This is a genomic window from Stenotrophomonas sp. STEN013, from assembly GCF_056760355.1.
Window position 1 is genome coordinate 114,232 of the sequence record NZ_JBRREO010000004.1, and the last position, 57,671, is coordinate 171,902.

A 57,671-nucleotide genomic window follows, 5' to 3' on the forward strand; every position below is an offset into this window, starting at 1 on the left:
GCGAACTGGGACTGGAGGCGCTGCCGTGGACCGAGGGCCTGCGGCAATGGCGCTGGCGCACGCTGGCGTTGCGCCACTGGATGCCCGAGCTGGCGCTACCCGATCTGTCCGACACGGCCCTGCTGGCCACGCTCGATGACTGGCTCAAACCGGCCTTCGCCGGCAAGAGCCGGCTCGACGCGCTGGGCGAGGAGGAACTGGGCGAAGCACTGAAGTCACCGCTGCCGTGGTCGCAACGGCAACTGCTGGACCGCTATGCACCGGTGCGAATCAGCGTGCCGTCGGGCATGGAACGGCGCATCGACTACGCGATGGACGATGACGGCCTTACCCCACGACCGCCGGTGCTGGCGGTGAAACTGCAGGAACTGTTCGGCCTGGCTGACACCCCGCGTATCGCCGATGGCCGGGTGCCGTTGCTGCTGCACCTGCTCTCGCCCGGGGGCAAGCCGCTGCAGGTGACCGGCGACCTGAGGAATTTCTGGCAGAACACCTATGCCGAAGTGAAGAAGGAAATGAAAGGACGCTATCCACGGCATCCGTGGCCCGATGATCCGTGGACCGCCTCGGCCACGCATCGCGCAAAGCCCCGCGGGACGTGACAGGTCCGGTGACGGCCATCAGGCAGGGCCGCAGTGCGAAACCATGCGTGATGCGGCGCGCGGTCGCGACACCGGTCACCCCACGATCCGGAGCCCGGTGCGGCATGACCCAACGCTCCGCGGATGCCTCACCGCGTACGGGGATCGCCTGAAAACGGCCGCTGCACGCAACACCATCCTCGGTATGCGGCGCATGGATCGCACCTGCAGCCACGCTGCATTCATTGCGGCTAACATTCTCTACACGCCCGGACGTCGACACTCGGCGTCTGCCCCGTGACTCAAAGGACACCCCACATGAGCAAGTTCAGCGATATCACCGGACCGGCCCTGGAGCGCGCCATGGAGCTTGTCGGCCATGCCGGCGACAACCTCAAGAGCGGCGGTTCCAATGCCGCCGAATGGCTCAAGGCCGGTGCCGCCATCGGTGCGATGAAGACCGGCGGCCGCGCGGTGACCAAGGTCGCAAAGCGCAACCCGACCGCCACCATTGCCGTGGCCGCCGTGGGACTGGGCCTGCTCGGCTACGCGCTGTACCGAAAGAACAAGCGCGACAACGCCGCCATCGATGCCAGGTCCCGCGAGATCGCCCAGCGCCGGCGCCATGCGGCCAGCGTGGTGGAGGAAACCAGCGATATCGGCAGCGACGCCTGATACCGGCCTTGCACCTCCGGCATTGCCCCGCAGCGCCGGAGGTAGCCGCACAACCGCAGCGGCCCACCCCCGTTCTGCACCGTCACATCCGCGACATCCCCGGTAATCGCAGCACACCTGACCCGCTCACGGCATCCGGGTTGCGCGGCCTCAATCCAGCCGGCGCCACTGGCCCGGTTGCAGATCTTCCAGCGCATACGGCCCCATCGACGCACGTACCAGCCGCAGTGTCGGCAGGTTCACCGCCGCGGTCATGCGCCGCACCTGACGGTTGCGCCCTTCGCGGAGAGTGATTGCCAGCCACGCATCGGGAACGGTCTTGCGGAAACGTACCGGCGGATCGCGGGGCCACAGCACCGGCGGCGTTGGCAGAAGCTGAACCACCGCCGGCAGTGTCGGGCCATCGTTGAGCTGCACACCGCTGCGCAGTGCCTGCAGTTTCTCTTCGGTGGGCACACCTTCCACCTGCACCCAATAGGTCTTGGGTTGTTTATGGCGCGGGTCGGTCAGCCGGTGCGCGAGCGTGCCGTTGTCGGTCAGCAGCAGCAGTCCTTCACTGTCGTAGTCCAGCCGCCCGGCGGCATACACCTGCGGCGGCAAGCCGAAACCGGCCAGCGTCGCCCGCGGCGGCTGGCTGCGATCGGTGAACTGGCACAGGACATTGAAGGGCTTGTTGAACGCGATCAGCATGGAAGTGGCAGGGACGGGAAAACGACAGGGATCATTTTCCCATCCCCGCAACGCAGACGTGCGATCAGTGCGCGGGCTTGACGAAACGCAGCGTCATCCGGTCGCTCTCGCCGATGGCCTTGTACCTGGCCGCATCGGCGGCATCGTGGCTGTTGGAGGGCGGCAGCGTCCACACGCCCTTGGGATAATCCTTCGTGTCACGCGGATTGGTGTTGATCTCGCTGCTGCCATCGAGCTTGAAGCCGGCCGCCTCGGCCATCGCGATCACCTGCGCCTGGCCGACATAGCCGGATTTGTCATCGGCCGGCACATCGCTCTTGGCGCGGTGCTCCACCACGCCCAGCGTGCCACCGGGCTTGAGCACCTGGAAAAACGCGCGGAACATGCCATCGGCCTGATCGTTGGAGCGCCAGTTGTGGACGTTGCGGAAGGTCAACACCACATCGGCCGACGCGGGCTTGCCCAGCACCGGCGCGGCCGGATCGAAGGCGATTACCGCGGCGCGGTCGAACTGCGCCGGCGACCCGGCGAACTTCTTCGTCAGGCCATCGCGCGAACGCTGCTGGTAGTCACGCCCGCCACCGGCCGGCAACGCCTGTGGATCCACCACCGCCGCCACGTACTGGCCATTCTCACGCAGATAGGGCGCCAGGATCTCCGCATACCAGCCGCCGCCGGGCGTGATCTCCACCACCGTCTGTGTCGGCTGCAGGCCGAAGAACGACAGCGTCTGCGCCGGGTGGCGATGCGCATCGCGAACGACATTGGCCGGGGTGCGCCAGCTGCCGGCCACCGCCGCCTGCAACTGCGGTGCAACCTGGAGGTCGGCAGTGCTGGACGCGGCCTGCGTGGCAACAGCCGGCGCGCCCGCGAGCAACACGCTCATTCCCAACAGACAGGCACTCAGCAGCGGTACGGACTTGCTCATCGCGGACTCCGATTGTTCATGTGGATGGATGGCCGCGAGCCTAGCACGCGTCACAGCGGTGATGAGGACGTTGGATATCCCGCATGCACGCCGTGTGCGCGTGCCTGCCGGAAGGCCCCTCCAGGGCGGTCCAACGGAACGTGAACGCCGTGCGTCTATGCTGCGGCACTGGACCCAAGGAGGTACGCATGCCCCAGTTACGCGAACTTGGTCGCTCCGGCCTGCACGTCGCCCCGATCGCCTTCGGCGGCAATGTCTTCGGCTGGAGTGCCGATGAGAAAACATCCTTCGCCCTGCTCGATGCCTTTGTCGAGGCCGGCTTCAACCTGATCGACACCGCCGATGTGTACCCGGCGTGGGTACCCGGCAACCGGGGGGGCGAATCAGAGACGATCATCGGCCGCTGGCTCAAGCGCAGCGGCAAGCGCCAGAACGTGCTGATCGCCACCAAGGTCGCCAAATGGGCCGAACGGCCGGGCCTGTCGGCGGACAACATCAAGCAGGCCGTCGAGGATTCCTTGCGCCGCCTGCAGATCGACACCATCGACCTGTACCAGGCCCATGAGGATGATGAATCGGTGCCGCTGGAGGAAACCCTCGGGGCGTTCGCCCGCCTGATCGAGCAGGGCAAAGTACGCGCGATCGGTGCGTCCAACTACAGCGCCGCGCGCCTGCGCGAGGCCCTGCAGGTCTCCGCCGACTACCACCTGCCGCGCTACGAGACCCTGCAGCCGGAATACAACCTCTACGACCGCAGCGGGTATGAGACCGCGCTGGAACCGCTGGTTCGCGAGCACGGGCTGGGCGTGATCAGCTACTACGCGCTGGCCAGCGGCTTTCTCAGTGGCAAGTACCGCACCGCCGGCGACGCGAGCCAGAGCAGCGCGCGTGGGGCCAAAGTGGTGGAGCGTTATCTCAACCCGCGTGGTCTGCGCATCCTGGCCGCACTGGATGACGTGGCCGCCAGCCACAAGGCGACCCCGGCGCAGGTGGCGCTGGCGTGGTTGATCGCGCGTCCGGGCATCAGCGCACCGATTGTCAGTGCCACCGGCGTGGCGCAGCTGCATGAGGTGCTGGCCGCCGCACAGCTGGCACTGACCGCAGCGCAGATCACACAGCTGGATGCGGCCAGCGCCGAATCCCCCAGCGGCGGCTGAGAGCGGCAAACGCGCAACCGGCGGGCCGGACGCAGATGCCGGCCCGACCGGCCGGGTTCAGCCCGGTGCGCTCAGCCATTCCCGCATCGCTGCCGTCACCTGCTGCGGTTTCTCCAGAGGGGCCAGATGGCCACAGTGGGCGATGACCACCAGCGTGGCCTGCGGCATCAACGCGGCAATCTGGCGACTGACCGGCAGCGGCGTGATCGCATCGTTCTGGCCACACAGCACCAGCGCCGGCCCGCGCCACTGCCGCAGCACCTGGCTGCCGTCCACCCGTTCGATCCGGCTCTGCCGCACGAACACCTCCGCGCCCAGGCGCGTGGTCATCGCCCGCACGCTGTCGACCAGGGCGTGATCCTGCAGTCGCGAGGCGTCGATATAGCTGCGCATCAGCTTGTCGCCAAACCCGTGGAACATGCCGGGCAGGCGCGCGCTGTGCTGCTGCGCCAGCCGTTGCGCGGCGCGTTCGGGCGAATCGGGTCGGCAGGAGGTATCCAGCAGTGCCAGCCGCAACACGCGCTCCGGCGCGATACGCAGGATGTGCTGGGCGATGTAGCCACCGAGCGAGAATCCGGCCAGGGCGAACCGCGGCGGCGCGTGAGCCAGCACCGCCTCGGTGGTGGCCTGCAGAGTGTCATGCCGGGTGAGATCACCCACTTGGCAATCGGCGATATCGGCCAACGCCGCAAGCTGCGCACGCCAGAGGGTGGCGTCGTTCAACAGGCCCGGCAGCAGCAACAGGGGAATCCTGGCGGTATCGGCCGCCGCGACAGCAGTTTGCATCCGCGTATTGTGACCCGGCGCAGGGCTGCAGGCATCCTGCTGACTGGAACACAGGCGCAAAACCGCGGCGGCTGTCGAAGACACTCGCCCCGCACACGCCAATGAACCCGACCCTGCCTAGGCGCCGGCAGGATGGACCGGCAAGGTGACAGTCATGATGGTCGCGTCATCGGGATCGGCTTTCACCTTGAAACCCAGGCTCTGGCACATCGTCAGCATGGTGGTGTTCTCGCGCAGCACCTGGCCTTCGACGATGTTAAGGCCCTGCCACCGGGCGTACTCGATCATGATCTGCATCAGCTTCCAGCCGATGCCATGGCCCTTCAGGTCCGAGCGGATCAGGATGCCGTACTCGCCGCGGTTGTAATCGGCATCGGCATGCAGGCGCACCGCGCCGAGCATCTCGCCATTCTTCGGGTCGATCGCCACCAGCGCGATGGAGCGTGCGTAATCGAGCTGGGTGAGGCGTGCGATGAATTCATGGCTGAAGTGTTTGACCGACTGGAAAAAGCGCAGCCGCAGATCATCATCGGTGACACGCGCGAAGAACGCGCGGAACAACGCGTCATCTTCCGGGCGCACCGGCCGCACGAACGCCTTGCCGCCATCGGACAGCTCGATGCTGCGCTCCCACTCGGTGGGATACGGGAAGATCGCAAACCGTGGATGGCCGCGGCCCTTGTGCAGACGCTTGACTGGGGCGATGGCGATGCGTGCATCCACGGCGATCACGCCGGTGCGATCGGCCAGCAACGGATTCAGATCCAGCGTGCGGATCTCGGGGATGTCGGCCGCCAGCTGCGCCAGCTTGACCAGCACCAGCGCCACCGCCCGCTCGTCGGCAGCCGGCACATCGCCATAGGCCTTGAGGATGCGCGATACCCGGGTGCGTCCGATCACTTCGTGGGCCAGGCGCAGATCCAGCGGCGGCAGCGCCAGGGTCTTGTCGTCGATCACTTCCACCGCGGTGCCGCCGCGACCAAACACCAGCACCGGACCGAACACCGGGTCATCGGCGATGCCGGCGATCAGTTCGCGGGCCTTGGGCCGCAGCAGGCAGGGTTGCACCAGCACCCCTTCGATGCGCGCCTGCGGGCGCTGTTCACGCGCGCGTTGCAGGATCGAGGTCGCCGCCGTCTGCACCGACTGCAGCGTGCCCAGGTTCAGGCGCACCCCGTCGACCTGGGATTTGTGCGGGATGTCGGGCGAGAGGATCTTCACCGCCACGGTCTGGCCCTGCTCCAGCAGCGGCTGCGCCACCTCCATCGCCTCGTGCGGATCGCGCGCGACCATCACTTCCAGCGACGGGATGCCATAGGCCTGCAGCAGCGCATGCGTGGCAACCGGATCCAGCCATTGCTGGCCGTTGGCCAGGGCCGCCTCCACCAGCGTGCGGGCCGCCGCGACATCGACCACGAAATCGGCCGGCAGGCTGGGCGGGGTTTCCATCAACGCCGCCTGCGCCTCGCGGTAACGCACCAGATGCTGGAAGCCGCGCACCGCTTCGGCTTCGGTCGGATAGGTCGGCACGCGTGCGGTGTTGAGGGTGGCAGTGGCGCGGTCGTCATTGCCCAGCCATACCGCGAACACCGGCTTGTCGCGCAACTGCCGTGAGCGCAGGCCCAAGGTGCTGGTCAGCGCCTGCGCGGCATCGGCCGAGGAGGTGAACGCGGTGGGGACGTTGATCACCAGCACCGCATCATTGGCCTCATCGGACAGCAGCGCCTCGATCGCCGCGGCATAACGCCCACCATCGGCATCGACCACGATGTCGACCGGGTTGTCGCGTGACCAGCCCTGCGGCAGCGCCTTGTCCAGCTGCGCGATGGTGGCCGGTGACAGCTCGGCCAGCGATCCGCCCAGCGCCTGCAGCTGGTCCACCGCCAGCCGGCCCACGCCACCGCCGTTGCTGAGGATGGCCAGCCGGCGCCCGGGGAAGGTGCCCAGCCGGCCCAGCGTCTCGGCCGCGGTGAACAGCTCGTCCAACGCGTTGACCCGCAGCAGCCCGGCACGGTTGAAGGCGGCGCCGTACACCGCATCGGAGGCGGCCAGCGCCTGCGAATGGGTGCTGACCGTCTGTCCATTGGGCCGCGACTGGCGACCGGACTTGACCACCACCACCGGCTTGGCGCGCGCGGCGGCACGCGCGGCCGACATGAACTTGCGCGCATCGCTGATCTGGTCGACGTACAGCAGGATGGCGCGGGTGCGGTAGTCGGCGGCGAAGTAGTCGAGCAGGTCGCCGAAATCCACATCCAGCGCATCGCCCAGCGAGACAACCGCCGAGAACCCCACCGATCGCGCCACGCCCCACTCCACCAGCGCGGCGGCAATCGCGCTGGATTCGGAAATCAGTGCCAGATCGCCGGCCTGCGGCGTATGCGCGGCGATGGAGGCGTTGAGCCGCGCATGTGGTGCGATCACGCCCAGGCAATGCGGCCCCAGCACACGCATGCCACGCGGCCGCGCGGCGGCCTCGACCTGCGCGGCCAGCGAGCCGGGGCCGTTGCCCAGCCCGGAGGTGAGGATGATCGCGGCGGCCACGCCCAGCTCGGCGGCCTGGCTGACCACCTGCGGCAGGATCGCCGCCGGCACCGTGAGCACCACCAGGTCCGGGATCCACGGCAGATCCTTGAGCCGCTTGACCGTTCGCATGCCATCGATCTCGGCATAGCGCGGACTGACCCAGCCGATCTGCCCGGCGAAGCCGCCGGCGCGCAGGTTGCGGATCACCGCGCGCCCGGCCGAGCGCTCGCGCGGGCTGCCCCCCACAACAGCCACCGAACGGGGACGGAACACGGTCTGCAGGTGGTAGGTACTCATCGCAGCGCCAACAACGGAAACCGGCCCCAAGATACACACCCACGCGTGCAAGTGGCATGCGTGCGATCAAATCCGTACGCATCCGCCGGCATCTTCCCGGTTACAGCAGGGTGCCGCGCAGGATCAGCGCCGCGATGCTGAAGTAGATGACCAGCCCGGTCACATCCACCAGCGTGGCCACGAACGGCGCCGAGGCACTGGCCGGATCGAAGCCCAGCCGCTTGAGCGCGAACGGCAGCATCGAGCCCGACAGCGAGCCGAAGGTGACGATGCCCACCAGCGCCGCGCCGATGGTCAGTGCCAGCAATACCCAGTGCTCGCCATAGTCGTGCAGCCCGCCGAGCTGCCACACGCTGATGCGGATGATCGCCAGCACGCCCAGGATGCCGCCCAGCACGATGCCGGTAGGCAACTCGCGCAGCGCCACCTTCCACCAGTCGCGCAGACGCAGCTCGCGCAGTGCCAGCGAACGGATCAGCAGCGAGGTCGCCTGCGAGCCGGAGTTGCCGCCGGAGCTCATGATCAGCGGGATGAACAGGGTCAGCACTACCGCGCGCGCCAACTCCTGCTCGTAGTGCTGCATCGCGCTGGCGGTGAGCATCTCGCCCAGGAACAGCACGCTCAGCCAGCCGGCACGCTTGCGCAGCATCTCGAAAAAACCGATCTGCATGTACGGCCTGTCCAGCGCCTCGACGCCGCCGAACTTGTGCACGTCCTCGGTGGATTCATCGATCAGCGCATCGAGGATGTCATCGACGGTGACGATGCCCAGCATCCGCCGCTGCGCATCCACCACCGGAATCGCCAGCAGGTCATGGCGGCGGATCAGACGCGCCACTTCCTCCTGGTCCAGCAGCGGATCGACGGTGACCGGCGGATTGAGCTGGGCCACACTGAGAATCGAAGCGTCCGGCGCGCCGGTGATCAGCCGGCGCAGGGTCACCACCTGCTGCAGCTGGCCGCTGGACGGATCCAGCACATAGATCGCATAGACGGTCTCGCGCGAGCGCTCCACCTCGCGGATGTGTTGCAGGGTCTGGGCCACGCTCCAGTCGGCCGGCACGCCGACAAATTCGGTGGTCATCAGGGCGCCGGCGGTGTCGGGCGGGTAGCCCAGCAGCAGCTGGATGGAGTGGCGCGCTTCCGGCGCCAGCAACGGGATCAGCCTCGCGCGCTGGCTGTCATCGAGCTCATGGACGATATCGGTGGCACGGTCGTCGGCCATCAGCCCCAGCAGCGCCGCCGCGCACGGGGGCGGCAGCGCGGCGACCAGCTGCCCGGCGCGCTGCAGCTCCGGCGCCTCGAGCAGTTTGACCGCGCGTGGCAGCGGCACCGCGGCCAGCGTATCGGCGGCCCGCGGCAACGGCAGCGTGTTGAGGAACTCGACCGCGTCTGCGGTGTTGAAATCGGCAAGCGGGACGTTGGCGGCGACGGTGTCCGCCGCCCCGCGCAGGAGCTGCTTCTGGTTCATGTTGATTCGCCTGTCTACGTTGCGACCGCAACGCCAGTACCGGCGAACCCGCCCCTGTCAGGCGGCCACCGTCACTGGCGTCGAACAAGGTCGACTTCTACTGTCGCTGGACATGGGAGGGACTCCGGGAAGATGCTGCGCGGGCTGGCCGGCAACGCGACGAGTCTGGCCACCGCAGCCGGCGGGGTCAACCGCGCGCGGTGAGGTGAAGGGCGGATCGGCCTGCCCGCTGCACCTGCGTTGACGGCGCAACCCGCATAATGGCGGCCGGCCGGGCGATGCCAGTGCGGTCTGGCGGTTCTACCCAGAGGAGCACGCGTTACATGCATGGCGGCGGTTTCGAACTGGCTCTGGTGCTGCTGCTGGCCGCGGTGATCGCCGTGCCGGTGTTCAAGCGCTTCGGCCTGGGTGCCGTGCTGGGCTACCTGGCTGCGGGCGTGGTGCTGGGCCCGCATGTGCTTGGCTTCGTGCAGGATGCCGACCGCGTCCTCAATGCCGCCGAGACCGGTGTGGTGATGCTGCTGTTCGTGATCGGGCTGGAGCTCTCGCCGGCACGGCTGATGGTGATGCGACGGCCGGTATTCGGCGGCGGCACGGTGCAGGTGCTGCTCAGTGCCGCGGTGCTCGGCGGGCTGCTGCTGATGTACCACTTCCACTGGAAAACCGCGCTGGTCATCAGCACCGCGCTGGCGTTGTCCTCCACCGCGGTGGGCCTGCAGCTGCTGTCCGAACACAAGGCGCTGAACAGCGACTATGGCCGTTTCGGTTTCGCCATCCTGCTGTTCCAGGACCTGGTCGCCATTCCGTTGCTGGCGGCCATTCCGCTGCTGGGCGGGGTCAAGAACGAAACCCTGACCTGGCAGGATGCGGCCATCGCCCTGGGCGCGCTGGGGCTGGTCATCGTGCTGGGGCGGCCGCTGCTGCGGCGGATCTTCCTGATCGTGGCACGCACCCGCATGCCCGAGGTGTTCACCGCCACCGCGCTGCTGGTGGTGCTGGGCACCGCCTGGCTCATGGCCGGGGCCGGGCTCAGTGCCGGGCTGGGCGCGTTCGTGGCCGGGGTGCTGCTGGCCGACTCCGAATTCCGGCACGAGATCGAATCGCAGATCGAGCCGTTCAAGGGCCTGTTGCTGGGGCTGTTCTTCATCGCCGTGGGCATGGGCATCGACCTGGAGCGGGTCGCCGCCGAACCGGAAGTGATCGGCATCGGCGTGGCGATCCTGCTGCTGGTGAAGTTCTCGATCCTGCTCGGGCTCGGCCTGGCCACGGGCATGTCGCTGCGCAGCGCGTTGATGCTGGGCAGCGTGCTGTGGCTGGGCGGCGAATTCGCCTTTGTGGTGTTCAACGAGGCCGAGCGCGCGCACCTGCTCGGCCGCATCAACCATGACCGGCTGGTGGCCATCGTCAGCGTATCGATGGCGATCACCCCGCTGCTGTTGCTGGCGCTGCAGCGGCTGCTGCAGCTCAAGCCACCGGTGCACGCGCCGGAGCATGCGCCGGACGAGACGCTCAAGGATGCCGGCGCGCAGCGGCCGCAGGTGCTGATCGCCGGCATGGGCCGGTTCGGCCAGATCGTCGGCCGCGTGCTGACCGCCCAGCGCATTCCGTTCGTCGCGCTGGAATCGGACCCGGAAACGGTCGAGGACCTGCGCCGCTTCGGCAACAAGCTCTATTACGGCGACCCGACCCGCCCGGATCTGCTGCGGGCGGCCGGTGCCGAGCACATCCGCGTGTTCGTGATGGCCATGGACAACCCGGAAACCAATCTGCGCGCGGTACGGCTGGTACGGCGCCTGTATCCACACGCCACCGTGCTGGCACGCGCGCGCAACCGCCAGCACGCATGGAAGCTGCTGGACATGTCGGCCGAACCGTTCCGCGAAGTGCTCGGCTCCAGCCTGGAAGCCAGCGAGCGGGTGCTGACCGCGCTGGGCATCGCCCCGGCGGTGGCGCAGGACCATGTGCAGCGTTTCCGCGAGCACGATGCGCAGCTGCTCCGGGCCCAGCACCTGGTCTATGACGACGAGGCGGCGGTGATGCAGACCTCGCGCGACGCGCGCGCGGACCTGATGCAGCTGTTCGAAGCCGATGCCGGCGACGCCGCGGCGGCCGCGCCGCCCGATACCCGCCCCTAAGCCCACGACGCCGGCGGGTGACCGGTCAGCGGTGGTCGCGCAGGAACCGGGCCATCGACGATACGCCCGGCACCGCCGGTTCGAATTCGCCGGCCACGTCGATGAAGCCGCGCATGATGGCGATGTCGCGCGGAGTCCGGTTCAACGCGTCGCGCAGGTCCGGATCGGCGCCGGCCCGCAGCAGGCGCTGCACCAGCAGCGGCAAGCCGTGCAGCGCGGCCAGATGCAGCGGGCCGAAGCCGCGCGGATCGCGCACTTCCAGCGACACGTCCTCGTCGAGCAGGCGCTCGACCGCGGCCAATACCACCTGTTCGTCACAGACGGTACCCGGTTCGGCACGCGCCCCCAGCAGCAGCAGCAACGGCGTCACCGTCCCGGCCGAGGCCTGGTCCGGTTCGGCACCGGCCAGCAGCAGCGTATCGAGCAGGGTCAGCAGGCGGGTGCGGTCGCGTGCGGTGAAGCCGTACAGCGTGGCGCAGTGCAGCGGCGCCAGCTGCTGGTTGTCGCCGGCATGCACGTCGGCCCCGGCAGTGAGCAGGCGCGCGACGATATCCGGCAGGCCCAGCGCGGCGGCCAGCATCAGCACGGTGACGCCGCCCGGCAGGCGGTGTTCGAGCTGGGCACCGGCATCGAGCAGCGCGGTGACGATTGCCGTCTGCCGCATGCTGACGGCCGCCGACAACGGCGTGGCACCGCTGGCCGCGGCGTGTTGCGGATCGGCACCGCGTGCGAGCAGCAGATCCACCACCACCGCATGGCCGCCGCCCGCCGCCCGCAGCAGGCCGGTGCAGCCCTGCGCATCGACCGCATCCACCGCAAAACCCAGATCGATCAGGCGACGCACCGCATCGGCGTCACCGGCCATCGCCGCGGCCGGCACATCGGCCTCGCGCAGCGGGCGCAACGGCAGCGACCAGCCACGCCAGTCCAGCCAGTCGGCCAGATCGCGGCGCCCGCTCGACAGCGCCACACCCAGCGGCGTCTGCCCGTCGGCGGCGCGTGCCTCGGGCGAAGCGCCCTGCAGCACCAGCAGTTTCAGCGAGGACTCGCGGCCCAGTGCGGTGGCCAGATGCAGCGCGGTCATGCCGTGGCTGTCACGCGCCTCGCGATCCACGCCCATGGCCAGCAGGCTCTGCTGCAGTTTCAGCCAGCCCAGACGCACCGCCAGTGACAGCGCCGGATCCCCGGCCGGGGCCGCGCCGAACGGATCGGCACCGCGTTCCAGCAGCTCCAGCGCGAACTGTTCGATACCGCGCGCGGCATGATCGTGCTGCACGCAGGCCGCCAGCAGCCGTGCCAGACCGCCACGTCCGGCCGGCGAGACGCCGTGCTGCAGCAGCACCTGCAAGGTCGGCAGCGCATCGGCACCACGCGCCAGCAAGGCGAACATCGGGGTATCGCCACAGGCATCGAGCACCTCCGGCGCCGCGCCCTGGGCCAGCAGCCAGTCGACCACGCGCGGCTGCAAGGCAAGCTGCGGATCATGCAACAGGCCGCCCAGCTCCTCGGCCGAACACAGCCGGGCCAGCGCCGGCATGCCGTCGAAATTGGCGAACACCAGCGCTTCGCGCAACAGCACCAGCGGCGCGCGATCGGGCAGTGCCGCCAGCGTCTGGCTGTCGCCAGCGGCCTCACCCGTGCCGGCATCGCTGACAGCCGCCGGCAGCGGATAGGCCGGGTCCAGCAGCGAGACGATCGACCAGCGACCGGCGGCGGCGGCGTGGTCGACGGCGCGGCGGCCATCGGCGCCGACGCTGTCGGCCGGAATCCCCAGCTCCAGCAGGCGCTGGATCAACGCCACCGAGACATGCTCGGCACGGCTGGCCAGCAGCACGGCATTGCTGCCCTCGCCATCGACCGCGATCACATCCGGCTTGTATGCGAGCAGGCGCTCCAGCACACCGGCATGGCCGTGCGCGGCCGCATCCAGCCAGGGCGTGCGCCCCAGTGCATCGCGTGGCTCGACGTTGGCCCCGGCACTGAGCAGGGTTTCAACAATATCCACGTGGCCGGCCGCCGCGGCCTCATGCAGCGCGCTGCGCCGCTGCCGGTCACGCGCGTCCAGCCGCGCCTTGTGCTTGAGCAGCAGCTGCACACCGGCCGGGTCATCCTCGTCGGTCGCCGCGGCTGCGATCAGCACCGGAATGCCGTCCTCCGGCTCGGGCCGGGCGCCGCGCTCCAGCAGGAACCTGGCCAGCCGCCAGTTGCCGGCCTGGCAGGCCAGTGCCAGTGGACTATGGCCTTCGTTGTTGAGCGCATCGATCTCGGCGGCGGCGTCGCGCAGCAGCGCGGCCACGCCCGGATCGGAACTGCGCGCGGCATGATGCAAGGGCGTGTTGCCGTCGGCATCGGTTGCGCGCGGGTCGGCGCCGTTGGCCAGCAACGTCATCACCGCCTCGGGCCGGCCGTGCCAGCTGTCGCGGGTGGCCGCCAGCAACGGCGTCATGCCGCGATGGGACTGATTCAGATTGACGCCACGACTGATCAGCGCCCGCAGTACACGCAGATCCGGCAACACCGCGGCCAGTACCGCCAGGCTGCGCTGATCACGCGCCGCCGTCGGCGGCGGTGCATGCGGATCGGCTCCGGCCTCCAGCAGCTGCAACGCGCGATCCACGCGGCCGCCACGCACCGCCTCGTACAGCTGCGGCACCAGTTCATGCTGCGCCAGCGGTTCCAGCGGCACCGGCGTGATGGCCGCCTCGGCAAAGGGATCGAAGGTTTCCACCGCCGGGGCGGGAGCGGCGACGGCCGGCGCGGCCGGCATGCGCTGCAGCAGCGCGTGCAGCAGTGGCGCGGCCAGCGCGGTAGCCAGCGCCAGCGGCCAGCGCAGGCCCTCCGGCAGCAGGCCCGGCCAGGCCGGCAGCACGACCGCGGCGCACAACAGCAACAACAGCAGCGCTGCACCCAGCCCCTGCCAGGAAGTGAGGCCACGCCCGGCCAGCGCCTGCCATTGCATCGGCAAACGGCTGTCCTCACGCTCCATCGCATGCCACAACGGCCACGTCCGCCACAGTCCCAGCACCGCTACGCTCACCGCCACGCCCAGCGCCAGCACCGCCGCCAGACTGCCGCTGTCATGCAGCGCCGCCAGCGGCCAGGCCACCAGCAGCGCCACCACCGCGGTGCCCACCAGCCACAGTCCGGCCAGTTCCGGCAGCGCACGTTTGAGCAGCGCACCTGCCGGGGCCTGCGCGCGGGTACCGCGCCCCCATGACACCGCCAGCGCGAACGCCGGCTGCGCGAGCACACCGCACAGCGCCGCCACCACGCCGCCGAACGCCGTGGCCAGGCTCAACACCAGACCCGTCGCCAGTGCGGCGGCAATCGCACGGGTGCGCGTGTGATCAGTCATCGCGACCGTCGATGCGGGCGATTTTTACCGGCGCCAGCGGTTGCGGCGGCAGCTGCAGATGGAATCCGCGCTCGACCAGATTCGCTCGCACGAGCGCGGCGTCGGCCTGGGCCAGGCGACGCTCGGGAGTCAGGGCCACCTCCATCACGAAGGTGTACGGTGCAAGCGTGGCACCCAGTGTGGCCGGGATCACATCGAAATCATCACGCTTGGCAAGATAGACGTAGGTGTCCTGCTTGCGTTGGCTTTTATAGACGTAGGCTTGCATGCCCATGGGGCGTTGCCCTGGGATTGAGTGGCCATGATTGTGGAGGAAATGCCGCAGCGGCGAAAGGCGCGCCCTGTGCGCGTGCCACGGTTTCAGCCGTGCGCATTGCGGTTGTTCATCAAAATCCCACGCTGCGCCGGAAGGTGACAGCGTCACCTTCCATTTCCGCCCACAGCCCCGCCTATATACTCGCGCCATCGACCGCTCCTGGAATACCGCGTGACCGCAGCATCGCCGCCCCGCATGACGCCTGTCTCCATTCGCGCCTTTACCGCCACCACTGCACTGGGTGCCGGACTGGCCGCGCAGCGGCACGCTCTGCGCGATCGGCGCAGTGGTTTGCGCCGCAACGACTTCGGCCCCGATCCGCTGGAATGCTGGATCGGCCGCGTCGACGGACTGGAAAGCGCCGCGGTTCCCGAGGCGCTTTCCGCCTACGATTGCCGCAACAACCGCCTGGCCTGGCTGGCGCTGCAGCAGGACGGTCTGCCGCAGCAACTGGCCGCGGCCATTGCCCGCCATGGCGCGCACCGCATCGCAATCGTGATCGGCACCTCGACCTCAAGCATTGGCGCCACCGAAGAGGCCTACACGCGGCTCGAGCCCGATGCCGAGGGCGTCCCTCAGTTTCCGGCCGATCTGCAACGGGCGCGTATCCATTCACCCCATTCGCTCGGCGAGTTCGTGCAGCAGGCCACCGGCCTGCGGGGCCCCTGCGTCACCGTGGCCACGGCCTGCTCTTCCAGCGCCAAGGTGTTTGCCCAGGCCGCCCGCTGGATTTCCGCCGGCATTGTCGATGCCGCGCTGGTGGGTGGCGTGGATACCTTGTGCGGCAGCGTGCTGTTCGGCTTCAACGCACTGCAGCTGGTCTCGCCCACCCCGTGCCAACCCTTCGATGCACGCCGCAGCGGCCTGTCGCTGGGCGAGGCCGGTGGCTTTGCACTGCTGGAACGTCTCGATCCCAATGACGGCGCTGCGCTGCGCCTGTGCGGCTATGGCGAGTCCAGCGACGCCCACCATATGTCCGCGCCACATCCGCAAGGGCTGGGCGCGCGGCTGGCCATGGCCGATGCCCTGCACCGCGCCGGTATCGACGCCAGCGAGGTGGGCTACCTCAACCTGCATGGCACCTCGACCCCGGCCAATGACAGTATCGAAGCACGCGCGGTGGATGCGCTGTTCCCGCCGACACTGCATGCCGGTTCAACCAAGGGCTGGACCGGACATACGCTGGGCGCGGCAGGCATTGTGGAATCAGCCATCGCACTGCTGGCCCTGTCGGACGGCCTGCTGCCGGGCACCCTCAACAGCGAGGTGCGCGATGACGCCTGCGGTGAGCAGATCCATTTTGAAAATGCACAGCGATCCATCCGTTACGCGATGAACAATTCATTCGGTTTTGGCGGCAACAACTGCTCGCTCGTGTTCGGCAGGGCGGACTGATGGCGATGTTTGAAGCAACCCTGGAAGGTGTGGGTTTCTGGTGCACCGGCCTGCCCTCGTGGCAAGCGGCGTGTGATCACGTGCGCACAGGAGCGATCCCGGAAGGCGCACCCGCGCGGCCGTCGGCGCAGCTGCTGGCCGCCAATGAACGCCGGCGGGCGCCGGAAACGGTGGCCGTGGCACTGGACGTGGCACTGGCGGCCTGCACCCGCGCCAGCCGCGATCCGGCCAGTCTGCCGTCGGTTTTCACCTCCACCCACGGCGACCTGGCCATCACCGATTACATGTGCGCGGCGCTGACCCAGGACCCGCGCGCACTGTCACCGACCCGCTTCCACAACTCGGTGCACAATGCGGCGGCCGGTTACTGGACCATCGGTGCCGGCGCATTGCCGCCGGCCACCGCGCTGAGCGCCCACGAGGCCAGCTTCGCGCAGGGCCTGCTGGAAGCGCTGGCGCAACTGGCCAGCGGTAGCGAGGCTGTGCTGCTGGTGGGCTACGACAGCCAGTCCACCGGTCCGTTGGGCCAGGTCTCGCCCAGTCGCGGCCTGCTCGGCGGGGCGCTGGTGCTGTCCCGGACACCCGCTCCCGGGCAGCCGAGGCTGCAGGTCGCCCTGAGCGACGCAGCCAACGCATCGGCGCCAGATGCCGACGGGCCATTGTCACGCTGGATGCGCGGCAATGCGATGCAGCCGATGCTGCCGTTTTTTGAAGCGCTGGCGCTGGAACGGACCCAGGTGCAGCTGGCGGCCGGTAACGGGCAGTGGTTGAGCATAGGGATCGCTTATGACTGATAGGACTCCTCTCACCGCCGACGAGGTCGCCGTCCTGATCCCGGCGTTGAACGAATCGCTGCGGATCCGCGAAGTGGTGTCGGGCGCGCTGGCGCACCATCGCCATGTGATCGTGGTCGACGACGGCTCCGACGACGACACCGCCGGATGCATCGCCGACCTGCCGGTGATCCTGCTGCGACACAGCCGGCGCATGGGCAAGGGCCATGCGCTGCGCAGCGGGTTTGCCGAGGCGCGCGCCCGCGGCCTGCGCGGGGTGCTGACCATGGACGGTGACGGCCAGCATGCCGCCAGCGACCTGCCGCGCCTGCTCGACAGCGCCAACCGCCATCCCGGCTGCATCATCATCGGCGCGCGCCTGCGCAAGCGGGCGCTGCAACCCATCCACCGGCGGCTGGCCAATGAGTTCGGCGACTGGGGCATCGCCTGGGGCACCGGCTACCAGGTCGCCGACAGCCAGAGCGGGCAGCGTTTCTATCCCGAGCAGGTACTCGCGCTGCAGGACATTCCCGGCGAAGGCTTCGTGTTTGAGGCACAGGTGGTGATTTCAGCCGCACGCCAGCTGGGCACGCGTTGCGTGTCGGTACCGATCGAGTCGCGCTACCAGAGCGCGAACAGCAGCGAACAGTTCCGCCGCAGCCACTTCCGCCCGCTCAGCGACCTGTACCGCATCACCAGCCACATCGTGCTGCAGGCCTTGCGTTACGGCCACATCCGCGCGGTGTACCGCGCCATCCAGGCCAATCCGCCGCTGATTGACGACCCCAGCGGCGAGTTCGGCCCTCCTGTCGCCGTGTCCAGCCCCCACCGGGAGCACGTATGAATTCTGCCGTCACTGATGTCCTGATCATGGGTGGCGGCCTGGCCGGCCTCAGCCTCGCCATCCAGCTCAAACAACGCGATCCGTCACTGGCGGTGACGGTCATCGAACGCCGCGCCCATCCGGTGCGGGAAGCGGCCTTCAAGGTCGGCGAATCGACGGTGGAAATCGGCGCGCATTATTTCGCCAACGTGCTCGGTTTCAAGGACCACCTGGAAAACCGGCATATCCGCAAGTTCGGGTTCCGCTTCTTCTTCTCCGAAGGCCAGCACGATATGGCCGCCTGCACCGAACTGGGCGTCAGCCGCTTGCTGCCAACGCCCTCGTGGCAGCTTGATCGTGGCCGCTTCGAGAACTTCCTCGGCGAACAGGCTGTCGCGCTCGGGGTGCGGTTCCTGGATGAGGCGGTGGTACGCGGCATCGAGCTGGGTGAGGGCGCGGATTCCCACCAGGTCCGCTACGAACGCCAGCAGCAGACCACGACACTGCACGCGCGCTGGCTGGTCGATGCCAGCGGCCGCGCCGGGCTGCTCAAGCGCAAGCTGGATCTGGCGCAGGCCAACGCACATGAAGCCAATGCGGTGTGGTGGCGGGTCGATGGCCACATCGATCCCAACCAGTGGAGTGATGATCCGCAGTGGCAACAGCGCTGCACACCGCCGGACCGCTGGCGTTCGACCAATCACCTGTGTGGCCCGGGCTACTGGTTCTGGCTGATTCCGCTGTCCTCCGGCGCACATTCGCTGGGCATTGTCTGCGATGCCGCGATGCATCCGCTGGAGCGGATGAACACCCATGAGAAAGCCATGGCCTGGCTGCAGCAACACCAGCCGCAGATGGCCGCCACCTTGCAGCAGCCACAGCACACGCTGCAGGATTTCCTGTTCCTGCGCAAATTCTCCTATGGCTGCAAGCAGGTGTTCTCGGCCGACCGCTGGGCGCTGACCGGCGAGGCCGGGCTGTTCCTGGATCCGTTCTATTCGCCCGGCAGCGACTTCATCGCCATCAGCAACGGCTATATCTGCGACCTGATCGAACGCGACCGCAAGCAGCAGACGTGGGCGCCGTATGCGGAGATCTACCAGCAGGTGTACTTCTCTTTTTACGAGAACACCCTGACCCTGTATCAGGACCAGTACCCGCTGTTTGGCGATGCCCAGGTCATGCCGGTCAAGGTTATCTGGGATTACACCTACTACTGGGCATTGCTGGCCCCGCTGTATTTTGCCGACAAGCTCACCGACATCGGGCTGCTGGGGCGGATACGGGACCTGTTCCAGCAGGCACGCGAGCTGAACCTGGGAATGCAGGCGCTGCTGCGCGCGTGGGGCCAGCACAACGCCGGCCCGCAGCCGCCGGATGGCCGCCTGCTCGACCAGCACGGCATCGACTGGTTCTATGCAATGAACCAGTCACTGCACGAACAGACCGAAGTCGCTGACGAGGTGCTGGTGCAGCAGCTGCACGGCAATGTGCAGCGCATGCGCCAGCTGGCCGGCGAGGTGCTGGAACAGGCGCGCCTGCGTCACCCGCAGATCGACGGCCATGGCCTGGAAACCCTGGTCGCGGCAACGCCGGCCACCGCGCCGTCACTGGCCCCCCACTGGTACGGCTGAACCGGCCTCCGCGAGAAAGCCAATGTCACATACCCCGTTGTTGCTGCAGCTGCTGGTGATCCTGGCGGTCTCTCGCCTGTGCGGTCTGCTGCTGCGTTATCTGGGCCAGCCGCCGGTGATCGGCGAGATGGCCGCCGGCATCGTGCTGGGTCCGATCGTGCTGGGCGCCGCGTTTCCAGGCTTCCACGCCACCCTGTTCGCCCCGGCCTCGCTGCCCGCGCTGTCGGCGCTGTCGACATTGGGACTGGTGCTTTTCATGTTCATCGTCGGTGCCGAATTGCGCGCGCCCGACGGTGTGCGTGCGCAGCTGCGCAGCGCCGGCTGGGTCGGCATCCTCAGCGTCCTGCTGCCGATGGCGATGGGCATCGGCATCGCGCCGTGGCTGCATCCGACGCTGGCCCCGGCCGGCGTCGGCTTCTGGCCGTTCGCACTGTTCATGTCCGCAGCAATGTCGATCACCGCCTTCCCGATCATGGCGCGCATTCTCAAGGAACGCGGCATGACCCATACCCGCATCGGACGGTTGTCGCTGTCGGCGGCCGCCATCGCCGATGTGTTCGCCTGGATGATGCTGGCGCTGGTGGTGGCGCTGATCGGTTCGGGCGAGGGCTACACGGGCTTTCTCAAGACCACCCTGGGCCTGGTACTGCTGTGCGCGCTGGTGTTCGGCGGCCTGCGTCCGCTGTTCGGCGGGCTGCTGCGACGCTACGCGGCCGACGGCGTGCCATCCGGGATGATGATGGCGGCGCTGTTGATCGGCGTGTTCGCCTGCGCCGCCACCACCCAATGGCTGCACCTGCATCCGGTGTTCGGCGCGTTCCTGTTCGGCGCCTGCCTGCCGCGCGACGACCGGCTGCTCAAGAGCCTGATCGAGCGGCTTGAACACGTGGCGGTGATCGTGCTGATGCCGGTGTTCTTCGCACTGGCCGGGCTGGACACCAGTGCCGACGCCTTTGTCGGGGCCGGGCTCGGTGCGCTGGCGCTGATCCTGGCCGCGGCGGTGCTGGGCAAAGTGCTGGGCGGCGCGGCCGGGGCCCGCATCGGCGGCTACCCCTGGCGGGATTCGTTTGCGGTGGGCTCGCTGATGAACGCGCGGGCGCTGATGGAGCTGATCGTGATCAAGGTCGGGCTCGATGCCGGCCTGATTGGCCAGGAGCTGTTCACGCTGCTGCTGGTGATGGCGATCGTGACCACACTGATGACCGGGCCGCTGCTGACCCTGTTTGCCGGAAGGCGGCAACCGGCGTCGGGCACGCAAGGGCCTGGCCGCATCACGGAAACCAGCCCGCCCCGGTGAGGCGTACCGGCCGGGCACTGCCGGAGCCGGAGACAATCCACGCCGTCCGCCTCCATTACCGCAACGCCACTCAGCCCATGCCGCCGTTGATCCCGATCACCTGGCCGTTGATGTAACCGGCCGCATCGCTGCACAGGAAGGCGACCAGCGCGGCCACTTCCTGCGGCGTACCGGCGCGCGCGGCCGGCACCGTCTGTTTGATCAGCTCGGCGGGAAAGGCGTCGGCGGCCATCTGCCCTTCGATCACCCCGGGGGCGACCACGTTGACGCTGATGCCGCGGCTGGCCATCTCGCGCGCCAGTGATCGGGAGGCACCATGCAGGCCGGCCTTGGCCGCGGCGTAGTTGGTCTGGCCGCGATTGCCCAGCACCGCGGCCACCGAAGACACACTGACGATGCGGCCCCAGCGGGTGCGCGCCATCGGCAGCAGCAGCGGCTGGGTGACATGGAAGAAGCCGTGCAGTGACACCTCGATCACCCGGGTCCACTTGGCCGCGTCCATCCCGGCCATCGGCGCGTCGTCGTGGATGCCGGCGTTGTTGACGATGATCTGCACCGGGCCATCAGCCAGCAGCGCCTCCAGCGCCTGCGCGGTGGCTTCGCCATCGGCGACATCAAAGGCCACCGCCTGGGCACTGCCGCCGCTGGCGAGAATCTCCTGCACCACGGTTTGAGCGCGGACGAGGTTGGCATTGGCATGCACGATCACATGGTGGCCGTCGGCGGCCAGCTGGCGGCTGATGGCGCCACCGAGGTCACCGCTGCCTCCGGTCACCAGGGCGCGTCGGGGAGTAGAGGTCATGGTCGGATCCGTGATCGGTCGAAAAAGAAGGAAATCATGCCAGCGGCTGCAGCATCACCGCCGCGCGGCCTTCGGCCAGCAACTGGCCTTCATGCAGGATGCGGAAGCCGTACTGCTGGCTGGCCTCGGCTTCCACCAGCACCTGTGCATGCGCCTGGATCAGGCCGGGCAACTGGTCGATACGCGACACATGCAGCTGTACATCACGCAGCGCCACCAGCACGCCCGGCGCCGCCCGGCCGCCGTGATCGCGGGCGCGCAGCCCGCCATGCACCGCCATCGCCTGCGCGCCGTATTCGCACAGATGGATGGCGCCCAGCTGCCCGTTGTGGCGCAGCGGATGCTCCGGGTCACGATGGTTGCCGGCCTGCAGCTGCACGCTGCCGGCATCCCAGTGCAGCACGCGGTCCCACAGGCACATGCCGCCCTGGTGCGGAATCATCGACAGGATCTGCTCACGCGTGACCATCGGCACTCTCCCGCGACGGATGACGCGATACCAGCAGCGCCAGCACGAAGTTGCACACCACTCCCAGAGCGACCGTGCTGCCAATGGCGCGCAACACCGGAATCGAGGACCACGCCAGCAGACTGAACACCAGCAACGTCATCAGGCTGCAGACCAGCAGACCATGCAGGGTGCGCAACTGGTCGGCGTGGTTGTCGCCGGCATGCTCGAAGAACAGCCCGTAATCCAATCCCAGCCCGGCGGCCAGGATCAAGCCGATCAGGTGGAACAGATTCAGTTCAACACCGCAGCCGCGCAGCAGCGCCAGCACCAGCAGCGTGCTCAGCGCCATCGGCAACAACACCCGCCATACCCGCCGCGGCGAGCGCAACGCCAGCCAGACGGTACCGGTCAGCAGCACCATCGCCACCGCCAGCGCCAGCAGCACGCGGCCGCGGTAGGCGGCCACCAACGTTTCGGAGGCATGCTTCATGTCGAGCAGCTCGGCGCCGTGCGCACGCGCGGCGCTGGCCACGGCGGCCACGTCGTGCAGCCCGCCCAGCGAGACCAGCGCAGTGGCATGATCCGGCCCCTGCAGCAGCAAGCCCCCCACCGCGGTCGCCAAGGGCGTGCCCTCCAGATCGGCGGGCTGCAACGGCGGCGCGCTGCGGGCCTGCTGCAGATCCCGTACAAACGGCGCGAAGGCATCGGCGCGGAACGGGGTCTCGGCGACCGCGGTATCCAGCGCATGTTGCACGGTGGCGGTGTCGGGCAATTGCGCCTGGCGCCTGCGCTGGGTCGCGGCGCTGGGCAGGTAGCGCGCCGCCATGTCATAGCTGTCCAGCGCACCTTCGCCCACCAGTTGCTCCAGGGAAGGACGCAGCTGTTCCGAAGCCGCCAGCACTGCCTGTGCATTTTCGCCACGCAGGGTCAGCACATAGCGCACGTCCGGCGCGCCCAGCTCTTTGCGCAACTCGGCATCGCGCTGCAGATCCTGCGGATCGACCGGGGTCAGCCGCCCCAGATCGTTCTGCCAGAACGCCCCCGGCGCCCACAGCAGCGCGATCACGGCCGTCAGCGCCAGCGCCGCCAGCGACCAGCGCGGCCGCGGCAGCCGCTGCACCTGTCGCCAGATGCGCGCCAGCAGGGCCGAATCGGCGAAGTCGCGGGTCGGCGGATCGACCAGTGCCGGCAGCAGGTAGCGCGTGGCCAGCGCCGCGGTCAGCAACGCGGTGATGGTGAACACCGACAGCTGCTTGAGGCCGTCCACGCCCGAGAACAGGAAGGTGAGGTAGGCAATGCAGGTGGCGATCACCCCGGTGCCCAGGGTCGGCCACAGCGCGCGCACGTTGTCCCACGGTGACCGGCCCGGACGCTGGTGGCTGAAGAAGTGGATCGGATAATCCTGCACCACCCCGATCAGGGTGAAGCCGAAAGCGATGGTGATGCCGTGCACCCCGTCAAAGCCCAGCGCCACCGCGCCGAGCCCTGCCAGACCGGCACTGGCCAGCGGCAGGAAGCCCAGAATCGGCATCTTCCAGCTGCGGTAGGCCAGCCACAGCAGCAGGATCATGCCCAGCGTATCCAGCGTGCCGATGGTGCCCGCTTCGCTGGCGGTGCGATTGCCGATCTTGACCGAGAACGCACCCGGCCCGCTCAGTTCCAGCCGGCTGCCACTGTCGCCTGAAACCTGCGCGAAGACGCGCTCGACCGCATCCACCGCCGCTTGCTGACCGCTGGGATCAAACCCGGCGGCATGGGTCTGCACCAGCAGCAACGCCTGGGTACCGGTGCGGTCGAACCACACCTCTTCCAGCCGCTGGGGCGCGTTGGCCGGCTGCAGTGATTCGGCCACCCGCAGGATCTGCAGGGTCGGGTCGGAGGCCAGCAGCGGCTCGATCAGCGCACCGGCCGGCGAGCCCAGATCCTGCAGCCGTGCCTGCAGTTCCTCGCGCAACGTCGCAGTGGAGAACGCATCGTCCGGCAACTCGCCCAGCAGATAGCGGTACGGCAGCAGCTGCGGCGCAATGGCCTCCAGACCGGCCTGTTCGCCGTTGGTGACCAGTTCGAACTGCGGATCCTGTGCCAGTTGCGCGCGCAGCGCCTGTGACTGCGAGGCCAGTTCGAGCGGCGCCGCGCCGGACAGCGCGACCAGCAGCAGGCGGGTGCCGGGACCTTCGCCCAGTTCGTCCAGCAGCAGCTTCTGCGCCGGGGTCTGCGCATCGGGCATGAATTTGCGCAGGTCGCCGCTGAGCTGGACGCGCGCGCTGATCCAAGCGCTGGCCACGGCAAGCAGCAACAGCCAAGCGATCGCCAGACCGATGCGCTGCTTCGATGACAGGCTCAACGCGATCCACCGTCGTGGCACAACGCCGTCAGGGCGTCGGCATCGCGTACCGCGGCGGCGGCCACCGCGGCACCACCGAGCAGGGTCCGCTGCACATCGCCCTTGGCCGGGCGCGTTTCAATGCAGCGCAGCTCGTTGCCGCGGCCGTGCAAGGTGATGCTGGCCACCCGCCGGGCCAGCGCCTCGCCGCGCGGCGCCAGTCGCAGCTGCCATCGCTGCGGGGTGCCTTGCGGCTCAAGCCGGTAGGCCTGCTCCAGCGCCGCCTGGTCGCCCGACAGCAGCGCGCCGAAGCTGGTCTGCAGGTCGGCCAGTTCCGGCACCCGCGGCAGCGCGAATACCCGCGGCGGCTTGCCGGCACGGGCAATGCTGACCTTGCCCTCGGCAATGGTGGTGGTTTCGGCGTAAGGCGCGCTCACCTCGCGCACCAGCGTGGCGTTGTCGGGGCGCCGGTACTGGCCTTCCACCCGCAACGGCTCCTTCAGCAGCGCCGAACCGCGCAACTCGACAAAGCCGGTCTGGCTGGGCGCCGGCTGGGCCAGTTGCTGGAGGATCCAGCGGGCCTCAAGGGCGCTCGCCGAGGCTGTCAGGGCCGTGCTGGAGATCAGCAGCAGGAGTGCGCGCCGGGTCCACCGGGGCAGGGAACGCGTGGTCATCGGCATGCCAGAAATCATAGAAATTGAACCAGTTGTAAGGGGCACTGCGCAGCCGCGACTCCAGCCGTGCGGCGTAGCGCTGGACCAGCTGTGCCAACGCACCGGCACGCTCGCGGCGCGGGATCTCGACGACGTCGTCAAACGCCTCGAACACCAGATCGTAACGGTTGCCCCCGCGGTACAGACCAAATGCCAGTACCACCGGCACCTTCAGCACGGCGGCAATCAGCCACGGCGCGGTGGGAAATGGCGCAGGCGTGCCCAGCAGCGGCGCGGCGACCGACGGCTCGCCCGGCCGCGCGCGATCCACCAGCATCGCCACCAGCGCCCCTTCCTCGAGCGCCTGCTTGATCGCCATCACGATGGAGGGGCCGTCCTGGCCGGCATCGATGATTCCGGCCGCCAGCACCGGATCCAGTTCGGCCAGCACCTCGGTGATCGCCGGGTTGTGCGCCTTGTCCAGCAGCACCCGCAGCTGGATGTCCGGGCGTTGCCGGCCCAGCGCGCGCAGCGCGTCGAAACTGCCCAGGTGCGAGCCGAACACCAGTACCCCACGGCCCTGGTCCATCGCCGCGTGCAGCTGCTCCAGACCGACATTGTGGATATCGAACAAACGCATGCGCCCACCGAGCATGAACACCCGGTCCAGGATGGTGGCCGCGAACGTATGGATATGCCGGGCGACTTCGGCCAACGAGGCGGAGCGCCCATGCACCCGCGACAGGAACGCGCGCGAGGCGTTGCGTTCGGCGCCGCGCATCAGCAGGAAATACAGGGTGATCGGATACAGGCAGAGCCGCGAGACACCGCGCCCGCCATAGCGGGCGATGGCGGCAATCAGCCGGATCGCACCGCGGCCGCCGCCTTCAGGACGGCGCTTCCAGTCGACCTCGCTCATGCCAAGGCATCCGGCGTTGCCATCACCAGCTCACCGCGCACCAGCAGCTGCGCCTCGCGCAGCACCTTGAAGCGCCAGCGCGGCGCGGCGCCTTCCAGTTCTATCGTCGCGACCTGATCCGGCAGCAGCGGCGCCATGAACTTCACCTGCGGCAGGCGCACGGCGGTGACCGGCACGCCGCACTGGCCGCTGATGGCCAGCAACACCTGCTCCAGCACCACCACGCCCGGCACCAGCGGCCGCCCCGGGAAGTGGCCGGGCAGGCAGGGATGGTCGGCGGGAATAGTGAATTGCATGGCATCCACCGGAACAAGGACGGCCGCAAAGGATAACCGGCGCCGGTACCGCTCAGCGCAACAGGTCGCGCCAGAACGCGGGACCCAGCTGCGCCATCTGCCGCGCGAACTGCAAGGCGTTGCGATCTGGACGGTCCGGGAACAGGCGCGTACGCAGCGCGTATTCGAGTACGAAGAACCCTCCGATCAGGCCCCAGTTGGCGATATTGGCGCACCATGACCACTGCTCATGGGTGACCGGCCACCACGGCCGCAGGCCCAACATGACCAGCAGCCCCCCCGGTACGGCGCTGGCCGCCAAGGCAAGGTTCAAGGCCGCCAGCAGCACCAGCACCGCCACCCAGGCCCCGGTCAGGTGGCGGGTATAGCGCTCCAGCGCGGCGGTCACCGGCATGCCGGCACGCTGATACAACGCGCGCATGATGCGCCCGATCAACGGCACCTGGCCTGCGCCCAGCGTGCGGGCGAACCCCCACGCCACCAGCAGCGGGAACACCACCGGCGGGGCCAGCAACAGCATCCACGCCAGCGGCGAGCCGGCCAACCACACCAGCGCCAGCGTGCACAGCAGCAGTAGCGGCAGGGCCCAACCGCGGCGCTGTGCCAGCGGCGCCAACAACAGCAGCAGTACCAGACTGAACATCGCCGCCGCCGCCCAGATCCCGTCGCTACGGAGGCTGGCCACGTGCGACAGCAGCGGGTAGGCCAGCAGCAGCAGCATGCGGATCAGCGCAGCGGCCGCACCGTGGCCGGAAGGAGGCGCAACAGCCACGCGCTCCACCTCAGGCGGGCTTGTTGGCGTCGATATGAGCCGAAAGCGAGCGCAGCGACGTGAAAATACGCCGGTTGTCCTCATTGTCCGAGCGCAGCTGGAAGCCGTAGCGCTTGCTGATGGCCAGCGCAAGCTCCAACGCATCAATCGAATCCAGGCCCAAGCCGTCATTGAACAGCGGCGCCTCCGGATCGATCTGCGACGGAGTGACGTCCTCCAGGTTCAGGCTTTCCACCAGCAATTCAGCCAATGCGGCCTCGGACGGGGTTTGTGGCGACATGTACAGGTCCAGCGACGATTATGGAGGCGTAACGATCCGGCATCACCGTCGATAGCGCAACCGCGGTGGAAAAAACACGCGCGCTATCATGTGCCATCCCGGTTACACCGAATGTCCAGCGCATGATGTTTCCAGCACCACCCCCGTTGCCGCCTACCCCGTCCGGCCTTGCCCGCAACACCACGCCGGTCACCGCATGTGCGTGTTCCGGTAGCGCACCATGAGCGCCCATGCGGCGGTGACGTCCGCGTTGGCCGCATTGACCGTCGACTATGTGCCGGCCGCGCAGCTGCCGCTGTTGCTGGCCGATCCGCAGGTGCTGGCCATCTTCGCCTTTCATGCCGGCCGCGACGCGCCGGCCAGTGACGATCCGCGTTATCTGCAGGTAGGCCTGCAGGCCCATGGTGAACCGCAGCTGGAAGTGTGGCGCAGCCGCGCGCCGGTGCGCAGCGGACGCGACGCGAACGGCCTGGCCTGGGCCAGCGATGGCGCGCTGCTGTTTGGCGCCATGCAGATCGATGAGGCTACCGCCGGCGGCATCCTGGAAGCCTCGCAGCAGGCCTACGCGCAGATGCTTGCCGCGCTGCCGCAGCACGGTTACCCGCATCTGCTGCGGATCTGGAATTACTTCGATGCCATCACCGAAGGCGATGGTGACCAGGAGCGTTATCGACAATTCTGCATCGGCCGCGCCCGCGGCCTCGGCACGGTTGATCCGACCACCCTGCCGGCGGCGACCGCGATCGGCCGGGTGGATGGCGTACGGGTACTGCAGGTCTACTGGCTGGCCGCCCGCGAACCGGGCATTCCACTGGAGAACCCGCGTCAGGTCAGCGCCTACCGCTATCCGCGCCAGTACGGGCCGCAGCCCCCCAGTTTCGCCCGCGCCATGCTGGCCGCGCCCGGCAGTGCGCTGCCCTTGCTGCTGTCCGGGACCGCCAGCGTGGTCGGACACCAGACCCTGCACGCCGACTGCACCGCCCTCCAGCTGCAGGAAACATTCGCCAACTTCACCGCGTTGATCGACGCGGCGCGCCAGCATGTCCCCGCGCTGCCGCCACAGTTCGGCGCCGGAAGCCGGCTCAAGGTCTATGTGCGCGACGGTGACGAGCTGGCGCAGGTGCAACAACAGCTGTCACAGCATCTGGAGGCGCAGGTGCCGCGGTTGCTGCTGCATGCAACGGTGTGCCGCCGCGACCTGCGCGTGGAGATCGACGGCGTCCACGGCGGCTGAGCCGGCGGCGCAAAAGGCCCGGCGCTGCGGGGCTCAGTGGCCCAGCAGCGCCAGCAGCGCATCGCGCGGCAGCTTGCCGGTCTCGTTGCGCGGCAGCGCCTCGACCTTGCGCAACGGCCGCGGCAGGAACACCGGATCCATCAGCGTACGCAGCTCCTGCAGCAGCTCGGCCACCTCGCGCTGCGGGGCCACCACCAGCGCGGCGATGCGACCCACCGTATGTCCCGGTTCCGGCGCCAGCTGCAGCACCACCGCATCCTCGACCCCCTCGAGCGCCTGCAGTTTGCGGGTCAGGTCGCCCAGCGAGGCGCGCTTGCCGGCGATCTCCAGCAGATCGGCCCGTCGCCCGCGCAGCACGAAGCGGTCGCCGGGCAGCAGCTCCACCAGATCGGCCAGCAACACCGGCGTGGCCAGGTGCGGGGCATGGATGCGGGTGCCATCGGGCTGCGGTTCCAGCCAGACCCCCGGCAGCAGTTGCCAGGCGGTCTCGCGGGCGGTACGGCGGCGGGCGAAGATGCAGGTCTCGGTGGAGCCGAACACCTCGCGCACCTCGGTGTGGAAACGCTGCTCGGCGGCGGCGGCCAGTTCCTGCGGCAGCGGTGCGGTGGCGGTGACGATCCCGGCCAGCGGCGGCAGCGCCACGCCCGATTCGACCAGCGCCTTCAGGTGCACCGGTGTGGTGACCAGCAGCCGCGGCGCCGGTACCGTGGCCAGCGCCTGCGCCACATCCTGCGGAAAGAACGGGCGCCCGGCCTGCAGCGTGGCCGGTGCCAGCAGCGGCAGCAGCACCGACATCTCCATGCCGTACATGTGCTGCGGCGGCACCGTGGCCACCAGCGAGGGCTGCGCCGGCCCCCACAGGTCCTGCAGCGCCTGCAGGTTCTGCGCGGTACTGGTCAGGAACGAGCCCCAGGTCTTGGGATTGGCACCGGGTACACCGGTGCTGCCGGAAGTGAAGCCGATCGCCACCAGCTGCTGCTCGGCCAGCTGCGGCACCGGTCCGGCCAGCTGCGGCAGCTCGGCCGGCAGCACATGGCAGTCGGGCGGCAGCCGCTCCGGCGCGGCATCGCCCACGCAATAGGTCTGCGCATAGCGTTGCCGCACATCGGCCACCACCGCCGGGGCGCGCGAGGACGGCAGCAGATTCACTTGGCCGCGCAGTGCGATCGCACAGAACGCCACCAGGAAGCGGTAGCGGTCTTCACACAGATTGACCACATGCCGGCCCGCCGGCAGTTGCGCCGCGACCCCGCGCACCTGCGCCAGGAAAGTTGCCAGCGTCACCGGGCCGCTGCCGAGCACCGCCAATGGCCGGTCGCTGGGGCCGGTGGCAAGTGGATGGACGGCGCGGGAGGAAGCTGCTTCGGGGGCAACGGGCATACGACAACCACGACCTCGGCTGGGCGAATGGACGACCGGCCGCACCGGGGCGCGGACAACCGGCGGCTAGCTTGGCGGCGGCTTGCCCGGCTGGCAAGCCGCACGCGCCGTGCCGGGTCAGTGGTAGCCCATCTCGGCGGTGACCTTGCCGCGGAACACGCGGTAGGACCACACCGTATAGCCCAGGATCACCGGCAGCAGCAGCGCCAGTCCGACCATGCTGAAACCCAGCGACGTGGCCGGCGCAGCGGCCTGCCACAGCGTCATCGTCGGCGGCAGCAGGTACGGCCACATGCCCAGCACCAGGCCGAGGAAGCCCAGCACGAACAGCGCCAGGGTCAGCAGGAACGGCGGCAGGTCGCGGCGCGGGTGCATCGCGCTGCGCCACAGCGCCACCGCCACCGCCAGCGTCAGCAGCGGCACCGGTGACAGCCACCAGAAGTTGCCGTCGCTGAACCAGCGTTCCATCACCCGCGACTGCAGGAACGGCAGCCAGGTGCTGACCAGGCCCATGAACACGAGCACCGCGACCATCAATGGCCGCGTCAGCGAACGCGCCAGCGCCTGCTCCCGGCCACCGGTCTTGAGGATCAACCAGGTGCTGCCCAGCAACGCATAGCCGGTGACCACCGCCACCCCGGTCAGCATCGAAAACGGGCTGAACCAGCCGAACGCACCGCCGACATAGCGCCCGTCCTGCATCTTCAAACCTTCCACCAGCGCGCCCAGAATCACGCCCTGCGCGAAGGCGGCCAGCAGCGAGCCCAGTGCGAAGGACACGCTCCACAGCCGACGCGAACGCTGCGCCTTGAAGCGGAACTCGAACGCCACGCCACGGAACACCAGCGCCATCACCAGCAGCAGCACCGGCAGATACAGCGCCGACAGCAGCGCCGCATAGGCCTTGGGAAAGGCGGTCATCAACCCGGCGCCGCCGAGCACCAGCCAGGTTTCGTTGCCGTCCCAGATCGGCGCGGCGGTGTTCATCATCACATCCAGCTGCGACTCGTCCTCGGCGAACGGCGCCAGGATGCCGATGCCGAGCACGAAGCCGTCCAGCACCACGTACATCAGCACGCCAAAACCGATCACCGCGAACCACGCCACCGTCAACACGGTTGCCATGTCCATCTCAGCGCCCCTCCAGCGGTTCATCGGCGCCGGACAGCGGCCGCGCCGGTGTATGCGTGCCGTCATCGCGCGGCGGCTGTTCATGCGGCGCCGGGCCGGAACGCAGGATCTTGACCAGGTACCAGGTGCCCCAGCCGAACACGAACAGATAACCGATGACGTAGACCGCCAGCGACAGCGCGGTCATCCACGCGCTGTGCGGCCCGACCGCATCGGCCGTGCGCAGCACGCCATACACCACCCACGGTTGCCGGCCCATTTCGGTGACGAACCAGCCGGCCACCAGCGCGATGAAACCGCTGGGCAGCATCCAGTGCCAGCCGCGCAGCAGCCATGTGGACTGCAGCAGGCGTCCACGCCACAGCTGGAAGGCCGAGATCCAGGCCACCAGCAGCATCAGCGTGCCGATCCCGACCATGATGCGGAACGCGTAGAACACCGGCACCACTGGCGGCCGCTCGCTGGCCGGCACCGAGCTCAGCGGCGCAAAGGTGCCGTCCAGGCTGTGGGTGAGGATCACGCTGCCGAGCTTGGGAATGGCGATCTCGTAATCGTTGCGTTCTTCTTTTTCGTTGGGCACGGCGAACACCACCAGCGGCACACCCTCACCGGGCGGGGTGTCATGCCAGTGCGCTTCCATCGCGGCGATCTTCATCGGCTGGTGCTTGAGCGTGTTCAGGCCGTGCATGTCGCCGACGAAGATCTGCACCGGCACCGTGAGCGCGGCGAAGGCGACGGCGGCCACCAGCATCTTGCGGCCGGCTTCCAGGTGCACACCGCGGCGCAGGTACCAGGCACCGACGCCGCCGATGACGAAACAGGTGGTGATGAACGAGCCCAGCGCCATGTGCGCCAGCCGGTACGGGAAGGACGGATTGAACACCACCTGCCACCAGTCCTGCGGATGGACGATGCCGTCGATGATCGTGTAGCCGGCCGGGGTGTGCAGCCAGCTGTTGGAGGACAGGATCCAGAACGTGGAAAACAGCGTGCCCAGCGCCACCATGCAGGTGGAGAAAAAATGCAGCCGCGGTGAGACCCGGTCCCAGCCGAACAGCATCACCCCCAGGAAACTGGCCTCCAGGAAGAACGCGGTGAGCACTTCGTAGGTGAGCAATGGCCCGATCACGGTACCGGCCACTTCGCTCAGGCGTGGCCAGTTGGTGCCGAACTGGAAGGCCATGACGATGCCGCTGACCACGCCCATGCCAAAGGACACGGCGAAGATCTTCTGCCAGAAGAAGAACAGCTCGCGCCAGACCGGATTGCGGGTGCGCAGCCAGCGCCATTCGACGAAGGCCAGCCAGCTGGCCGTGCCAATGGTGAAGGCCGGGAACAGCACATGGAAACTGACAACGAACCCGAACTGGACCCTGGATAACAGCAGCGCGTCCACAGCGCTTCTCCACACGACGTGTAATTGGGGCAATTCTGGTCCGGTATTGGTTAAGAACGGATGTGACCGGTTGTCGCAGTGCGTCAAACTGCCGCAGCGGCACGGCGGCCCGTCCGGCCGCCACGACCGCACGCGGGCAGCGGAGGTCCGGTGGATGACCGGTCATCCGCCGGCCCGGTCGGCTGTCCGCGCGGCTTGCCGATTTCGGCCCCCGGCGCGCCGGTTGCCGCGCCCATGACCTGTGGCCCAGCCCGGGCGCAGGCCGGACTGCTAGGCTTGTGCGGTTTTCTTTCCCGGTATCCGCAATGCCCAGACTCCTGCCGCTGTCCCTGCTGTTGTTGGCCGCTTTCGGCAACGCCCACGCCGCGACCACGCCGATCACCATCGAACAGGCCATGGCCGACCCGGACTGGATCGGCCCGCCGGTGGAATCGGCGTGGTGGTCATGGAACGGGCAGCAGGTGGAGTACACGCTCAAGCGCCCGGGCAGCGCGGTACGCGACAGCTTCCGCCTGCCGCTGGCCGGCGGCGTCGCCCAGCAGGTGGCGGACGACCAGCGCGGCACGCTGGATGCGGCCAACCGCATCTATGACGGCAGCCGCCAGCGCATGGCGTTCGTGCGCAATGGCGATGTGTTCGTGCGCGATCTGCGCAACGGCACCCTGAGCCAGATCACCCGCAGCAACGAACGCGCCAGTGGTGTCAATTTCGCCAGCGATGGCGGTGTGATCTGGAAAGTGGGCAACAACTGGTTCCACTGGAACCCGCGCAGCGGGGTGACCGGCCAGGTGGCCCAGCTCAAGGCCGAGAAGAATCCGGCCGACGCGCCCAAAGCCGATGTGCTGCGCGACCAGCAGCTGCGCACCCTGTCCACGCTGCGCAGCGACCGCGCCCAGCGCGAGGAACTGCGCGAGCAGGGCGAGCGCTGGCGCCAGGCCGATCCGACCCGCGCGCCGGCGCCGATCTTCCTCGGCGCCGAGGTCGAGATCGTCGACAGTGTGCTCTCGCCCGATGCGCGCCACCTGATCGTGGTGACCAAGCCCAAGGGCTATGAGGAAGGCCGCGGCGGCAAGATGCCGCTGTACGTGACCGAGTCCGGCTACGAGGAAGCCGAAGACACCCGCACCCGCGTGGGTCGCAACAATCCCGAGCCGCACGCGTTCTGGCTGGCCGACGCCGCCACCGGCAAGGTCCAGGCGCTGTCGCTGGATGATCTGCCCGGCATCGCCACCGACCCGCTGGCCGCGCTGCGCAAGAAGGCCGGCAAGGACCCGCTCAAGGGCAACCGGCCGCTGGAAGTGATGAGCGAGTTCATGGGCGGCGGTATCCGCTGGAATGCCGATGGCAGCCAGGCGGCAATCATGCTGCGCGCCAACGACAACAAGGACCGCTGGATCGCCACCACCAGTGCCACCCGCGCCAAACTGGAAAGCCGCCATCGCCTGACAGACGCCGGCTGGATCAACTGGGGCTTCAACGATTACGGCTGGATGCCCGATGGCCGCACGCTGTGGCTGCTGTCGGAGGAATCGGGCTACTCGCACCTGTACACGCAAAGTGGCAGTGGCAAGCCCAGGGCGATCACGTCGGGCAACTGGGAAGCCTCGGCACCGGTACTCAGCGCCGACGGCAGCAGCTTCTACTTCCTGTGCAACCAGAAATGGCCCGGCGACTACGAAGTGTGCAACGTCAACGCCAACGGCGGTGCCGTGCGCGAAGTGACCGCGCTCGATGGCGTGGAAGACTTCAGCCTGTCGCCGGATGGCGGGCAGCTGCTGGTGCGGTATTCGGCACCCTACCTGCCGGCGCAGATCGCCGTGCTGCCCAGCAGCGGCGGCGAAGCCCGCCCGCTCACCGACACTCGCAGCGCCGCCTTCAAGGCCCGCGAATGGGTACAGCCGCAGATGGTGCAGGTGCCGTCCAAGCACGGCGCCGGCCATATCTGGGCCAAGTACTACGGCCCGGAGAAGCTCGAAGCGGGCAGGCAGTACCCGATCGCCATGTTCGTGCACGGTGCCGGCTACCTGCAGAACGTGCATGCGCGCTATTCCAACTACTTCCGCGAGCAGATGTTCCATAACCTGCTGGTGCAGCAGGGCTACATCGTGCTGGACATGGATTACCGCGGCAGCGAGGGCTATGGCCGCAACTGGCGTACAGCCATCTACCGCAACATGGGCCATCCGGAGCTGGAGGACTACCTGGACGGCCTGGACTGGCTGGTCGAGACCAAGCAGGGCGACCGCGACCGCGCCGGCATCTACGGCGGCTCCTATGGCGGCTTCATGACCTACATGGCGCTGTTCCGTTCGCCGGGCACCTTCAAGGCCGGCGCCGCGCTGCGTCCGGTCGGCGACTGGCACCAGTACAACCACGCCTACACCAGCAACATCCTCAACACCCCGGACATCGACCCGGAGGCCTACCGCATCTCCTCGCCGATTGAATATGCCGAAGGCCTGCAGGACCACCTGCTGATCGCGCACGGCATGATGGATGACAACGTGTTCTTCCAGGACTCGGTCAACATGAGCCAGAAGCTGATCGAGCTGCACAAGGACACCTGGTCGATCGCGCCCTACCCGCTGGAACGCCACGGCTACACCCGCGCCGACTCCTGGCTGGACCAGTACAAGCGCATCTACAAGCTGTTCGAGCAGGAACTGAAGTAAGCACCAAGGGCGCCGCACGGCGCCCTTCTTACCGAGGATGGCGGCGCCCTGGAAACAGCGCCCGCCACCAATCCCACCGCACAGGAAGTCTCGCCGTGTCCCCCTCCGACTCCCCGATCCGCATCGTCACCGCGGTGATCCTCGATGACGCCGGCCGCGTGCTGGTGGTCCGCAAGCACGGCTCGGACACCTTCATCCAGCCCGGCGGCAAGCGCGAACCCGGCGAGGAGGCGCTGCAGACGCTGGTCCGCGAGCTGCACGAGGAACTGGGCGTGAGGCTGCGACCGGACGGTGCACAGGCCCTGGGCGTGTTCGAGGAAACTGCGGTCAACGAGCCCGGCCGGCGCGTGCAAGGCGAAGCCTGGCGGGTGCGGGTCGAGGGTACGCCGCAGGTGCAGGCCGAGATTGCCGAGCTGGCGTGGATTCCATTGCAGCCCCCGCATGGCGTACGTCTGGCGCCACTGAGCGCCCGCCATATCCTGCCGGCCGCCGCCGTGCTGGCGGGTGCGCCCGGGACTGGGCAAGCCGGCTGAACCGGGCGATAGTTCGGGCTCTTCCACCTTGCCCGGCCCGCGTGAACCCGCCCGACCTTCCCCCTGCCCGCCCCCCACGCGATGCGGCCACCGGCTTCATCGATGTCACCGCCAAGCTGTCGCTGCTGATGGCGGCGCTGTCCATTGTCTGGAGCCTGCTGCAGCTGCTGGCCGTCGGCCTGCTGCAACACCTGGACGTGGCCGGCTGGCTGCAGCAGCAGGCCCTCCCGGTTCCGGCAGCGGTGCAGTGGGCCGCGCAGCACCTGCTGGGCCTGTCACTGTTGCTGCTGCTGGCCTCGCTGGCGTTTCTGGGGGTGTCCTGGGGCCTGCTCAAACGGCGCGAGTGGGGCCGCATCGGGTTCATCGTGTTTGCGCTGCTGGTGGCATTGGCCAATTTCGCCTTCCTGCCGCTGGTCCAGGACATGTTCAACAGCATGTACCTGATCATGCCGGCCGAGCTGCTCGATTCACCGCAAGGCCAGGAGCTGCGTGCACAACTGCGCCTGAGCCAGTGGACCACCCTGCTGACCGCTGCCGTCACCGCCGTGGCCATCGCCGTGCTGCATGGCTGGCTGGTGATCAAGCTGCAGCGTGTGGACGTCCGCAGGCAGTTCCGCTGAGCGCGGCAGCGGCACGATACCGCCCCCCGCAGCACGCCGCCGCTCCGTACCCGCCCGGCACGGCGGCAGCGCAGGCCTGCGCTAAAGTACGCACATGAATGAATTCGACCGCGTACGCGACTACCTGACCGGCCTGCAGGACCGCATCTGCAGCACCATTGAACAGGCCGATGGCCAGGCGCGCTTCATTGAAGACCGCTGGCAGCGCGCCGAAGGCGGCGGTGGCCGCACCCGCATCCTGCGCGAAGGTGCGGTGTTCGAGCAGGCCGGTATCGGTTTTTCCGATGTCGCCGGCACCCGCCTGCCGCCGTCGGCCTCGGCCAACCGCCCGGAACTGGCCGGCGCCTCCTGGCGTGCGTGCGGCGTGTCGCTGGTGTTCCATCCGCGCAACCCGTACCTGCCCACCACCCACGCCAATGTGCGCTATTTCCACGCCGAGCGTGATGGGCAGAAGGTCGCCGCATGGTTCGGGGGCGGCTTCGACCTGACCCCGTTCTACCCGTTCGACGAAGACGTGCACCACTGGCACACGGTCGCGCGCGACCTGTGCAGGCCCTACGGCGCGGAGCGCTACGAGCAGCACAAGCGCTGGTGCGACGACTACTTCTTCCTCAAGCACCGCAATGAGACACGCGGCATCGGCGGCCTGTTCTTCGACGACCTGCATGACGATTTCGACACCGACTTCGCCTATCTGCGCGCGGTCGGCGACGGTTTCCTCGATGCCTATCTGCCGATCGTGGAGCGGCGCAAGCACACGCCTCATGGCGAGCGCGAACGCGAGTTCCAGCTGTACCGGCGTGGCCGCTATGTCGAGTTCAACCTGGTCTACGACCGCGGCACGCTGTTCGGCCTGCAGAGCGGCGGCCGCAGTGAAAGCATCCTGATGAGCCTGCCGCCACGGGTACGCTGGGAGTACGGCTTCCAGCCGGAGCCCGGCAGCGATGAAGCGCGCCTGGCGGACTATCTGGTGCCACGCGACTGGCTGGGCGCCTGACCGTCAACGCGACTCCGGGCGCTGGATGATGGCGATACGGCCGTTGGTTTCCAGCAGCGCCACTTCGACATCCTCCAGCGCCGCGCAACCGGCCTCACGCATGGCATGCTCGAAATCGGCCTTGCTGACCAGCTCGCGCCTGAGCACGCCCCGCAGCACCCGGCCATGCCGGGCCAGCACCACCGGCTCGCCTTCGATCACCTTTTCCGCCCATGGACTGCGCGCGCTGATCCAGCCCACCACATAATTCAATGCGATCAGCGTGGCCGCCAGCAGCAGCCCGCCACCGAGCGAGGTGTCCTGGCCCAGCAACGCGTTCTGCACCGCATTGCCCAGCAGCACGATCAGCAGCATGTCGAACGGTGTGAACTGGCCCAGCGCGCGTTTTCCGGCCAGACGCACCATCACCAGCACCACGGCATAGACGATCACCGCGCGCAGCACGAATTCCCACCACGGCATCGCCAGTGCGAACAACTCGGACATCTCCCCGACTCCCACGACACGTTGGCCGTCGATGCTCGCGTAGCGGCAATCAACGGCATGCGAGGGCGTGATGCCCCAAATAAAAAGCCCCGCCGACCAGGGGGGGGTCGACGGGGCCGGGGAGCGGGCATTTGGGGAGTAATCCCCGCTCCGAGATCTGCTCCAGGGGATGGGAGAGATCCGCGACAGACATTGCGTCTGCCGGGGACTATATGAGCATTCCCAACATTGATGGTTCGTGAAGAATTGCGCTGAAAACCGTGGTGATTAAGGGGTTATTCATCCGAAAACGCCTTGGCGAAAAGTGAATGCGTCGCACGATATGCAACGTTCCATTCGCATCACCAAATCACCCCACTCAGCGCCCAATCCGCAGGTCAGTGCGCCTCATCCCAGTTGTCGCCGATCCCGCAATCCACCACCAGCGGCACGCGCAGACTGGCCGCCGCACACATCCGTGCCACCACTTCGCTGCGCAGCGTGTCGATGAAATCGGCATCGGCCTCGAATACCAATTCATCGTGGACCTGCAGGATCATCAGCGCGCGCTCGCGATGATCGGCCAGCCACGCATCCACACTGACCATCGCCCGCTTGATGATGTCCGCCGCGGTGCCCTGCATCGGTGCATTGATCGCGGCGCGCTCGGCGCCGGCACGCAGGCCCTGGTTGCGGGCGTGGATATCGTTCAGGTACAGCCGGCGACCGAACAGCGTCTCCACATAACCCTGTTCACGTGCCTGCACGCGCATGCGCTCCATGAAGTCGCGGACCGCCGGATACCGGCTGAAATACAGCGACACATAATCCTGCGCCTGGCCGCGATCGATGCCCAGGTTCTTGGCCAGCCCAAACGCACTCATGCCGTACATCAGACCGAAGTTGATCGCCTTGGCGGCGCGGCGCTCGTTGGCGGTCACTTCGTCCAGCGCGCGACCGAACACTTCAGCCGCCGTCGCGCGGTGCACGTCGGCGCCCTGCTCGAACGCACGCACCAGACCCGGATCCTCGGAGAGGTGGGCCATGATCCGCAGCTCGATCTGCGAGTAGTCGCAGGCCATCAGCTTGCGTCCCGGCGGCGCGACAAAGGCCTTGCGGATACGACGGCCGTCATCGGTGCGCACCGGGATGTTCTGCAGGTTGGGATCGGACGAGGACAGGCGGCCGGTCGCCGCACCGGACTGGTGGTAGCTGGTGTGGACGCGGCCGGTCTGCGGATTGACCATTTCCGGCAGCTTGTCGGTGTAGGTGCTGCGCAGCTTGGCCAGCCCGCGGTATTCCAGGATCACCCGCGGCAGCTCGTGCTGCTCGGCGATCGCTTCGAGTGCTTCTTCGTTGGTGGACGGTTGGCCCTTGGGGGTTTTCACCAGCGCCGGCAGGCCCAACTCGTCGAACAGCACGGCCTGCAGCTGCTTGGGCGAATCCAGGTTGAAAGTATGGCCGGCCAGCTCGGTGGCCTTCTGCTGCGCGGCCAGCATGCGGGCGGACAGGTCGCTGCTCTGCCGCTTCAGTTCGACCGCGTCGATGCGCACGCCATTGGCCTCGATCCGCGCCAGCACCGGCACCAGCGGCATCTCGATCTGGCGGTAGACCTTTTCCAGCGCCGGTTCAGCCGCCAGCTGTGGCGCCAGCACCCGGTGCAGGCGCAGGGTGATATCGGCATCTTCGGCGGCATAGCTGCCGGCCTCGTCGATACCGACCTGCGCGAAGGAGATCTGCTTGACCCCCTTGCCAGCCACCTCCTCGAACTTGGTGGTGGTGTAACCCAGGTAGCGCTGCGCCAGCGAATCCATGTCGTGGCGGGTGGCGGTGGAGTTGAGCACGAAACTTTCCAGCATCGTGTCGTCGGCATAACCCTGCACATCGACACCGTGACGGCGCAGCACGTGGATGTCGTACTTGCCGTGCTGGCCGAGCTTCTTCTTGCTGGCGTCTTCCAGCAGCGGCCTGAGCGCATCCAGCACCTGCTGCATCGGCAGCTGCGCCGGCGCCCCTGGATAGAGATGGCCGACCGGAATATACGCGCCCTTGCCAACCTCCACCGCCAGGCTGATACCGACCAGGTTGGCGCGCATCGCGTCCAGCGCGTCGGTCTCGATATCGAAGGCGAATTCGTCGGCGGCCTGCAGACGTTGGACCCAGGCCTGCAGCTGTTCCGTGGTGAACACCGTCTCGTACTCGCCCTTGGCCGCCATGGCCGGATCCAGGCCGCTCACTGGCGCGCTATCGACCGCCCTGGCATAGCCGGCGGCAGTGCCGCGCAGGCTGGGCTTGCTGTCGGCGGCCACTTCCGGCGCGGCAACGCCGCCCAGTTCGCGCAGCGCCTGGGTGAAGCCATAGCGCGCGTACAGCTCGCGCAGCGACTCCGCGTGCTGCTCGCGCAGCTTCAGGTCGCGCGGGCCCTGTTCCAGCGGCACATCGGTGCGGATGGTGACCAGCTCCCGGTTCAGCGCCAGCCGCGGCAGCGCGGCGCGCAGGTTTTCGCCGATCTTGCCCTTCATACCCGGGGCGGCGGCAATCACGCCCTCCAGGTCGTTGTACTCGGCCAGCCACTTGGCGGCGGTCTTGGGACCGCACTTCTCCACGCCAGGCACGTTGTCGACGGTGTCGCCCATCAGCGCCAGGTAGTCGACGATCTGCGTGGCACGCACGCCGAACTTGTCCATCACCGCGGCATCGGAATCGGTGCGGCTGCCGGTCATGGTATTGACCAGCACCACGCCCGGTCGCACCAGCTGGGCGAAGTCCTTGTCGCCGGTGGAGATGGTCACTTCCAGCCCGTCGGCAGCAGCCTGCAGCGCCAGGGTGCCGATCACGTCATCGGCTTCCACACCTGGCACGCGCAGGATGTCGATGCCCAGCGCCTGCACGATGTCGCACATCGGCTGCACCTGCGCGCGCAGGTCGTCGGGCATCGGCGGCCGGTTGGCCTTGTAGTCGGCATAAAGCTCATCGCGGAAGGTCTTGCCCGGCGCATCGACCACGAAGGCGACGTATTCGGGTTTTTCCTTCAACGTGGCGCGCAGCATGTTGACCACGCCGAACAGGGCGCCGGTGGGCTCGCCAGCGGCGTTGGACAGGGGCGGCAGCGCATGGAACGCGCGATACAGGTAACTGGACCCGTCAATCAGGACTAATCTGCTCATGCGGCGATTCTACGCGGCACGCCCGCACCGGCGGCGCCATGGACAGCGCATAATCGAGACCACAACCTGGCGCTCGGAGCCCTTCATGAAAAACCTGATGCTGTTTTCCCTGTTGGCACTGGCCGGTTGCGCCAGCAGCGGCACGCGCGGCGATGCGCCCGTGGACGTGGCCGGCGCTGACGTCGTATCGCGCACGCAGGACAACGGCGATCTCGTCGAGGAATACCGCATCCAGGGCCAGCTGCGCATGGTCAAGGTAACCCCGGCACGCGGCGCACCGTATTACATCTACGACCGCAACGGCGACGGTCGCATGGACAGCGACAAGGACGGCGCCTCGCCGGTGTACTGGAAGCTGTACAGCTGGTGATCGCCGGCACCGCAACCGGGGGAGGTTGGAACGTGACTTGCTTTGAGCCATGTCCCATCCCCCGCCCCCAGCGTCACCCATGAATTCGACTGAACGCCGCCAGCCCCCGACTCCCTCGCCGTCGCAGAACGGGCTCAACCACGCGCAGCAGCAGGCGGTGGAAACCCTGGAGCATTTCGGCTGGCAACTGCGCTTCGTACGCCGCCCGCTGTTCCGCGACGCGGTGCCGGTGCTGTTCGACCGCGACGATGCGCGCTACGTGGTGGTGCAGGCCGATGGCAGCCTGGACGAATCGCAGACCCTGGCACTGCGCGCGCCACGCGAAAACAACATCCTGAACTTGCGCCGCGCGTAACCGGCGCGACCTGCCGCCGCGCATGCGGGTGCAGGCACCCTACGGCAGATCCCGCTGCACTGTGACCAGATGCGACGCTGGGCGTCGCCAGCAGTGCGATCGCAGGTACACGCCGGATTCGTCCAGTCGTACCGGCGCAGGGCCGGCACGACGTGAATGTCAGCGGATCACCAGCACCGGCACCGTGCTGCGGGCCAGCACTTCGGCGGTCTGGCTGCCCAGCAGCACGCGCGAGATGCCGCGATGGCCGTGCGAGGTCATCACCAGCAGATCGCTGCCACAGGCCTGAGCAGTGTCGATGATGCCGTCGGCCGCATAGCGATCCAGTACGTGATGGGTCTTCACATCGGCGACACCGGCGGCCTGGGCGGCCTGCAGCGCCGGCTGCAGGATCTTCTGCGCGGCGTCTTCGCGGTCCTGCTTGTACTCCGGTGTGGCTTCATAGCCGGAGCTCCAGCCCATCGCGTCATACATGCCGACCGCCCACGGCTCGGACACGTTGACAATATCCACATGCGCACCCAGCTGCGCGGCCAGTTCCAGGCCCTTGGCCAGGCCCTTGCCGGCAAGCTCGGAACCATCGGTGGCGATCAGAATGCTCTTGTACATGGTCTGCTCCCTGAAAGTACCCGCGGGCGCGGGGACACCACCATGACATACCAGACGTTCAGGTTCCGCCTTGACCCTGATCAAACCGGCGGACGGGTGGCGGAGGCGGTGTTTTCACGGCCGGACCACGCCGGCTCCTATGATCTGACCGCTGACGCTCCCCACCATGGCTCCGTATGACCCGTGCCGCATCGACCGTTCTGGGACTTGTGCTGGCCCTGGCGCTGCTGCCCGGGGCAGCGGCGCAGGACACCTCCCCGGTGCCCCCTGCCAACGGCGCAGCGGCCACGCCCACCGCCAGCCCCCGCCCGATCGCGCTGGAGGACATCCCGGCACGGGCGGACACCGACGAGCGCTACGCTGACGAAGTGCTGGTCCGCAGCACCCAGGATCTGCCGATCCAGCGCAGCGCCGAACCGGAACTGCGGGCGATCGAGCAGTCGGTGGATGCCAAGGGCGGGATGTTCGCCTACGCCGAACTCAGACGCCTGCCCGTACTGCGCCTGGAAAGCCTGGAGCGCCACTGGAAGTTCGATGCGCTGCGCTTCAGCCATTGGAAGCAGGAGCTCCGGGCCAGCACCGATCCCTACGCGCGCGACGCCGCCGAGCTGTCCGGCCGGCGCGCGTTGTGGGAGGCCACGCGCCGCGCGTATCCGCCCGGGTCGCTGCCGGAGGCGCTGTCACAGCGGATCGATACGGTCATCGCCCGTCTGCGCCAGGCCGAGAACTCGTTGTCCAGCCCGCTGCAGCAGCAGATGGAACTGGGGCGACGCGCCAACCTGCTCGATGCCCGGATCCGCAGCGGCGCACACGCGGTGGCCGCCGCGATCGAACATATCGATCGCCGCCTGTTGCGGATCGATGCACCGCCCTTGTGGACAACCAGCGCCTCGGCCGCGGTCAATGACAGCATGCGCCAGGTGCTGCGCAAGGAACTGGCACTGGAGCTGGAGTTCATGCGCCAGTACGCCGAGGCGGGGCTGGGCAACCAGCGGGCACTGCGCGCCCTGGAAATCGTACTGGTGCCACTGCTGGGCTGGCTGGCGTGGAGGACCCGGCGTACCCCGCAGGTGGATGCGACCACCGCGGCCTCGGCGCAGGTGCTGCTGCGCCCGGTGTCGTGCTGGGTACTGCTGTCGATGATCGGGGTCATGGTACTGGAGCCGGATGCCCCGTTGCTGTTGCACCAGATCACCATGGTCGTGGCATTGATCCCGGTACTGCGCCTGTTACCGGCCCCGGCGCGCGCCCTGCTGGGTCCGTGGCCCTATCTGGCCTCCGGCTTCTATCTGCTGCAGCGGCTGGGTTTCTTCCTGCTGGCCAACCACCCGCTGTATCGCTGGTACTATCTGCTGCTGGCCGCGGCGATGCTGCTGCTGACCCTGTGGCTGCTGCGGCTGGCCCGTCGGCACACAGCCGATGCCAGCGCCTCGGTACGCACGGCGGCACGGGCGTTGGCGTGGACCGCGGTGGCGCTGCTCAGCGGCTCGATCGTGAGCAATGTGCTGGGCAATGTATCCATGGCGGTGATGCTGGCCGGCGGCATCATCGATTGCGGCTACATGGCACTGGTGCTGTACGCCGCGCTCGCGGTGTTCTCGGCATTGCTGCGGACACTGCTGGCCCAGCCCGGCCTGCACCACCTGCGGCTGCTGCAGGCGCATCGCGAAAGCCTGGCCGACGGCATCATCCGGGTGATGCGGCTGGGTACCGCGGCGGGGTGGCTGGTGTTCGCCATGGAGCGCTTCCGGGTCTTCCGCCCGCTGTGGTCGCTGGCCCAGTCGGCACTGACACGCCGGCTCGAATATGGCGAACTGTCACTGAGCCTGGGCGATGTGCTGGTGTTCTTCGTCTCGGTGTTACTGGCCTTCTGGATCGCCCGCTCGCTGCGACTGGTGCTGCAGGAGGAAGTGCTGGCGCGGATGTCGCTGCCGCGCGGTGTGGGCAACAGCGTTGCCTCGCTCAGCTACTACGCGCTGCTGCTGATCGGCCTGCTGCTGGCGTTGTCAGCCGCCGGCTTCAAGGTCGGGCAGCTGACCTTCCTGTTCGGCGCGCTGGGCGTAGGTATCGGACTGGGCCTGCAGGGCGTGGTCAACAATTTCGTCTCGGGCCTGATCCTGATGTTCGAACGCCCGTTGCAGCCGGGCGATGTCATCGATTTCGACGGCACCAGTGGCCGCGTCCACAACATCGGCATGCGCGCCACCACCTTGAAGACATTCGAGGGCGCCGATGTGGTCATCCCCAACGGCATGCTGCTGTCGGAGAAGCTCACCAACTGGACCCTGCTGGACAGCAGCCGCCGGCTGAGCGTGGACGTGGGCGTGGCCTATGGCAGCGATGTGGCACAGGTGCAGGCGCTGTTGAGCCAGGCCGTCAGCGACACCGCGCATGTGGCGACATTTCCGCCACCGTCGGTGTTCTTCCTGGGCTTTGGCGCCAGCTCGCTGGACTTCTCGGTGCGCGCCTGGACCCATGACGCGGACAACTGGATGGGTGTGCGCAGCGCACTGGTAGCCAACCTCCATGCTGCGCTGAGCCGGGCGCAGATCGAGATACCGTTCCCGCAGCAGGACCTGCACCTGCGCTCGGTGGACAAGACCGCCGCCGAAGCATTGTTCCGCCGGGCGACGGGCACCGGCCACCCTGCCGGTACGGACGCGCCGCCTGCCTAGCCGCGCGTCGCGGCTACAGCAGCGTCAGGTTGGCGTAGGCCAGCACCAGCCACTTGCTGCCAGCCTCGGCGAATTCCACCTGCACCCGCGCATGCGCGCCGCTGCCCTCATAGTCGGTGACCATGCCTTCGCCGAACTTGGGGTGGGTGACCAGCGCACCGAGCCTGATCGGCGGCAGCTCGATGCTGGCGTGGCCGCCCATCACCCGGTTGGCGCCCAGCGAGGCCGGTCGCGACACCTGCACCTTGGGGCGAACCTCGTTGAGCAGCTCGCGCGGGATCTCGCGCAGGAAGCGTGACGGCAGGCTGTAGTTGTCCTGGCCATGGATGCGACGCGACTCGGCATAGCCGAGCACCAGCTTCTGCCGCGCGCGGGTGATACCCACATAGGCCAGACGCCGCTCCTCCTCCAGCCGCCCGCTCTCTTCCAGCGACCGCGCGCTCGGGAACAGACCTTCCTCCATGCCGGCCAGGAACACCAGCGGGAATTCCAGGCCCTTGGCCGAGTGCAGCGTCATCAGCTGCACGCCCTCCTCGCCCGCCTGGGCCTGGCCTTCGCCCGCCTCCAGAGAGGCATAGGACAGGAACGCGACCAGCTCGCTCATGTCCTCGGCGCCCTCTTCGATATCGTCTTCGCGGCGCACGAAGCGCGAGGCCACCGAGACCAGTTCGTCCAGGTTGTCGATACGCGATTCCGAGTCCAGCGCATTGCGACTTTCCTTGCCCCAATGCTCGCGCAAGGCCGAGCGTGCCAGCACGTGATCGATCCGCTCGGCCAGATCCATCTCACCGGATTCGGCAGCAAGCTGGCCGATCAGGGTGATGAAACCGGCCAGCGCATTCCTGGCGCGCGAGGTCAGGTCGGTGCCCTGGGTGGCCAGCATCGACGCTTCCCACAGCGACAGCGCCTGCTGCCGCGCGATGCGCCGCACCTCATCCAGCGTGCGCTCGCCGATGCCGCGCGTCGGCGTGTTCACCGCGCGCTCGAATGCGGCGTCATCGTTGCGGTTGGTCATCAGCCGCAGGTAGGCGAGTGCATCCTTGATTTCGGCACGTTCGAAAAAGCGCATGCCGCCGTACACGCGGTACGGCACCTGCTCGCTGAGCAGGGCCTCTTCAAACGCGCGCGACTGCGCATTGCTGCGATAGAGCACGGCGACATCGCCATAGCTGCCGCCGTCACGCACCCACTGGCGGGCGCGCTCGACCAGATAGCGCGCCTCGTCCATCTCGTTGTAGGCGGCGAACAGGTCGATCGGATCGCCATCACCGCTGTCGGTCCACAACTGCTTGCCGATCCGGTCCGGGTTGTGTGCGATCACCGCGTTGGCGGCGTTGAGGATGTTGGCGCTGGAACGGTAGTTCTGTTCCAGGCGGATGGTCTGCGCGCCGGGGAAATCCTTCAGGAAGCGCTGCACATTCTCGACCTTGGCGCCACGCCAGCCGTAGATGGCCTGGTCATCATCACCGACCACGAACACGTTGCCACTGTCACCGGCCAGCACCCGCACGAAGGCGTACTGGATGGCGTTGGTGTCCTGGAACTCGTCGACCAGGATCTCGCGAAAGCGCGCGCGATAATGCGCCAGCAGTGCCGGGTTGTCGCGCAGCAATTCATGCGCGCGCAGCAACAGCTCGGCGAAATCGACCAGCCCGGCGCGGTCGCAGCGCTCCTGGTAAGCGGCGTAGGCCTGACGCATGGCCTCGCCCCAGTGGTCATGCGGCTCGGGCTGGATGTGCGCCGGACGCCGGCCCTCATCCTTCTGCGCGTTGATCCACCACATCACCTGCTTGGGCGGGTACTTGCCGTCGTCCAGCTCCAGCTGCTGCACCACACGCTTGACCAGCCGCAGCTGATCGTCCGAATCCATCACTTGGAAGGCTTCGGGCAACCGGGCATCGGCCCAGTGCAGGCGCAGCAGACGATGGGCCAGACCGTGGAAGGTGCCGATCCACATGCCACGGCTGCCCTGGGCCAGCTGCGCGTCGATGCGATGACGCATCTCGCCGGCCGCCTTGTTGGTGAAAGTCACCGCGAAGATGCCATGGGTCGGCACGCCGATGACTTCGTTGAGCCAGGCGATGCGGTGGGTGAGTACGCGGGTCTTGCCGGAACCGGCGCCAGCGAGGATCAGGTGATGACCGGGAGGCGCGGAAACGGCCTCGCGCTGGGCTGCATTCAGCCCGTCGAGCAGGTGGGAAACATCCATGGACGCATTTTACGGGAAGCGCCCGGTCCCCGCCGCATGGCAGCTAGTGCTGCAGCTGCTGCAACAGGGTCGTGGCCGCGTGTGCGGCCTGCCCGCGCAATTCGGGGATGGCCAGACTTTCCCACAACCGGCCGATGCGCAGGCTGCCCAGCACCTGCAGGCGTGTCTCGATAGTGCCGTGGGCATCGATCAGGCTGCCATCGGGCGCGCTGTCGATACCGATCCCGTGCGGTCCCGGACGCGCTACGCCACTGCCGAGCAGCTGCTGCAGCAAGGTGTTGCGCATGGCCTGCGCCCGCATCTCCACACCGGTGGCGTTGATCGCACAGTGCACATCCAGCTGCAGCGGCCGACGACGGATGTCGTGGGCCAGCAGTTGCACGCAGGCCCCTTCGCTCACTACCGCCTGCAAGCGGCCGCGATGCACCTGCAGGCGTCCCTGCTCGGCCAGTGTCAGCAGCTGCGCGTGCACCGGTGCGGCAACGCGGTGCCGGTGTACGTCCCAGTAGCGCACCACGTGGCGCAGAAAGCGCCGCTGGTCATCGAACGACAGCGACTGCCACAGCGCCTGGCCCAGCGGGCGGATGCGCTCCATCACGCTCTGCCACGGAATGCCGCGCGCACTCGCCTCGGCCGCATGCCGGCGCAGCGCGCGCATGCGCTGGCGCAGGCTCATCGCCAGCAGCGGTTGCGGATCGTAGTCGGCCGCCGGCCCGGCCGCGTGCGGCAGCGGCAGCAGCGCATGCCGCGACAGCACGTGGATGGCCCCGTGATGGCCGCTGGCAAGCAGCGACATCACGGTGTCGACCATGCTCAGTCCGGAACCGACGATAGCCACATCCGCCGCCGGGGAGATAGCACGCACGGCCGGGTAATCCCATGCCTCGACCCGCTTGCCGGCGGGCAGCGCACCGGCGCCTCGTGCCGGCAGCAGCCGCAAGGCATTGCCAGGTGCCAACGCCACCGCCCGCGCGCGCAGCTGCGCACCTGAATCCAGCGCGAGGGTGAAGCCCTCGGCATCGGCCTGCAGCGCCCGCACATGTTCGGCGCGGACCTGCAACTGCGCGATGCTGGCAGCGGCGGCCTGCTGCAGGCGCAGGCGCAGGTAGTCCGCATAGTGCTGTCGTGGTACGAAGCGGTGGGCCAGCGTGTCGCGATCCAGCGCCGGGAAGGCCTGCACGTCCTGCAGGTAATCGAGAAAATCCTCCGGCTGCGCCGCAAAACCGCTCATCTTGGCCACGGGCACATTGAGCAGGTGCTCGGGATAGGTCGTGGCGTACGCCACGCCCCGGGCCAAGGGCAGATCGGGCTCCAGAATCAGCACCCGCAACGGCCGCTGCGCCTCACGCAGCACGCCAATAGCCGTGAGGGTGCCGGCAGCGCCACCACCGATGATGGCCAGGTCGTACACATGCGTAGTATCGATAACGCTCATAGGCCGGATTGTAGGGGATGGCATGCCCGCGACTGATGCCGTCAGGGCAGGTGCCCATGGGCGTGATACCCGCGATGTTTCATTCCGCAGAAACGCAGAACCCGCCTTGCGGCGGGTTCCGGATGAAACGCAAAACCGGCAATCCCGGGGGATTACTTGATCTTGCCTTCCTTGTACATCACGTGCTTGCGCACCACCGGATCGTACTTCAGGAATTCCATCTTCCCCGGGGTGTTCTTCTTGTTCTTGTCCGTGGTGTAGAAGTGGCCAGTGCCGGCCGAGGAAATCATACGGACCTTATCGCGCTTACCTGCCATGATTATTTACTCCTCAGACCTTTTCGCCGCGGGCACGCAGCTCAGCCAGAACGGAATCGATACCGTTCTTGTCGATGGTGCGCAGTGCATGCGCGGAAACACGAAGCTTGACCCAGCGGTTCTCGCTGGCAACCCAGAAGCGACGCTCATGCAGGTTCGGCAGGAAACGACGGCGGGTCTTGTTGTTGGCGTGCGAGACGTTGTTACCTGTCTGCACACCCTTACCGGAAACTTGGCATACGCGGGACATTGCGCACCTCGATAATATTGATGACTTCCTTAGCCAGGAAGACGGCGGCCCCGGCGGTTGCCCGCCACGCGTCATGGGAATCAAAGGGTTACGCTGTCGAGGATGTCCGGATGACGTGTTCCCGGCCACCGATCCGGAGGTTTCCGGACACAGCGAGCCGGAAATTATGCCCAAGGGCAGGCCAAAGCGCAAGTCCACGCCCGGAACACGGGCGACCGGGGGCTATTCCGGGGCAAATGCCAAGGCCCGGCGCCAGCGCAACGGCTGGGTGGCCCGGCCCGGATCGGGTGGGAACACGGTCAGGTAGCCGGCAGCGATGGCCCGTTCACGCAAGCGCTCACCGACGCCTTCGGCCACCTCCACCTCGACATGGGTCACGTGCCCCTGCGGGTCGACATCCATCGCCCACACCAGCCGGCCCACCCATTGCCCGGCCGGGATCGACGCATCGTAGTTCGGGCGGCCAGCCACATAGGGAGCCGAGCGCGTCAGTTAGTGCGGTGAATCCTCGATACGCGGATCGACCCGGACCTTGGCCGTCCCGGTACGGCCATCGCCGAGGACGACGTGCACCGTCCAGTCCCCCGCCGCGCCCCCAGCGGCCAGATCGGCCGGGTAGCACCGTTTGATTCCGCGATAGTCATCATGCTGCTGCAGTGACACCTGCGCACCCTCGGCATCCCGCAGTTCAATCTGCAAGCCGCCCACATCCGTGGAAACCGCATTGGCGGCAATGCAGATCTGATGGCCGTGGTCGCCCTGCATGACGAACTGGCGGTTCTGCTGGCGGGCCAGCGCCTCCACCGGCGGCTTGGACCACAAGAACTCGATGTAGAGGTCAGGCGCCTGAGCGGCAACATTGCCGCCACCGAGCAACAGCAGCCCCATCACCACAGACTGACACACGCGCATTGACTGCCTCCCGGAGCCGACCACCGGACTCTAGCAAGTCCGATGCTGCGCATCCCGACAGGCAGTCAGTCTTTGCGGTGCAGCCAGCGGTACAGCACCGGCAATACCAGCAGGGTCAGCAGCGTAGAGGAGACAATGCCGCCGATCACCACCGTGGCCAGCGGCCGCTGCACTTCCGAGCCGGCACCGACGTTGAAGGCCATCGGCACGAAGCCCAGCGATGCGACCAGGGCGGTCATCAGCACCGGTCGCAAACGGCCCAGCGCGCCTTCGCGCACGGCCACATCGAGACTTCGGCCCTGTTCGCGCAGGTGGCGGATGAAGCTGATCATCACCAGACCATTGAGCACGGCCACACCGGACAGCGCGATAAAACCGACGCCGGCCGAGATCGACAACGGAATGCCACGCACCGCCAGCGCCAGCACGCCACCGGTCAAGGCCAGCGGCACGCCGCTGAACACGATGCTCGCATCGCGCGCCGAGCCGAAGGCCCAGAACAGCAAGGCGAAGATCAGCAGCAGAGTCACCGGCACCACCACCGCCAGACGCTGGCTGGCCGAGATCAACTGCTCGAAGCTGCCGCCGTATTCCACCCAGTAACCGGCCGGCACTCTCACCCTCGTATCGATAGCCTGTTGCAGCTCGCTGACGAAACCACCCAGATCGCGGTCACGTACATTGGCGGTGATGACGATGCGCCGTTTGCCGTTGTCGCGGTTGATCTGGTTTGGCCCTTCACTGCTTTCGATACGCGCCAATTCACGCAACGGAACCGTGCGCGCGTCGCCGCTGCGCCAGCCACCGGCACGGCTGGATTCATCCGCACTGTCCTGTGCCAGTGCGGGCTCCAGCGACACCGGCAGATCGGCCAGTGCCGCAGGGTCCTGACGGATGGTTTCCGGCAGGCGGACGACGATATCGAAACGTCGATCACCTTCGAACAACTGCCCGGCCACACGCCCGCCAACCGCGGTGGAAACCGTGGACTGCAGCTGGCCCGGGTTGAGTCCATACCCCGCCAATGCCGCACGATCCGGCGTGACCGTCAGCAAGGGCAACCCGCTGGTTTCCTCCAGGCGCACATCGGCCGCACCCGGTATCTTGTTGGCCACCGCGACGATGCGCCGGCCCACCTGTGCCAGCGTTTCCATGTCATCGCCGAACAGCATCACCGCCACGTCGGCCCGCACGCCGGAGATCAACTCGTTCATGCGCATCTGGATCGGCTGGGTGAACTCGTAGTTGTTGCCGGGCAGCTCCTCCACCGCGGCCTCCAGTTCGGCCAGCAGCTGCGCGCGCGGCTTGCGCGGGTCCGGCCACTGCTTGCGTGGCTTCATCATGATGAAAGTGTCGGCGACCGAAGGCGGCATCGGGTCGGAGGCGACTTCCGGTGTGCCGATCTTGGAGAACACCTTGTCCACTTCCGGCAGCTGCTGCAGGCGTGCTTCCACCTGCTTCTGCATGTTCACCGACTGGGAGAGGTTGGTACCGGGAATGCGCATGGCGTGCATGGCAACGTCGCCTTCGTCGAGGTTGGGCACGAACTCGCTGCCCAGCCGCGCTGCCAGCAGACCGCAACCGACCACCAGCACCAGCGCAGCGGCAACCACCCAACGGCCACGCCGCATCACCCACGCCAGCAACGGCGCATAGCAGCGTGCGCGCAGCCATACCATCAAGCGGTTCTCCTTCTCCTCGATGCGGCCACCGAGGAACATGGCAATCGCCGCGGGAACGAAGGTTAGCGACAACAGCATCGCGCCGCTCAATGCCAGTACCACAGTGATCGCCATCGGGTGGAACATTTTTCCTTCGACGCCGGTCAGCGCAAAGATCGGCAGGTAGACCGCGGTGATGATGCCCAGGCCGAACAGGCTGGGCCGGATGACCTCGGCGGTGGCGCTGGCGGTTTCTGCAAAGCGTTCCTCGCGGGTCATCGCCCGGCCCAGCGCATGGGTGCGCTCGCCGAAGCGACGCAGGCAGTTCTCGATGATGATCACCGCACCATCGACAATCAGACCGAAGTCCAACGCGCCAAGGCTCATCAGGTTGGCGGACACACCACCGCGTGCCATGCCGGTCAGGGTGAACAGCATCGCCAGTGGAATCACCGCGGCGGTGATCAGCGCCGCACGGAAGTTGCCCAGCAACAGGAACAGCACCACGATCACCAGCAGCGCGCCTTCCAGCAGGTTCTTTGCCACCGTTCCAATGGTGCGATCAACCAGCGCGGTGCGGTCATAGCTGGCGGTGACCGTGACCCCAATAGGCAGGCTGCGCTGCGCCTGTTCCAGCTTCGCCGCAGCCGCGCGCGCCACCTCGCGGCTGTTGGCACCGACCAGCATCACCACCGTGCCCATCACCACTTCGTGGCCGTTCTGGGTGGCGGCACCACTACGCAGTTCCGGCCCTTCGGCTACCTCGGCCACGTCATGCACATGGATGGGCACGCCTTCGCGGCGGGCCAGCACGATGTTGCCGATTTCCTCCAGCCCGGCGACTTGTCCCGGCACGCGCACCAGGAACTGCTGGCCGTTGCGTTCGATGTAACCGGCGCCGATGTTCTGGTTGTTGCCTTCCACGGCGTCGGCGACATCCTCCAGGGTGAAGCCCAGCGCACGCAGCTTGGCCGGATCCGGGGTGATGTGGATCTGCCGCTGGTAGCCACCAATCGTATTGACCTCGGTCACGCCAGGTACGTTGCGCAACTGTGGCCGCACTACCCAGTCCTGCAGCGTGCGCAGGTCGGTGGCGGTGTAGGGCGAACCATCGGGCTTGCGCGCCTTGGGATCGGCGTCGATGGTGTACATGAAGATCTCGCCCAGGCCGGTGGCAATCGGCCCCAGCTGCGGGTCCAAGCCCTCCGGCAGCTGTGACTTAACCTGCTGCAGGCGTTCGGCGACCTGTTGGCGGGCGAAGTACAGATCGGTGCCGTCCTTGAACACCACCGTCACCTGCGACAGGCCGTAGCGCGACAAGGAGCGCACTTGTTCAAGCTTCGGCAGACCCGCCATCACCGTTTCCACCGGCCAGGTGATGCGTTGCTCCGTCTCCAGCGGCGAGTAGCCATCGGCGGCGGTGTTGATCTGCACCTGTACGTTGGTGATGTCGGGCGTGGCGTCGATGGACAGGCGGGTGAAGCTCCAGCTGCCGATCGCAATCAACGCGAAGGTGAGCACCATCATCATCCAGCGATGGGCGATGGCGCTGCGGATGATGCGCTCAAGCATGGCGGCACCCTCCAACTTGCATGCACTGGTCAATGTTCATGCGCGGCCCCCGCCTTGCCGATGTCGGCCTTGACCACATAGCTCTGCTCGACCACAACCTGCTCGCCAACGCGCAGGCCGTCCTTGACCTCGACCTTGCCGGCATCGCGTGCGCCCAGCACCACCGGACGCGCGGTATAGATATCGCCCTCACGCACGAACACCACCTCGCGGCCTTCCATGGTCTGCAGTGCGGAAAGCGGCACCACCATCGCAGCCGGCTGCATCGCCACCACGATGCGCGCTTTCACCGCCGCACCGGGCCGCCACAGGCCGTCGTCATTGCGCACGCTGGCGCGGGCCACGGTGCTCTGGCTTGCAGTGGCGGTGCCCGGCAGCACGCGCTCCAGGGTGGTGCTCTGGCTGCCGCCATCGGTCATGCGCGTCACCGTGACCGGCACGCCGGCGGTGATGTGCTGGGTGTCGTTGCCGAAGATATGCAGGTCCACCCACAGTTCGGACAGGTCGCCGATCTCGAACAGCGGCGTGCCCTCGCCCGCAACCGCGCCCACCTGTGCCTGCCGCGACAGCACCACGCCGCTGATTGGCGCGCTTACGGTGTAGGTGGTCAGGCTGAGATTGCTGTCGATGCTGGCCAAGGTCTGGCCGGCACTGACGCGATCACCGACGTTTGCACGCAGCGAACGGATCGGCCCGGGAAAGCGCGCCATCACCTGCGCGATGCGACCATCCACCGGGGTCAACAGGCCCTGCACCTCGTGCTCATCGGCAATGGTGCCAGCCTGCACCGCGGCGCTGCGGATGCCGGACTGGTCGGCCATAGCGGCCTTGATGGTGGTGCGGTCGGCGTGGGCTTCCTCGCCCTCTTCATGGGCGTAACCGTCTGCTTCGCCGCCGTTGTCCTCAGCATGGTCATGGCCAGCTTCTTCTGCTGCACCGGCAGCGGCTTCAGCCGCCGGCTCTGCGCCACAGCCGACCAACAGCAGACTCATTGCCAATACGCCGGCAGCGACAACATTCATCGGACGGCTCATCGTGCGTTCTCCACGGCAACGGTTGCATCGGTGGCCAGCATGCCCTGGCCGGTAAGACGCTGGATTTCGATCAGCGCGGTGTGTGCGGTGATGGCCGCGTCCAGCTGGCGCTGGCGCGACTCGATACGCATGGCCTGTAGCTGCGCCCATTCCATGTAGCTGGCAGCACCGGCGCGCCAGGCCTGCTCGGCAGCACGTTCAGCCTTCTGCAACTGCGGCAGCACATCACTGCGCATTCGCTGCACTTCCAACCGCGCGGTGACATAGCGTCCGTGTGCCTCGGCCAAGGTGGCGTACAGCTGTTGCTGACGGGCCTGGCGCTGATAGGGAAGCAGGGCGAGATCGGCTTCCGCCTCGCGGATTTCCGGCGCGGCACGGCGGGCGCTGCCCAGCGGAATGCTGAAACCACCAACCAGCGAGGTGGCGTTGTCAGCGCGGCTGTTGCGGACCCCGGCCTGCCAGCTCCAATCCGGGCGGCTGCGGGTGCGTACCAGTTGCAGCTGGGCCTCGCGGATGCGTTGCTCGCCCAGCAGCTCGGCCAGCTCCGGTGCGCGTTGCAGATCGTCATTGAGCAATGCGAAATCGCGCAGTGCCGGCAGCTGCAACGCATCGCCACTCACGGTGTTGAAGTCGGGCGAGCGTGCGCCCCACAACGCGGCCAGCGACAGCCGCGCTGCGCTGGCTTCTTCGATGGCACGATCGCGGTCCAGTTCGGCCTGCGCCAGCATTGCCTGCGCGGTGAACAGCACCGATTCCGGCGAGGCACCGGCCTGCAGCCGCAGGCGGGCGGCGGCGACGGCGCGGCGGCGCTGTTCGATATCGGTGTTGGCGATCTGCAACGCCGCTTGCGCCTGTGCCACCGCGAGATAACGGCGTGCGGTTTCGGCGAGCAGATCAAGGCGTGCGGTGGCGCGTTGCGGCGCCAGTGCATCGATATTGGCCTGCGCCAGCATGCGCCGCGCATCGAGCTTGTCGCCGCGTTCCAGCACACCGGACAGGCTGACGGTGGCCTCGGCGCCCTGCACGCCACGGGCATCGCCGCTGCCGGGCGGGTGCTCCAGTTCCACACCCAACTGCATCGGCGGACGCAGCAGCGCGGCATCGCGGCGGGCTTCAAGTACAGGGCGCTGCGCATCGATCAGACGCAGCTCGGGGTGATCAAGGGCAACGCGGACGATGGCATCGTCCAGCGTCAACGGCACAGCAGGCACCGGCGCCTGCGCATACGCGCGCGGCACCAGCGCAAAGGCGGCAACCGCCGCCAGGCGCATCCACATGGGTTTCTCCAGATAGCAGGTTCAGACGTGGGGACCGGCCAAGGGGCCGGGACGTCAGACGGCTATCGGGGGGCGGAACAGGCTCTCGGTCGGGTGCGTGACCGCTTGCGTGCCCAGGATAGCCACGGCCTGCTGTGCGGGCGGCGATGCCACGCTCCAGGCAGGGGTGACGGTGGGCAGTACGCCCCCATGGCCGTGGCAGTCCACGCAATGCACCAGCGCGTGCAGCAGCGCATTGGCGCTGTCTTCGGCATCCGGGGCCGCGGCCAGCTTGCTGTCGTCGTGTTCATGCACGCCGGCGCCGATGTCGGTGTGCGCCAGCATGTGGATGTCGGTCAGTGCGGCAGACAGCGAGGTGCCAAACACGCCGATGCCGACCAGGGCCAACATCAGCAGGCGCAACAGATGGAGACGGCGGTGGCGCAGGGTACGCAGCATCGGCGCAGCCTAGCCGGTGATCACCGGGTTACACAATCGCATGGGCGCGCGACTTCAGGCCCAAATGGCTCCACTGACCACGCGCTTCTGCTTTCACTGCGCCCTTTGCCGCCCCTCCCCCGGATCGAGAGAGGGAGGGCCAAACCTACTTTGCGCTCTTGCGCTCGGCGATGAAGGCATTGATCTGCTGCTCCAGCACCGGCAAGGGCACCGAACCCTGCTTGAGCACGGCGTCATTGAAGGCCTTGAGGTCGAACGCGTCGCCCAGTTCCTTCTCGGCCAGCGCGCGCAGTTTGACGATGGTGATCTCGCCGAGCTTGTAGCTCAGTGCCTGGGCCGGCCAGGAGATGTAGCGGTCCACCTCGGTGGTCACTTCATGCTCGCTCAGTGCGGTGTGGTCGCGCAGGTAGGCGATGGCGCGCTCGCGGGTCCAGCCGTAGTGGTGCACGCCGGTGTCGATCACCAGTCGCGCCGCACGCCACATCTCGTAGGTCAGCCGGCCGAAGTCCTCGTACGGGGTTTCGTAGATACCCATGTCCACGCCGAGCTTCTCGCTGTACAGGCCCCAGCCCTCGCCATAGGCGGAGATGTAGTTGTTGCGGCGGAACTCGGGCTGTTCGCCCTGTTCGGCCGCCAGTGCGCCCTGCAGCGCATGGCCCGGATCGGACTCGTGCAGGGTCAGCGCCGGCAGGTTGTACAGCGGCCGTGCCGGCAGGTTGTAGGTGTTGACCCAGTAGGTGCCCATGCCGCCGCGGCCGGCGGTCCAGAACGGCGCGATATCCGGCGGCACCGGCACGATGGTGAAGCGCGCACGCGGCAGGGTCACGATCTTGCCGATCACCCCGTCCACGCGCTTGGAGATCCACGCCGCGCGCCACAGCAGCTCCTCGGGGGTCTTGGCGTAGAACTGCGGATCGGTACGCAGGAATTCGAGGAAATCGGCAAAGCGGGTCTCCTCGCTTTTCCCGGTGAACCCCAGCTTGTCGATGATGTCGTTCATCTCGCGCTGGATGCGCTTGACCTCGGCCAGGCCCAGCGCATGGATCTGCTGCGGGCTCATGTCCAGGGTGGTGTATTCGCGGATCTGCTGGCGATAGAACGCCTTGCCGCCGGGCATCTTTTCCGCCGCCAGCGTGGTGCGCGCCTGCGGCACATACTCCTCGCGGAAGAACGTCAGCAAGCTGGCGAACGCCGGAATGACGCTGCCGCTGATGGCCTGGCGGGCCTCGGCCTGCAGCTGGGCCTGCTCGGCGGCCGGAATGCTGGCCGGCAGCTTCTTCAGCGGCGCATACAGCGGCGATTCGGTCGGATCTTTCAGCTCGGCCACCGCGGCGATCGAGCCGTCACGCCCTTCCAGCACCGCCCGCGGCACACTGAAGCCACGCGCCAGCCCGGCACGCATGTTCTGCGTCTGCTGGCCGAAATAGCGCGGCACATCGTTCAGCCGTGCGATGTAGTTGCGGTAGTCCTGCACGGTCTTCATCTCGCGCCGGGCCATGAAGCCCAGGTTCGACCAGAACGAGGAGTCCGAATTGAACGGCATCTCGTAGGCGCGCAGGCGCACCTCGTCGGCCAGGTTCTCGACCTGGTACAGGTAGATGGCGTAGTTGATCCGGTTCTCGGCCGA

The 57,671-nt window shown here is 67.7% G+C and carries 49 protein-coding genes (2 of these 49 only partly in view); 17 read left to right on the top strand and 32 right to left on the bottom strand.

What is annotated here, in order from left to right; translation table 11 throughout:
* A protein-coding gene (gene hrpB / locus ACVOMH_RS10295) for an ATP-dependent helicase HrpB (protein WP_481551895.1) crosses the window boundary here: on the top strand, nucleotides 1-602 show its 3' end. The gene continues 1,903 nt to the left of window position 1, outside the view; 602 of the gene's 2,505 nt are visible here — the last part of the coding sequence; its start codon lies off the left edge, out of view; its stop codon occupies nucleotides 600-602.
* A 297-nt stretch (nucleotides 603-899) separates the two neighbouring features.
* Entirely contained in the window at nucleotides 900-1,256 is a 357-nt protein-coding gene (locus tag ACVOMH_RS10300) for a hypothetical protein (RefSeq protein WP_054659121.1), read from the top strand.
* Between the two features lie 150 nt (nucleotides 1,257-1,406).
* Here the strand turns inward: ACVOMH_RS10300 and ACVOMH_RS10305 are convergent, their stop codons facing one another.
* Nucleotides 1,407-1,946: a pseudouridine synthase gene (locus ACVOMH_RS10305; protein ID WP_054659123.1), complete on the bottom strand. Its 540-nt coding sequence runs from the start codon at nucleotides 1,944-1,946 to the stop codon at nucleotides 1,407-1,409.
* Between the two features lie 64 nt (nucleotides 1,947-2,010).
* Nucleotides 2,011-2,874 (bottom strand): class I SAM-dependent methyltransferase, encoded by an 864-nt coding sequence (locus tag ACVOMH_RS10310; RefSeq protein ID WP_481551896.1) that lies wholly within the window; start codon nucleotides 2,872-2,874, stop codon nucleotides 2,011-2,013.
* 188 nt (nucleotides 2,875-3,062) lie between these two features.
* Here ACVOMH_RS10310 and ACVOMH_RS10315 point away from each other — a divergent pair, with 188 nt between their 5' ends.
* A complete protein-coding gene (locus ACVOMH_RS10315) occupies nucleotides 3,063-4,031 on the top strand; it encodes an aldo/keto reductase (protein ID WP_481551897.1) in 969 nt (322 codons plus the stop codon).
* Nucleotides 4,032-4,088: 57 nt separating this feature from the next.
* On the opposite strand, the gene ACVOMH_RS10320 is transcribed toward ACVOMH_RS10315, so the two are convergent.
* From ACVOMH_RS10320 to mgtE, 3 genes are all read right to left on the bottom strand, one after another.
* Nucleotides 4,089-4,817: an alpha/beta fold hydrolase gene (locus ACVOMH_RS10320; RefSeq protein WP_481551898.1), complete on the bottom strand. Its 729-nt coding sequence runs from the start codon at nucleotides 4,815-4,817 to the stop codon at nucleotides 4,089-4,091.
* Nucleotides 4,818-4,934: 117 nt separating this feature from the next.
* Entirely contained in the window at nucleotides 4,935-7,640 is a 2,706-nt protein-coding gene (locus ACVOMH_RS10325; protein ID WP_481551899.1) for a bifunctional acetate--CoA ligase family protein/GNAT family N-acetyltransferase, read from the bottom strand.
* A 100-nt stretch (nucleotides 7,641-7,740) separates the two neighbouring features.
* Nucleotides 7,741-9,111: a magnesium transporter gene (mgtE, locus tag ACVOMH_RS10330; protein WP_481551900.1), complete on the bottom strand. Its 1,371-nt coding sequence runs from the start codon at nucleotides 9,109-9,111 to the stop codon at nucleotides 7,741-7,743.
* A gap of 323 nt (nucleotides 9,112-9,434) precedes the next feature.
* Between mgtE and ACVOMH_RS10335 the strand changes: the two genes are divergently transcribed.
* Nucleotides 9,435-11,246 carry a monovalent cation:proton antiporter-2 (CPA2) family protein gene (locus ACVOMH_RS10335; protein ID WP_481551901.1) on the top strand — a complete coding sequence of 604 codons (1,812 nt, stop codon included), beginning with the start codon at nucleotides 9,435-9,437 and terminating at the stop codon, nucleotides 11,244-11,246.
* Between the two features lie 25 nt (nucleotides 11,247-11,271).
* Here ACVOMH_RS10335 and ACVOMH_RS10340 read toward each other — a convergent pair whose 3' ends face one another.
* Nucleotides 11,272-14,601 (bottom strand): ankyrin repeat domain-containing protein, encoded by a 3,330-nt coding sequence (locus tag ACVOMH_RS10340; protein ID WP_481551902.1) that lies wholly within the window; start codon nucleotides 14,599-14,601, stop codon nucleotides 11,272-11,274.
* Nucleotides 14,594-14,869, bottom strand: coding sequence for a YcgL domain-containing protein (locus ACVOMH_RS10345; protein ID WP_057505558.1), 276 nt, complete (start codon nucleotides 14,867-14,869; stop codon nucleotides 14,594-14,596). The genes ACVOMH_RS10340 and ACVOMH_RS10345 overlap by 8 nt, the downstream gene beginning before the upstream one ends.
* Nucleotides 14,870-15,112: 243 nt before the next feature.
* Here ACVOMH_RS10345 and ACVOMH_RS10350 point away from each other — a divergent pair, with 243 nt between their 5' ends.
* Genes ACVOMH_RS10350 through ACVOMH_RS10370 form a run of 5 tightly spaced genes read left to right on the top strand, consistent with a single transcriptional unit; the run spans nucleotide 15,113 to nucleotide 20,839 of the window.
* Nucleotides 15,113-16,312, top strand: coding sequence for a beta-ketoacyl-[acyl-carrier-protein] synthase family protein (locus ACVOMH_RS10350; protein ID WP_054660556.1), 1,200 nt, complete (start codon nucleotides 15,113-15,115; stop codon nucleotides 16,310-16,312).
* 5 nt (nucleotides 16,313-16,317) lie between these two features.
* Nucleotides 16,318-17,106: a beta-ketoacyl synthase chain length factor gene (locus ACVOMH_RS10355; protein WP_481551903.1), complete on the top strand. Its 789-nt coding sequence runs from the start codon at nucleotides 16,318-16,320 to the stop codon at nucleotides 17,104-17,106.
* Nucleotides 17,099-17,929, top strand: a complete 831-nt coding sequence (locus ACVOMH_RS10360; protein ID WP_481551904.1) for a glycosyltransferase family 2 protein — start codon at nucleotides 17,099-17,101, stop codon at nucleotides 17,927-17,929. The genes ACVOMH_RS10355 and ACVOMH_RS10360 overlap by 8 nt, the downstream gene beginning before the upstream one ends.
* Nucleotides 17,926-19,542: an NAD(P)/FAD-dependent oxidoreductase gene (locus ACVOMH_RS10365; RefSeq protein WP_481551905.1), complete on the top strand. Its 1,617-nt coding sequence runs from the start codon at nucleotides 17,926-17,928 to the stop codon at nucleotides 19,540-19,542. Before ACVOMH_RS10360 ends, ACVOMH_RS10365 begins: the two co-directional genes overlap by 4 nt.
* 22 nt (nucleotides 19,543-19,564) lie before the next feature.
* On the top strand, nucleotides 19,565-20,839 hold the full coding sequence (locus tag ACVOMH_RS10370) for a cation:proton antiporter (protein ID WP_481551906.1): 1,275 nt from the start codon (nucleotides 19,565-19,567) through the stop codon (nucleotides 20,837-20,839).
* A 70-nt stretch (nucleotides 20,840-20,909) separates the two neighbouring features.
* Here the strand turns inward: ACVOMH_RS10370 and fabG are convergent, their stop codons facing one another.
* Genes fabG through ACVOMH_RS10410 form a run of 8 tightly spaced genes read right to left on the bottom strand, consistent with a single transcriptional unit; the run spans nucleotide 20,910 to nucleotide 27,335 of the window.
* Complete coding sequence (gene fabG, locus ACVOMH_RS10375) at nucleotides 20,910-21,641, bottom strand: 3-oxoacyl-ACP reductase FabG (RefSeq protein WP_481551907.1); 732 nt, start codon at nucleotides 21,639-21,641, stop codon at nucleotides 20,910-20,912.
* Nucleotides 21,642-21,675: 34 nt separating this feature from the next.
* A complete protein-coding gene (locus tag ACVOMH_RS10380; protein ID WP_481551908.1) occupies nucleotides 21,676-22,110 on the bottom strand; it encodes a hotdog family protein in 435 nt (144 codons plus the stop codon).
* Complete coding sequence (locus ACVOMH_RS10385; RefSeq protein ID WP_481552029.1) at nucleotides 22,097-24,442, bottom strand: MMPL family transporter; 2,346 nt, start codon at nucleotides 24,440-24,442, stop codon at nucleotides 22,097-22,099. The genes ACVOMH_RS10380 and ACVOMH_RS10385 overlap by 14 nt, the downstream gene beginning before the upstream one ends.
* Nucleotides 24,433-25,095, bottom strand: a complete 663-nt coding sequence (locus ACVOMH_RS10390; protein WP_481551909.1) for a LolA-related protein — start codon at nucleotides 25,093-25,095, stop codon at nucleotides 24,433-24,435. The genes ACVOMH_RS10385 and ACVOMH_RS10390 overlap by 10 nt, the downstream gene beginning before the upstream one ends.
* The gene (locus tag ACVOMH_RS10395) at nucleotides 24,998-25,987 is read right to left on the bottom strand and encodes an LpxL/LpxP family acyltransferase (protein ID WP_481551910.1); all 990 of its coding nucleotides are present in this window, start codon (nucleotides 25,985-25,987) and stop codon (nucleotides 24,998-25,000) included. Before ACVOMH_RS10395 ends, ACVOMH_RS10390 begins: the two co-directional genes overlap by 98 nt.
* Entirely contained in the window at nucleotides 25,984-26,283 is a 300-nt protein-coding gene (locus tag ACVOMH_RS10400; RefSeq protein ID WP_481522488.1) for an ApeI family dehydratase, read from the bottom strand. Before ACVOMH_RS10400 ends, ACVOMH_RS10395 begins: the two co-directional genes overlap by 4 nt.
* A gap of 52 nt (nucleotides 26,284-26,335) precedes the next feature.
* Nucleotides 26,336-27,055, bottom strand: a complete 720-nt coding sequence (locus ACVOMH_RS10405; RefSeq protein ID WP_481551911.1) for a ketosynthase — start codon at nucleotides 27,053-27,055, stop codon at nucleotides 26,336-26,338.
* A gap of 10 nt (nucleotides 27,056-27,065) precedes the next feature.
* Complete coding sequence (locus ACVOMH_RS10410; protein ID WP_054659917.1) at nucleotides 27,066-27,335, bottom strand: phosphopantetheine-binding protein; 270 nt, start codon at nucleotides 27,333-27,335, stop codon at nucleotides 27,066-27,068.
* 220 nt (nucleotides 27,336-27,555) lie between these two features.
* Here ACVOMH_RS10410 and ACVOMH_RS10415 point away from each other — a divergent pair, with 220 nt between their 5' ends.
* On the top strand, nucleotides 27,556-28,569 hold the full coding sequence (locus tag ACVOMH_RS10415) for a chorismate transformation FkbO/Hyg5 family protein (RefSeq protein WP_481522486.1): 1,014 nt from the start codon (nucleotides 27,556-27,558) through the stop codon (nucleotides 28,567-28,569).
* 33 nt (nucleotides 28,570-28,602) lie between these two features.
* Here ACVOMH_RS10415 and ACVOMH_RS10420 read toward each other — a convergent pair whose 3' ends face one another.
* The 3 genes from ACVOMH_RS10420 to ACVOMH_RS10430 form a co-directional block, all read right to left on the bottom strand.
* Nucleotides 28,603-29,949 carry an AMP-binding protein gene (locus ACVOMH_RS10420; protein ID WP_481551912.1) on the bottom strand — a complete coding sequence of 449 codons (1,347 nt, stop codon included), beginning with the start codon at nucleotides 29,947-29,949 and terminating at the stop codon, nucleotides 28,603-28,605.
* A 117-nt stretch (nucleotides 29,950-30,066) separates the two neighbouring features.
* The gene (gene cydB, locus ACVOMH_RS10425) at nucleotides 30,067-31,080 is read right to left on the bottom strand and encodes a cytochrome d ubiquinol oxidase subunit II (protein WP_054660308.1); all 1,014 of its coding nucleotides are present in this window, start codon (nucleotides 31,078-31,080) and stop codon (nucleotides 30,067-30,069) included.
* 1 nt (nucleotide 31,081) lies between these two features.
* Nucleotides 31,082-32,476: a cytochrome ubiquinol oxidase subunit I gene (locus tag ACVOMH_RS10430; protein ID WP_481551913.1), complete on the bottom strand. Its 1,395-nt coding sequence runs from the start codon at nucleotides 32,474-32,476 to the stop codon at nucleotides 31,082-31,084.
* A gap of 305 nt (nucleotides 32,477-32,781) precedes the next feature.
* On the opposite strand from ACVOMH_RS10430, the gene ACVOMH_RS10435 reads away from it, so the two are divergent.
* The 4 genes from ACVOMH_RS10435 to hemF all read left to right on the top strand — a co-directional run bounded on the left by ACVOMH_RS10435 (nucleotide 32,782) and on the right by hemF (nucleotide 37,298).
* On the top strand, nucleotides 32,782-35,148 hold the full coding sequence (locus ACVOMH_RS10435) for a S9 family peptidase (RefSeq protein ID WP_481551914.1): 2,367 nt from the start codon (nucleotides 32,782-32,784) through the stop codon (nucleotides 35,146-35,148).
* A gap of 95 nt (nucleotides 35,149-35,243) precedes the next feature.
* Complete coding sequence (locus ACVOMH_RS10440; protein ID WP_481551915.1) at nucleotides 35,244-35,681, top strand: NUDIX hydrolase; 438 nt, start codon at nucleotides 35,244-35,246, stop codon at nucleotides 35,679-35,681.
* Between the two features lie 41 nt (nucleotides 35,682-35,722).
* A complete protein-coding gene (locus ACVOMH_RS10445; protein ID WP_481551916.1) occupies nucleotides 35,723-36,301 on the top strand; it encodes a hypothetical protein in 579 nt (192 codons plus the stop codon).
* Between the two features lie 94 nt (nucleotides 36,302-36,395).
* Complete coding sequence (gene hemF / locus ACVOMH_RS10450; RefSeq protein ID WP_481551917.1) at nucleotides 36,396-37,298, top strand: oxygen-dependent coproporphyrinogen oxidase; 903 nt, start codon at nucleotides 36,396-36,398, stop codon at nucleotides 37,296-37,298.
* A gap of 3 nt (nucleotides 37,299-37,301) precedes the next feature.
* On the opposite strand, the gene ACVOMH_RS10455 is transcribed toward hemF, so the two are convergent.
* Nucleotides 37,302-37,784: a DUF421 domain-containing protein gene (locus tag ACVOMH_RS10455; RefSeq protein WP_054659788.1), complete on the bottom strand. Its 483-nt coding sequence runs from the start codon at nucleotides 37,782-37,784 to the stop codon at nucleotides 37,302-37,304.
* A 377-nt stretch (nucleotides 37,785-38,161) separates the two neighbouring features.
* On the bottom strand, nucleotides 38,162-40,930 hold the full coding sequence (polA, locus tag ACVOMH_RS10460; protein ID WP_481551918.1) for a DNA polymerase I: 2,769 nt from the start codon (nucleotides 40,928-40,930) through the stop codon (nucleotides 38,162-38,164).
* 85 nt (nucleotides 40,931-41,015) lie between these two features.
* On the opposite strand from polA, the gene ACVOMH_RS10465 reads away from it, so the two are divergent.
* Nucleotides 41,016-41,300 carry a DUF2782 domain-containing protein gene (locus ACVOMH_RS10465; protein ID WP_054660491.1) on the top strand — a complete coding sequence of 95 codons (285 nt, stop codon included), beginning with the start codon at nucleotides 41,016-41,018 and terminating at the stop codon, nucleotides 41,298-41,300.
* A gap of 79 nt (nucleotides 41,301-41,379) precedes the next feature.
* On the top strand, nucleotides 41,380-41,655 hold the full coding sequence (locus ACVOMH_RS10470; RefSeq protein ID WP_481551919.1) for a hypothetical protein: 276 nt from the start codon (nucleotides 41,380-41,382) through the stop codon (nucleotides 41,653-41,655).
* A gap of 159 nt (nucleotides 41,656-41,814) precedes the next feature.
* Here the strand turns inward: ACVOMH_RS10470 and ACVOMH_RS10475 are convergent, their stop codons facing one another.
* On the bottom strand, nucleotides 41,815-42,264 hold the full coding sequence (locus ACVOMH_RS10475) for a universal stress protein (protein ID WP_054660487.1): 450 nt from the start codon (nucleotides 42,262-42,264) through the stop codon (nucleotides 41,815-41,817).
* Between the two features lie 176 nt (nucleotides 42,265-42,440).
* On the opposite strand from ACVOMH_RS10475, the gene ACVOMH_RS10480 reads away from it, so the two are divergent.
* Nucleotides 42,441-44,939, top strand: coding sequence for a mechanosensitive ion channel domain-containing protein (locus tag ACVOMH_RS10480; RefSeq protein ID WP_481551920.1), 2,499 nt, complete (start codon nucleotides 42,441-42,443; stop codon nucleotides 44,937-44,939).
* Nucleotides 44,940-44,952: 13 nt separating this feature from the next.
* Here the strand turns inward: ACVOMH_RS10480 and uvrD are convergent, their stop codons facing one another.
* The 11 genes from uvrD to ACVOMH_RS10535 all read right to left on the bottom strand — a co-directional run.
* Nucleotides 44,953-47,148: a DNA helicase II gene (gene uvrD, locus ACVOMH_RS10485; RefSeq protein ID WP_481551921.1), complete on the bottom strand. Its 2,196-nt coding sequence runs from the start codon at nucleotides 47,146-47,148 to the stop codon at nucleotides 44,953-44,955.
* A 43-nt stretch (nucleotides 47,149-47,191) separates the two neighbouring features.
* Complete coding sequence (locus ACVOMH_RS10490; RefSeq protein ID WP_481551922.1) at nucleotides 47,192-48,583, bottom strand: FAD/NAD(P)-binding protein; 1,392 nt, start codon at nucleotides 48,581-48,583, stop codon at nucleotides 47,192-47,194.
* Nucleotides 48,584-48,735: 152 nt separating this feature from the next.
* On the bottom strand, nucleotides 48,736-48,903 hold the full coding sequence (gene rpmG, locus ACVOMH_RS10495; protein ID WP_172675037.1) for a 50S ribosomal protein L33: 168 nt from the start codon (nucleotides 48,901-48,903) through the stop codon (nucleotides 48,736-48,738).
* A gap of 10 nt (nucleotides 48,904-48,913) precedes the next feature.
* The gene (gene rpmB / locus ACVOMH_RS10500; RefSeq protein ID WP_057505668.1) at nucleotides 48,914-49,150 is read right to left on the bottom strand and encodes a 50S ribosomal protein L28; all 237 of its coding nucleotides are present in this window, start codon (nucleotides 49,148-49,150) and stop codon (nucleotides 48,914-48,916) included.
* 222 nt (nucleotides 49,151-49,372) lie between these two features.
* Nucleotides 49,373-49,621, bottom strand: coding sequence for a hypothetical protein (locus ACVOMH_RS10505; RefSeq protein WP_256202284.1), 249 nt, complete (start codon nucleotides 49,619-49,621; stop codon nucleotides 49,373-49,375).
* Between the two features lie 21 nt (nucleotides 49,622-49,642).
* Entirely contained in the window at nucleotides 49,643-50,056 is a 414-nt protein-coding gene (locus ACVOMH_RS10510; protein WP_481551923.1) for a hypothetical protein, read from the bottom strand.
* Nucleotides 50,057-50,127: 71 nt separating this feature from the next.
* On the bottom strand, nucleotides 50,128-53,295 hold the full coding sequence (locus ACVOMH_RS10515) for an efflux RND transporter permease subunit (protein WP_481551924.1): 3,168 nt from the start codon (nucleotides 53,293-53,295) through the stop codon (nucleotides 50,128-50,130).
* 29 nt (nucleotides 53,296-53,324) lie between these two features.
* Nucleotides 53,325-54,317 (bottom strand): efflux RND transporter periplasmic adaptor subunit, encoded by a 993-nt coding sequence (locus tag ACVOMH_RS10520; RefSeq protein WP_481522470.1) that lies wholly within the window; start codon nucleotides 54,315-54,317, stop codon nucleotides 53,325-53,327.
* A gap of 8 nt (nucleotides 54,318-54,325) precedes the next feature.
* On the bottom strand, nucleotides 54,326-55,606 hold the full coding sequence (locus ACVOMH_RS10525; protein WP_481551925.1) for a TolC family protein: 1,281 nt from the start codon (nucleotides 55,604-55,606) through the stop codon (nucleotides 54,326-54,328).
* A gap of 54 nt (nucleotides 55,607-55,660) precedes the next feature.
* Nucleotides 55,661-56,044 carry a hypothetical protein gene (locus tag ACVOMH_RS10530; RefSeq protein ID WP_481522468.1) on the bottom strand — a complete coding sequence of 128 codons (384 nt, stop codon included), beginning with the start codon at nucleotides 56,042-56,044 and terminating at the stop codon, nucleotides 55,661-55,663.
* 145 nt (nucleotides 56,045-56,189) lie between these two features.
* A protein-coding gene (locus ACVOMH_RS10535; protein WP_481551926.1) for a DUF885 domain-containing protein crosses the window boundary here: on the bottom strand, nucleotides 56,190-57,671 show its 3' portion. Its footprint extends 306 nt past the window's final position; the window shows 1,482 of its 1,788 coding nt (coding positions 307-1,788); its start codon lies beyond the right edge, outside the window — the gene reads right to left on this strand; it ends in the stop codon at nucleotides 56,190-56,192.

Coding starts and splice junctions, on each gene's coding strand:
- ACVOMH_RS10525 (WP_481551925.1), bottom strand. CDS start 55,606: ATGTGGATGCGCCTGGCGGCGGTTGCCGCCTTTGCGCTGGTGCCGCGC.
- polA (WP_481551918.1), bottom strand. CDS start 40,930: ATGAGCAGATTAGTCCTGATTGACGGGTCCAGTTACCTGTATCGCGCG.
- ACVOMH_RS10455 (WP_054659788.1), bottom strand. CDS start 37,784: ATGTCCGAGTTGTTCGCACTGGCGATGCCGTGGTGGGAATTCGTGCTG.
- fabG (WP_481551907.1), bottom strand. CDS start 21,641: ATGACCTCTACTCCCCGACGCGCCCTGGTGACCGGAGGCAGCGGTGAC.
- ACVOMH_RS10480 (WP_481551920.1), top strand. CDS start 42,441: ATGACCCGTGCCGCATCGACCGTTCTGGGACTTGTGCTGGCCCTGGCG.
- ACVOMH_RS10370 (WP_481551906.1), top strand. CDS start 19,565: ATGTCACATACCCCGTTGTTGCTGCAGCTGCTGGTGATCCTGGCGGTC.
- ACVOMH_RS10435 (WP_481551914.1), top strand. CDS start 32,782: ATGCCCAGACTCCTGCCGCTGTCCCTGCTGTTGTTGGCCGCTTTCGGC.
- ACVOMH_RS10515 (WP_481551924.1), bottom strand. CDS start 53,295: ATGCTTGAGCGCATCATCCGCAGCGCCATCGCCCATCGCTGGATGATG.
- ACVOMH_RS10325 (WP_481551899.1), bottom strand. CDS start 7,640: ATGAGTACCTACCACCTGCAGACCGTGTTCCGTCCCCGTTCGGTGGCT.
- ACVOMH_RS10390 (WP_481551909.1), bottom strand. CDS start 25,095: ATGCCGATGACCACGCGTTCCCTGCCCCGGTGGACCCGGCGCGCACTC.
- ACVOMH_RS10400 (WP_481522488.1), bottom strand. CDS start 26,283: ATGCAATTCACTATTCCCGCCGACCATCCCTGCCTGCCCGGCCACTTC.
- ACVOMH_RS10475 (WP_054660487.1), bottom strand. CDS start 42,264: ATGTACAAGAGCATTCTGATCGCCACCGATGGTTCCGAGCTTGCCGGC.
- hemF (WP_481551917.1), top strand. CDS start 36,396: ATGAATGAATTCGACCGCGTACGCGACTACCTGACCGGCCTGCAGGAC.
- ACVOMH_RS10300 (WP_054659121.1), top strand. CDS start 900: ATGAGCAAGTTCAGCGATATCACCGGACCGGCCCTGGAGCGCGCCATG.
- rpmB (WP_057505668.1), bottom strand. CDS start 49,150: ATGTCCCGCGTATGCCAAGTTTCCGGTAAGGGTGTGCAGACAGGTAAC.
- ACVOMH_RS10340 (WP_481551902.1), bottom strand. CDS start 14,601: ATGACTGATCACACGCGCACCCGTGCGATTGCCGCCGCACTGGCGACG.
- ACVOMH_RS10530 (WP_481522468.1), bottom strand. CDS start 56,044: ATGCTGCGTACCCTGCGCCACCGCCGTCTCCATCTGTTGCGCCTGCTG.
- ACVOMH_RS10315 (WP_481551897.1), top strand. CDS start 3,063: ATGCCCCAGTTACGCGAACTTGGTCGCTCCGGCCTGCACGTCGCCCCG.
- ACVOMH_RS10395 (WP_481551910.1), bottom strand. CDS start 25,987: ATGAGCGAGGTCGACTGGAAGCGCCGTCCTGAAGGCGGCGGCCGCGGT.
- ACVOMH_RS10320 (WP_481551898.1), bottom strand. CDS start 4,817: ATGCAAACTGCTGTCGCGGCGGCCGATACCGCCAGGATTCCCCTGTTG.
- ACVOMH_RS10410 (WP_054659917.1), bottom strand. CDS start 27,335: ATGTCGCCACAAACCCCGTCCGAGGCCGCATTGGCTGAATTGCTGGTG.
- cydB (WP_054660308.1), bottom strand. CDS start 31,080: ATGGACATGGCAACCGTGTTGACGGTGGCGTGGTTCGCGGTGATCGGT.
- ACVOMH_RS10345 (WP_057505558.1), bottom strand. CDS start 14,869: ATGCAAGCCTACGTCTATAAAAGCCAACGCAAGCAGGACACCTACGTC.
- ACVOMH_RS10335 (WP_481551901.1), top strand. CDS start 9,435: ATGCATGGCGGCGGTTTCGAACTGGCTCTGGTGCTGCTGCTGGCCGCG.
- ACVOMH_RS10305 (WP_054659123.1), bottom strand. CDS start 1,946: ATGCTGATCGCGTTCAACAAGCCCTTCAATGTCCTGTGCCAGTTCACC.
- uvrD (WP_481551921.1), bottom strand. CDS start 47,148: ATGGATGTTTCCCACCTGCTCGACGGGCTGAATGCAGCCCAGCGCGAG.
- ACVOMH_RS10420 (WP_481551912.1), bottom strand. CDS start 29,949: ATGCCCGTTGCCCCCGAAGCAGCTTCCTCCCGCGCCGTCCATCCACTT.
- ACVOMH_RS10365 (WP_481551905.1), top strand. CDS start 17,926: ATGAATTCTGCCGTCACTGATGTCCTGATCATGGGTGGCGGCCTGGCC.
- mgtE (WP_481551900.1), bottom strand. CDS start 9,111: ATGAACCAGAAGCAGCTCCTGCGCGGGGCGGCGGACACCGTCGCCGCC.
- ACVOMH_RS10470 (WP_481551919.1), top strand. CDS start 41,380: ATGAATTCGACTGAACGCCGCCAGCCCCCGACTCCCTCGCCGTCGCAG.
- ACVOMH_RS10520 (WP_481522470.1), bottom strand. CDS start 54,317: ATGAATGTTGTCGCTGCCGGCGTATTGGCAATGAGTCTGCTGTTGGTC.
- ACVOMH_RS10350 (WP_054660556.1), top strand. CDS start 15,113: ATGACGCCTGTCTCCATTCGCGCCTTTACCGCCACCACTGCACTGGGT.
- ACVOMH_RS10360 (WP_481551904.1), top strand. CDS start 17,099: ATGACTGATAGGACTCCTCTCACCGCCGACGAGGTCGCCGTCCTGATC.
- ACVOMH_RS10310 (WP_481551896.1), bottom strand. CDS start 2,874: ATGAGCAAGTCCGTACCGCTGCTGAGTGCCTGTCTGTTGGGAATGAGC.
- ACVOMH_RS10465 (WP_054660491.1), top strand. CDS start 41,016: ATGAAAAACCTGATGCTGTTTTCCCTGTTGGCACTGGCCGGTTGCGCC.
- ACVOMH_RS10490 (WP_481551922.1), bottom strand. CDS start 48,583: ATGAGCGTTATCGATACTACGCATGTGTACGACCTGGCCATCATCGGT.
- ACVOMH_RS10415 (WP_481522486.1), top strand. CDS start 27,556: ATGAGCGCCCATGCGGCGGTGACGTCCGCGTTGGCCGCATTGACCGTC.
- ACVOMH_RS10355 (WP_481551903.1), top strand. CDS start 16,318: ATGTTTGAAGCAACCCTGGAAGGTGTGGGTTTCTGGTGCACCGGCCTG.
- ACVOMH_RS10380 (WP_481551908.1), bottom strand. CDS start 22,110: ATGGTCACGCGTGAGCAGATCCTGTCGATGATTCCGCACCAGGGCGGC.